General features: G+C 67.5%; 38 protein-coding genes and 2 pseudogenes. 24 read left to right on the forward strand and 16 right to left on the reverse strand.

All coding sequences use genetic code 11. From position 1 onward, the window contains the following. From EG854_RS03065 to EG854_RS03075, 3 genes and pseudogenes are all read left to right on the forward strand, one after another. Nucleotides 1–128, forward strand: a pseudogene (locus EG854_RS03065) (IS5/IS1182 family transposase); the annotation flags it as partial. A 60-nt stretch (nucleotides 129–188) separates the two neighbouring features. Further along, nucleotides 189–722 (forward strand): hypothetical protein, encoded by a 534-nt coding sequence (locus tag EG854_RS03070; protein ID WP_123286270.1) that lies wholly within the window; start codon nucleotides 189–191, stop codon nucleotides 720–722. Continuing rightward, entirely contained in the window at nucleotides 722–1,192 is a 471-nt protein-coding gene (locus EG854_RS03075; protein WP_123286271.1) for a hypothetical protein, read from the forward strand. Before EG854_RS03070 ends, EG854_RS03075 begins: the two co-directional genes overlap by 1 nt. 54 nt (nucleotides 1,193–1,246) lie before the next feature. Here the strand turns inward: EG854_RS03075 and acnA are convergent, their stop codons facing one another. Continuing rightward, a complete protein-coding gene (gene acnA / locus EG854_RS03080; protein ID WP_123286272.1) occupies nucleotides 1,247–3,943 on the reverse strand; it encodes an aconitate hydratase AcnA in 2,697 nt (898 codons plus the stop codon). A 200-nt stretch (nucleotides 3,944–4,143) separates the two neighbouring features. Between acnA and ccmA the strand changes: the two genes are divergently transcribed. From ccmA to EG854_RS03110, 6 genes are all read left to right on the forward strand, one after another. Further along, on the forward strand, nucleotides 4,144–4,761 hold the full coding sequence (ccmA, locus tag EG854_RS03085; RefSeq protein WP_123286273.1) for a heme ABC exporter ATP-binding protein CcmA: 618 nt from the start codon (nucleotides 4,144–4,146) through the stop codon (nucleotides 4,759–4,761). Beyond that, on the forward strand, nucleotides 4,758–5,423 hold the full coding sequence (gene ccmB / locus EG854_RS03090; RefSeq protein WP_123286274.1) for a heme exporter protein CcmB: 666 nt from the start codon (nucleotides 4,758–4,760) through the stop codon (nucleotides 5,421–5,423). The genes ccmA and ccmB overlap by 4 nt, the downstream gene beginning before the upstream one ends. A gap of 74 nt (nucleotides 5,424–5,497) precedes the next feature. Continuing rightward, nucleotides 5,498–6,223, forward strand: coding sequence for a heme ABC transporter permease CcmC (ccmC, locus tag EG854_RS03095; RefSeq protein WP_123286275.1), 726 nt, complete (start codon nucleotides 5,498–5,500; stop codon nucleotides 6,221–6,223). Beyond that, the gene (ccmD, locus tag EG854_RS03100) at nucleotides 6,220–6,372 is read left to right on the forward strand and encodes a heme exporter protein CcmD (protein ID WP_123286276.1); all 153 of its coding nucleotides are present in this window, start codon (nucleotides 6,220–6,222) and stop codon (nucleotides 6,370–6,372) included. Before ccmC ends, ccmD begins: the two co-directional genes overlap by 4 nt. Next, on the forward strand, nucleotides 6,369–6,917 hold the full coding sequence (locus EG854_RS03105) for a DsbE family thiol:disulfide interchange protein (protein ID WP_123286277.1): 549 nt from the start codon (nucleotides 6,369–6,371) through the stop codon (nucleotides 6,915–6,917). The genes ccmD and EG854_RS03105 overlap by 4 nt, the downstream gene beginning before the upstream one ends. A 60-nt stretch (nucleotides 6,918–6,977) precedes the next feature. Further along, nucleotides 6,978–7,217: a hypothetical protein gene (locus tag EG854_RS03110; protein WP_123286278.1), complete on the forward strand. Its 240-nt coding sequence runs from the start codon at nucleotides 6,978–6,980 to the stop codon at nucleotides 7,215–7,217. On the opposite strand, the gene EG854_RS03115 is transcribed toward EG854_RS03110, so the two are convergent. The 3 genes from EG854_RS03115 to EG854_RS03125 all read right to left on the reverse strand — a co-directional run bounded on the left by EG854_RS03115 (nucleotide 7,214) and on the right by EG854_RS03125 (nucleotide 10,986). After that, nucleotides 7,214–7,576, reverse strand: coding sequence for a DUF1318 domain-containing protein (locus tag EG854_RS03115; protein ID WP_123286305.1), 363 nt, complete (start codon nucleotides 7,574–7,576; stop codon nucleotides 7,214–7,216). The genes EG854_RS03110 and EG854_RS03115 overlap by 4 nt on opposite strands. Before the next feature lie 26 nt (nucleotides 7,577–7,602). After that, nucleotides 7,603–7,800 carry a YnbE family lipoprotein gene (locus tag EG854_RS03120; protein WP_123286279.1) on the reverse strand — a complete coding sequence of 66 codons (198 nt, stop codon included), beginning with the start codon at nucleotides 7,798–7,800 and terminating at the stop codon, nucleotides 7,603–7,605. A gap of 81 nt (nucleotides 7,801–7,881) precedes the next feature. Next, nucleotides 7,882–10,986: an intermembrane phospholipid transport protein YdbH family protein gene (locus EG854_RS03125; protein WP_241153105.1), complete on the reverse strand. Its 3,105-nt coding sequence runs from the start codon at nucleotides 10,984–10,986 to the stop codon at nucleotides 7,882–7,884. Nucleotides 10,987–11,478: 492 nt separating this feature from the next. On the opposite strand from EG854_RS03125, the gene EG854_RS03130 reads away from it, so the two are divergent. Further along, the gene (locus tag EG854_RS03130) at nucleotides 11,479–12,819 is read left to right on the forward strand and encodes a M23 family metallopeptidase (protein ID WP_123286281.1); all 1,341 of its coding nucleotides are present in this window, start codon (nucleotides 11,479–11,481) and stop codon (nucleotides 12,817–12,819) included. A 31-nt stretch (nucleotides 12,820–12,850) separates the two neighbouring features. On the opposite strand, the gene EG854_RS03135 is transcribed toward EG854_RS03130, so the two are convergent. Continuing rightward, entirely contained in the window at nucleotides 12,851–13,600 is a 750-nt protein-coding gene (locus EG854_RS03135; protein WP_123286282.1) for an alpha/beta fold hydrolase, read from the reverse strand. Nucleotides 13,601–13,672: 72 nt separating this feature from the next. On the opposite strand from EG854_RS03135, the gene EG854_RS03140 reads away from it, so the two are divergent. Beyond that, entirely contained in the window at nucleotides 13,673–14,641 is a 969-nt protein-coding gene (locus tag EG854_RS03140; RefSeq protein WP_123286283.1) for a glycosyltransferase family 9 protein, read from the forward strand. 123 nt (nucleotides 14,642–14,764) lie between these two features. Further along, a complete protein-coding gene (gene infC, locus EG854_RS03145) occupies nucleotides 14,765–15,286 on the forward strand; it encodes a translation initiation factor IF-3 (RefSeq protein WP_123286284.1) in 522 nt (173 codons plus the stop codon). Nucleotides 15,287–15,388: 102 nt separating this feature from the next. On the opposite strand, the gene EG854_RS03150 is transcribed toward infC, so the two are convergent. Continuing rightward, a complete protein-coding gene (locus EG854_RS03150; RefSeq protein ID WP_123286285.1) occupies nucleotides 15,389–16,693 on the reverse strand; it encodes a Y-family DNA polymerase in 1,305 nt (434 codons plus the stop codon). Nucleotides 16,694–16,902: 209 nt separating this feature from the next. Between EG854_RS03150 and rpmI the strand changes: the two genes are divergently transcribed. The 3 genes from rpmI (at nucleotide 16,903) to EG854_RS03165 (ending at nucleotide 17,924) form a co-directional block, all read left to right on the forward strand. After that, the gene (gene rpmI / locus EG854_RS03155; protein WP_123286286.1) at nucleotides 16,903–17,100 is read left to right on the forward strand and encodes a 50S ribosomal protein L35; all 198 of its coding nucleotides are present in this window, start codon (nucleotides 16,903–16,905) and stop codon (nucleotides 17,098–17,100) included. A 114-nt stretch (nucleotides 17,101–17,214) separates the two neighbouring features. Then, nucleotides 17,215–17,568, forward strand: coding sequence for a 50S ribosomal protein L20 (gene rplT, locus EG854_RS03160; RefSeq protein WP_123286287.1), 354 nt, complete (start codon nucleotides 17,215–17,217; stop codon nucleotides 17,566–17,568). A 131-nt stretch (nucleotides 17,569–17,699) separates the two neighbouring features. Further along, entirely contained in the window at nucleotides 17,700–17,924 is a 225-nt protein-coding gene (locus tag EG854_RS03165; RefSeq protein WP_123286288.1) for a dodecin family protein, read from the forward strand. Here the strand turns inward: EG854_RS03165 and EG854_RS03170 are convergent. Then, nucleotides 17,907–19,505 (reverse strand): response regulator, encoded by a 1,599-nt coding sequence (locus EG854_RS03170; RefSeq protein WP_123286289.1) that lies wholly within the window; start codon nucleotides 19,503–19,505, stop codon nucleotides 17,907–17,909. The genes EG854_RS03165 and EG854_RS03170 overlap by 18 nt on opposite strands. Nucleotides 19,506–19,727: 222 nt before the next feature. Here EG854_RS03170 and pheS point away from each other — a divergent pair, with 222 nt between their 5' ends. The 5 genes from pheS to EG854_RS03195 all read left to right on the forward strand — a co-directional run bounded on the left by pheS (nucleotide 19,728) and on the right by EG854_RS03195 (nucleotide 24,838). Continuing rightward, the gene (gene pheS, locus EG854_RS03175) at nucleotides 19,728–20,804 is read left to right on the forward strand and encodes a phenylalanine--tRNA ligase subunit alpha (protein ID WP_123286290.1); all 1,077 of its coding nucleotides are present in this window, start codon (nucleotides 19,728–19,730) and stop codon (nucleotides 20,802–20,804) included. Between the two features lie 22 nt (nucleotides 20,805–20,826). Further along, a complete protein-coding gene (locus tag EG854_RS03180) occupies nucleotides 20,827–21,279 on the forward strand; it encodes a hypothetical protein (protein ID WP_123286291.1) in 453 nt (150 codons plus the stop codon). Beyond that, nucleotides 21,276–23,675 carry a phenylalanine--tRNA ligase subunit beta gene (gene pheT / locus EG854_RS03185; protein WP_123286292.1) on the forward strand — a complete coding sequence of 800 codons (2,400 nt, stop codon included), beginning with the start codon at nucleotides 21,276–21,278 and terminating at the stop codon, nucleotides 23,673–23,675. Before EG854_RS03180 ends, pheT begins: the two co-directional genes overlap by 4 nt. Nucleotides 23,676–23,770: 95 nt before the next feature. Then, entirely contained in the window at nucleotides 23,771–24,400 is a 630-nt protein-coding gene (locus tag EG854_RS03190; protein WP_123286293.1) for a DUF1134 domain-containing protein, read from the forward strand. A 240-nt stretch (nucleotides 24,401–24,640) separates the two neighbouring features. Next, on the forward strand, nucleotides 24,641–24,838 hold the full coding sequence (locus EG854_RS03195) for a hypothetical protein (RefSeq protein ID WP_123286294.1): 198 nt from the start codon (nucleotides 24,641–24,643) through the stop codon (nucleotides 24,836–24,838). 551 nt (nucleotides 24,839–25,389) lie between these two features. Here the strand turns inward: EG854_RS03195 and EG854_RS03200 are convergent. From EG854_RS03200 to argB, 5 genes are all read right to left on the reverse strand, one after another. Further along, the gene (locus tag EG854_RS03200; protein WP_123286295.1) at nucleotides 25,390–26,277 is read right to left on the reverse strand and encodes an NAD-dependent epimerase/dehydratase family protein; all 888 of its coding nucleotides are present in this window, start codon (nucleotides 26,275–26,277) and stop codon (nucleotides 25,390–25,392) included. 14 nt (nucleotides 26,278–26,291) lie between these two features. Continuing rightward, nucleotides 26,292–27,521 (reverse strand): NAD-dependent epimerase/dehydratase family protein, encoded by a 1,230-nt coding sequence (locus tag EG854_RS03205; RefSeq protein ID WP_123286306.1) that lies wholly within the window; start codon nucleotides 27,519–27,521, stop codon nucleotides 26,292–26,294. Between the two features lie 97 nt (nucleotides 27,522–27,618). Continuing rightward, nucleotides 27,619–28,479, reverse strand: coding sequence for a 2,3,4,5-tetrahydropyridine-2,6-dicarboxylate N-succinyltransferase (gene dapD, locus EG854_RS03210; RefSeq protein WP_123286296.1), 861 nt, complete (start codon nucleotides 28,477–28,479; stop codon nucleotides 27,619–27,621). Continuing rightward, the gene (locus EG854_RS03215; protein ID WP_123286297.1) at nucleotides 28,476–29,138 is read right to left on the reverse strand and encodes a pyrimidine 5'-nucleotidase; all 663 of its coding nucleotides are present in this window, start codon (nucleotides 29,136–29,138) and stop codon (nucleotides 28,476–28,478) included. The genes dapD and EG854_RS03215 overlap by 4 nt, the downstream gene beginning before the upstream one ends. After that, entirely contained in the window at nucleotides 29,135–30,061 is a 927-nt protein-coding gene (gene argB, locus EG854_RS03220; RefSeq protein ID WP_123286298.1) for an acetylglutamate kinase, read from the reverse strand. The genes EG854_RS03215 and argB overlap by 4 nt, the downstream gene beginning before the upstream one ends. Before the next feature lie 181 nt (nucleotides 30,062–30,242). On the opposite strand from argB, the gene EG854_RS03225 reads away from it, so the two are divergent. Next, entirely contained in the window at nucleotides 30,243–34,232 is a 3,990-nt protein-coding gene (locus EG854_RS03225) for a M10 family metallopeptidase C-terminal domain-containing protein (protein ID WP_123286299.1), read from the forward strand. A 98-nt stretch (nucleotides 34,233–34,330) separates the two neighbouring features. On the opposite strand, the gene EG854_RS03230 is transcribed toward EG854_RS03225, so the two are convergent. Beyond that, entirely contained in the window at nucleotides 34,331–35,587 is a 1,257-nt protein-coding gene (locus EG854_RS03230; protein ID WP_123286300.1) for an FkbM family methyltransferase, read from the reverse strand. Between the two features lie 137 nt (nucleotides 35,588–35,724). On the opposite strand from EG854_RS03230, the gene EG854_RS03235 reads away from it, so the two are divergent. After that, nucleotides 35,725–36,624, forward strand: coding sequence for an FkbM family methyltransferase (locus tag EG854_RS03235; protein ID WP_123286301.1), 900 nt, complete (start codon nucleotides 35,725–35,727; stop codon nucleotides 36,622–36,624). Between the two features lie 10 nt (nucleotides 36,625–36,634). On the opposite strand, the gene EG854_RS03240 is transcribed toward EG854_RS03235, so the two are convergent. The 3 genes from EG854_RS03240 to EG854_RS03250 all read right to left on the reverse strand — a co-directional run bounded on the left by EG854_RS03240 (nucleotide 36,635) and on the right by EG854_RS03250 (nucleotide 39,343). Further along, nucleotides 36,635–37,318, reverse strand: a complete 684-nt coding sequence (locus EG854_RS03240) for an ABC transporter ATP-binding protein (protein WP_123286302.1) — start codon at nucleotides 37,316–37,318, stop codon at nucleotides 36,635–36,637. Beyond that, nucleotides 37,315–38,469, reverse strand: coding sequence for a KpsE/RkpR family capsule polysaccharide export protein (locus EG854_RS03245; protein ID WP_241153106.1), 1,155 nt, complete (start codon nucleotides 38,467–38,469; stop codon nucleotides 37,315–37,317). The genes EG854_RS03240 and EG854_RS03245 overlap by 4 nt, the downstream gene beginning before the upstream one ends. A gap of 67 nt (nucleotides 38,470–38,536) precedes the next feature. Then, nucleotides 38,537–39,343, reverse strand: a complete 807-nt coding sequence (locus EG854_RS03250; RefSeq protein ID WP_183211123.1) for an ABC transporter permease — start codon at nucleotides 39,341–39,343, stop codon at nucleotides 38,537–38,539. Between the two features lie 128 nt (nucleotides 39,344–39,471). Between EG854_RS03250 and EG854_RS03255 the strand changes: the two genes are divergently transcribed. Then, nucleotides 39,472–40,152: an acylneuraminate cytidylyltransferase family protein gene (locus EG854_RS03255; RefSeq protein WP_123286304.1), complete on the forward strand. Its 681-nt coding sequence runs from the start codon at nucleotides 39,472–39,474 to the stop codon at nucleotides 40,150–40,152. 146 nt (nucleotides 40,153–40,298) lie between these two features. Beyond that, nucleotides 40,299–40,494 (forward strand): annotated as a pseudogene (locus tag EG854_RS03260) (cell envelope biogenesis protein OmpA); the annotation flags it as partial.

A 40,494-nucleotide genomic window follows, 5' to 3' on the forward strand; every position in this document is an offset into this window, starting at 1 on the left:
TCTTCTCCAAGCTGAAGCACTTCCGCAGGGTTGCAACCCGTTACGACAAGCTGGCCGAAAACTTCCTCGCCATGGTCCAACTCGCCTCGATGCGACTGTGGCTGCGCGTTTATGAGTCTACGGCCTAGGTCCGGGCGAAATCCCGGGTCATGACGCGGTTCAGGCCCTTCATAACCCCGGTTCCTGAAATGATCCGATCCGCCCTTGTTTCCGCTTCGGTGCTCGCCGTTCTGGCCAGCGCCGCCTGTGCTCCCGTCGTCGAGGGCGGCCCCCCGCTCGACCTGCCGCCCGGCCTGGCCGAGACCGCCTCGATCGGGACCATCTACATGTCCAGCGACTGGCTGCAGGTCGAGGACGATTTCTCCGACACCTTCGTGGACGAGGTCGGAGAGGAGATGCGCACCTGCGCCTACGGCACCTGGCCGCTCGACCTCAGGCTTCACGTCGAGGACGTGCACCGCGCCGGACGTCTGGAGGTCGCCCTCAACGGCGAGGGCCGGCACCAGGTCCGCGCCGTGGCCGAACTGGTCGATCCTAGCCGGGACAATCTGGTCGTGGGTCGCTACCCGCTGATCGTCGAGGTCGACGCCGGGGGCCGCATCGCCGGCATCTTCGGTGACCGCCAGATGATCGTGGCCGAGGCCTTCGGTCGGGCCCTGTGCGACGCCGCCTTCTCCCGCAACCCGCGCCGCCCCGGCCCGCACAACGCGACGCCGAACTGATGCGGTACGCGGGACTGACGGGTATCGTCACAGCATTGGCTCTGGGCGGATGCACGTCCGAATTCTGGGATTGGGATCCTGACACCCATATTGCGCTCGACCCTCTCACTGCCACCGGACTGCGTATCGACCGGATCGAGGTAAAGAGCAGTTACTACAGCCCGGCGGATGATTTCTCCGAAGCGTTCGTTCCCGCATTTCGTCGTCAGACGGAGGCCTGCGCGCGAGGCGAGCGAGGTGTGCGGGCTGTGGTCTTCATCCATGCGCTGGATCGCGGATCGGATTTGATCGGAGAGAATGGGCGTGCGCAACTCTCAGGCAGTGTCGACCTGATCGACCGGCGCGGACGGGTGGTTGGGCGCTACCCCCTCTCGGCGGCCCTGTCTGACCGGAGAGACGACGTCGGCGCCCGCCGCGTCGCCCTGGGGGATGCGTTCGGCCGCCAGCTCTGCCGCGAAGCGTTCGGCTGATAAAGAAAAGGCCGGAGCGAACCCCGGCCTTTTCCATCGCGGTCAGACTAAAGGTCAGTCGCGGGCCAGGTTCCGCAGCACATAGGGCATGACGCCCCCGGCGGTGAAATACTCCAGCTCGGTGGCATTATCGATGCGGCAGCGCACCGGGAAGCGGGCCATCTTGCCATCGGCGGCGCGGAACAGCTCGACCCACAGGTCCTGACGTGGCTTCAGCTTGCCGACATTGGCGTCCGACAGGCCGCGAATGGTGACGATCTCCTCGCCCGTCAGGCCCAGACGGGTCCAGCCGTCCTGTTTGAACTGCAGCGGCACCACGCCCATGCCGATCAGGTTCGACCGGTGAATGCGTTCATAGCTTTCGGCGATGACGGCGCGGACGCCCAGCAGGCGCGTGCCCTTGGCCGCCCAGTCGCGCGACGACCCGGTGCCGTATTCCTTGCCCGCGAACACCACCAGCGGACGGCCCTCGGACTGATAGCGCATGGCCGCGTCATAGATCGACATGGTGTCGCCCGACGGGAAGTGTTTGGTCACCCCGCCCTCGATCTCGGGCGTGATCTTGTTGCGGATGCGGATGTTGGCAAAGGTGCCGCGCATCATCACCTCGTGGTTGCCGCGACGGGCCCCGTACGAGTTGAAGTCCAGCGCATCGACGCCATGATCGGTCAGATAGGCGCCTGCGGGCGAGCTCTTCTTGATCGACCCGGCCGGGCTGATGTGGTCGGTGGTGATCGAGTCGCCGAAGATGCCCAAGATGCGCGCCTCGACGACGTCCGTGACGGCCGCCGGCTCCATGGTCATGCCCTCGAAATAGGGCGGGTTCTGCACATAGGTCGAGGTATCGTCCCAGGTATAGGTCTGGCCGCCGGCGGTCTCGATACCCTGCCAGTGCTTGTCGCCCTTGAAGACATCGGCATAGCGTTTGGCGAACATGGCCGGGGTGACCGACTTCCTCTGGATGTCGGCGATTTCCTGATTGGTCGGCCAGACGTCTTTCAGGAAGACGTCCTTGCCCTTCTTGTCCTTGCCGATCGGGTCTTTGGTGATGTCGATGCGCATCGAACCGGCCAGGGCATAGGCCACGACCAGCGGCGGGCTGGCCAGATAGTTGGCCTGCACATCAGGGTTCACCCGGCCCTCGAAATTGCGGTTGCCCGACAGGACCGAGGTGGCGACCAGACCATTGTCATTGATGGCTTTCGAGATTGCCGGGTCCAGCGGCCCCGAGTTGCCGATACAGGTGGTGCAGCCATAGCCGACCAGGTTGAAGCCCATGGCGTTCAGGTCGTCCTGCAGACCGGCGGCCGTCAGATAGTCGGTGACCACCTGCGAGCCGGGGGCCAGCGAGGTCTTCACCCACGGCTTGACCGACAGGCCCAGCTTCTTCGCCTTGCGGGCCACCAGACCGGCGGCGATCAACACCGACGGGTTGGAGGTATTGGTGCAGCTGGTGATGGCGGCGATCACCACATCGCCGTCGCCGAGGTCAAATTTTTCACCCTCGACGGCCACGCGCGGCGCGTCGGCGTCGCGGCTGAACACCTCGCCCAGCGCCGTCTGGAAGGCCGGGGCAGCATTGGTCAGTTCGACCCGGTCCTGCGGACGCTTGGGTCCGGCCAGCGACGGCACGACCTCGGCCATGTCCAGTTCCAGAACATCGGTGAACACCGGATCTTCGGAGCTTTCGTCGATCCACAGGCCCTGCGCTTCGGCATAAGCCTTGACCAGCGCCACGCGCGACTTGTCGCGCCCCGTGGCGGTCAGATAATCCAGCGTCGCCTGCGACACAGGGAAGAAGCCGCAGGTCGCGCCATATTCCGGGGCCATGTTGGCGATGGTGGCCTGGTCTTCGATGGTCAGGACGTTGACGCCCGGGCCGAAGAATTCGACGAACTTGCCGACCACGCCGCGCTTGCGCAGCATCTGGGTGACGGTCAGCACCAGATCGGTGGCCGTGGCCCCTTCCGGCAGGCGACCGGTCAGCTTGAAGCCCACCACTTCCGGGATCAGCATCGGGATCGGCTGGCCCAGCATCGCGGCCTCGGCCTCGATACCGCCCACGCCCCAGCCCAGAACCGAAAGGCCGTTGATCATGGTGGTGTGGCTGTCGGTGCCAACCACGGTGTCGGGATAGGCGACGGTTTTCTTGCCTTCCTCGGCGGTCCAGACGGTCTGGGCCAGATGCTCCAGGTTCACCTGGTGGCAGATGCCGGTCCCCGGGGGCACGACGCGGAAATTGTTGAAGGCGGACGAGCCCCAGCGCAGGAATTTGTAGCGCTCGATGTTGCGCTCATACTCACGGGCGACATTGGCCTCAAAGGCTTCGGGCGTGCCGTAGTGATCGACCATCACCGAGTGGTCGATGACCAGATCGACGGGGTTCAGCGGATTGATGCGCGAGGGGTCGGCCCCCAGCGCCGTCATGGCGTCGCGCATGGCGGCCAGATCGACGACGGCGGGCACGCCGGTGAAATCCTGCATCAGCACGCGCGCCGGACGGAAGGCGATCTCGTGCTCGACCGAGCCCTTGTTCTCGACCCAGGCGGCGACGGCCTTCAGGTCCTCGGCGGTGACGGAGACCCCGTCCTCGTTGCGCAGCAGGTTCTCGAGCAGAACCTTCATCGAGCGCGGCAGGCGGGAAATCCCGGTCAGACCGGCTTCCTCTGCGGCGGCAAGGCTGTAATAGGCATACTTCTTACGCCCGACGGCGAGATCCCGGCGGGTGGCGTGAGTGTCGATTGACGGCATGGAGAGCTTCCTCTGGCAAAGGCCGCCCGGACATCCGGTTGCGCGATCGCGCGACAGACGCAGGGGCACACAGGTCCCCGGCGCGCGCGGCGAAAGCCTGCTGCGGCACACGCGGATATAGTGCGCGGCTGCGCGCGCGTCCATGTATCCCTGTCGGCGTCATGGACATTGAGAGCGGTTCTCAAAACGACGGTGCCGGTATGATCCGCCTCACGCTCGAGGGTGTGGCGGTGCGGCGCGGCGAGCGCAGACTGTTCGAGGACCTGAACCTGAGCGTCCGCCCGGGCGAGGCCGTGGCCCTCACGGGAGCTAACGGCGCCGGCAAGAGCAGCTTGCTGCGCGCCATTGCCGGACTGCTGACGCCCGAGGCCGGGCGGATGAGGTTCGACGACAATGGGCAGGATCTCGACCTCGAGGTCGCCCGCACCCGTCATCTGCATCTGATCGGCCATCAGGACGGCTTCCGGTCGGGCCGCACCGCGCGCGACGAACTGGCGTTTCAGGTCGGATGGTGCGGTGGTGGCCCCGGCGGCATCGACGAAGCGGTGAGGGCGCTGGGTCTCGAAGGTCTGATGGATCTGGAAGTGCGACGGCTGTCGGCCGGCCAGCGGCGGCGGCTGGCGCTGGCCCGCCTGCTGGCCGCCCCCCGCTCCGTCTGGCTGCTGGATGAACCCCTGTCGCCGCTCGACGCCCGCTGGCGGGCTGAGGTCGGACAGCTGATGCAGGCGCATCTGGCCGGCGGCGGCATAATCCTGGCCGCCGTCCACGACCCGCTGCCGATCCCCGCCCGCACCTGCGAGATCGGCGGGACAGCATGAGCGCGGCCCTGCTTCTGCTCCGGCGCGAAATGGCCCTGTCGTGGAATGGCGGCGGCGGACCGCTGCTGGCCTGCGGCTTTCTGCTCAGCCTTGCGGTCATCGTGCCGCTGGGCGCCGGGCCGCGCCTCGATCAATTGGCCAGTTTGGCGCCGGGACTGGTCTGGTTGGCGCTTTCATTGGCCAGTTTGTTGACGCTGGAACGGCTGTTCGAGCGCGACTTCGAGGACGGCACCCTCGACCTTCTGGCGCTCGGCCCCCTGCCGGACGAGGGCGTGGTGGTGCTCAAGGCACTGGCGCACTGGCTGACCATCGGCCTGCCGCTTGCCGCCATGACCCTGCCCGTCGGGATCAGCCTTGGTCTCACACCGGCGCAACTGCCCCTGCTGGCCCTGACGGCGGCGGTCGGCGCCCTCGCCTTTTCCGTCACCGGCGCGCTGGGCGCGGCGTTGGCGATCGGTGCGCGCAAGGGCGGGCTGCTGATCGCGGTCATCGTCCTGCCGCTGTTCCTGCCGCCCGTGATCTTCGGCGCGGGGGCGCTGGTCGCGCAGGCGGACGGCCGCTCGCCCGGCCCGGCGCTGGCCCTGTTGTGCGCCTGTGCGCTTGTGGCGGTAGTGATCGGCGTGCTGGCCGGGGCTGCGGGCCTCCGGGGCAGCCGCACATGACGCCGCCCCCCGCGACCTTGGCCGCGACATGCGGGCCGCTTGCCGCCCTGCGGTCGGGGGGGTAAGCCGCGCCCATGTTCGGTCTGGCCAATCCCGACAGGTTCATGCGCGTCACCCGCCCGCTGGTCGGCCCCCTGTGGGTGATCGCGGCGGTGCTGCTGGCCGTGGGCTCGGTCTGGGCCTTCCGCGTGCCGGAGGATGCCCTGCAGGGCGACACGGTGCGGATCCTGTTCATCCATGTGCCGGCAGCCAGTCTGGGGCTGGCGGTCTATGCCTCGCTGGGGATCAGCTGCCTGTTCTATCTGATCTTCCGGCATTCGCTGGCCGATGCGGCGGCCCGGGCGGCGGTGCTGCCCGGCGCGGCCTTTACCGGTCTGGCCCTGATCACCGGCGCCCTGTGGGGCCAGCCCATGTGGGGCACCTGGTGGGTCTGGGACGCGCGCCTGACCTCCATGCTGGTGCTGTTCCTGCTCTACATCGCCTATGCCGTCCTGCGCGGCGCCTTTGACGACGAGGGCCGGGGCGCCCGCGCCGCCTCCGTGCTGGGGCTGGTCGGCCTGATCAACCTGCCGATCGTGAAGTTCTCGGTCGACTGGTGGAACACCCTGCATCAACCGGCGTCGCTGCTGCGCGCCGGAGGGACCAGTCTGGACCCGGCCTATCTGTGGCCGCTGCTGGTCATGATGACCGCCTGGCTGTTGCTGTTCCTCGCCGTCTGGCTGACGGCGATCCGCACCGAGGTCGTGCGCCGCCGGGTGCTGGCGATCAGGGCGCGCCGTGCGCGGGAGGCTCAGGGATGATCGATCTGGATATGGGCCCCTATGCCGCCTTCGTCTGGCCCGCCTGGGCGGTGACGGTCGGTGTGCTGGTCGCGGTGGTGGCCCGCTGCCTGACGCAGGCGCGCCGCTGGAAACGCGAGCTTGAGCGGCTGGAGGGTGACAACCAATGAAGCGCTGGCTGGCCCTGCTCCCGCTGGTCGTGCTGGTCGGCCTCGCCATGCTGTTCGCAGGCTGGGCCTTGAACCGCGACCCGGCCTACAAGCCCGATGCTCTCGTCGGACAACCCGTTCCCGAAACCGTCCTGCCCATGCTGACCGGCGATGTCGCCGGGCCGGGGCAGGTGGACATCAGGACGGCCGGGGTGGGACGGCCCATGCTGGTCAATGTGTTCGCCTCCTGGTGCGCGCCGTGCCGGATCGAACATCCTGCCCTGATGGCGCTGAAGGATCAGGGGATTGCTATCGTCGGCATCGCCTACAAGGACGAGCCTGCGGCCACCCGCGAGTTCCTGGACGAGCTGGGTGATCCGTTTTCCATGGTGCTGGTCGATGCCGAGGGTCAGGCCGGGCTGGATCTGGGCATAGCGGGCGTGCCGGAAACCTATGCGGTCGATGCCTATGGCCGGGTGGTCGCCAAGCACACCGGGCCCCTGACGGATGCGGCAGATGTCCGCCGTCTGGTTGACGCCCTCAACGACCCCGCCGAGCGCCCCTGACCCCCGTCACCTGTCCGCGCCGTTAACGATTTCTGAACCCTGTTCGTTAACCTGTCAGGGATGAGCGACATCCGCCCCTTCACGTCCCTGAACCCGGCCGCTGCGCCCGCTGCGGGACCCGCTCCAGCTGTTCGTCAGGCACAGGCGGCGTTCTTCCGGCAGGCGCTGGCCCAGGTCGAGACGGTCCAGCAGGTCGCCGCCCGGCCCGCTGCGGCTGCCCCCACGGAGCCTTCACGCACCGAAGCGCAGGCGGCGGATCGCCCCCTGCGCCCCGGTAGCTATCTGGATATCAGGATTTAACGCTGGACCCAGCGTCCATCGTTGGTGCGGTACCACTGGCCAGAAGTGATGCGCGGCAGCAGCTGGGTCTCGAACATCACCGCGCCGGCGACGGCCGCAGTCGTGCCGGCTTCGGCGGCGCTGCGGGCATAGGCCTGACGGCGGCCCGAATTGATCACCTGCACCGCCTCGTTCAGCGCGGGATCGGACGAGCTGACGCGAAAGCCCAGATAGCCGTCGGCCTGTTCGCCGACGATGCCCTCGGCCTTGGCGCGGTCCACCATCGCCTTTTGCTCGGCCGACTGGGCGAACGCACCGGTCGCGGCGACGCCCAAAGCGGCGACGGCTGCGGCGATGACGAAGAGTTTGCGGAAAGTCATGGTCATACCCTTCAGGGCTCGGTTCATCAGAACAGGTTGGGGTTCTCGATCAGCAGCTCTTGCAGCTCCCGATCAAGGCGGACCCGGACGTCGGCGTCGAGTTTGGCGTAGATCTCGATCGGGGCGACTTCCAGGCGAATGGTCGGCGTGCACGCGCCCAGCGCCAGCACGGTCGCGGCGACCAGCAGGGCGGGGGCTTTGCGGTAGGGCAGAAAGGGCCTCATGTCCGGAAGTCTCCATCAGTGTCGATGCCATACAGCGCCAACGGGGGTGAACAGGGTCTGAACGCACGGATCGGGTTCGGGTTACGGCTCGCTCGCCGGCTCAGGATCGGGCTCCCCCCGCCGGGCACGGTTCAGCGCCAGGATGTCGGAGACGATCTGGTCCAGATTGAAGGTCGTGTCGAGCGTCAGCCGGATGCCGGTATCGGACGGCAGCTCCAGCGGCTGGCCGAGGAAATCGCGCCGGATCACATCCAGCAGGCCCAGCCGCAGTTCCTGGCGCTCGGGTGGGTCGTGACGCCCCATGATGCGGAACAGCACCCCCAGCCGCCCGCCGTCCAGACTGTCGACGCGGGCGGTCAGGCTGTCGAACGCCATATATTCCATCGCCTGATAGGCCAGGTCCTCGACCACGCCCGGCGGGATCGCCTCGCCCCCGCCTCCCGCTTCCAGCCCGGACAGCGCCTCGCGCTGGATCGACAAACGCCCCGGCTGGACAGCCTGCAGCGACCCGCCCGAGATGCGGATCTGGCCATCCGGGCTGCGCACGAACGGGATGCTGCCCGAGACGACGGCATCCAGCTGCACCTTGTCGCCAAAGCCCGCCCCCGCAACCAGATCGCCCACCTGCACCCGTTCGAGCAGGACCGTCCCGCCCCAGGGAACGGCCGGGTCCAGCGGGATGTCGAAGGGTTCGACGGTGACCTGTCCGGCCCCCACCGCCAGCTCTGCACCCGAAACGGACAGCGCCGCCTTGTCCAGGGTGAAGGTCACGCCGAGATCAGAGACGCCACCCGCGATCTCCAGCGATCGGGCAGTCAGCGACTGGTCCGGCGCGGTGGTCAGCGGAGCGAGGCTGGTGAAGTCGACAGAGCCTTCCAGCCCCATGATCTGTCCGGCGGGGCTGGAAAACGTCAGGTCGCGAAGCGCCAGTCGTCCGGTGCTGGTCCCGTCCACGGGCGTCCAGGCGATCCGCCCGTCAAAGCGCGCCACGCCGGTGACCGGTTCACCGACCAGATCCGCGGCGAGCGGCGTCAGGATCGACGGTTGAAGACCCCCTTTGGCAAAGCTCAGGTCTCCGGTGGAGATATCAACGCCGCCGACACCCGTCAGGCCGTCGTGCGCCAGGTCCAGCTGCGCCACCTCTCTGCCGTTCCGGGTCAGGACAAAGTCCCCCGTCCACGAGTCGCCCCGCATCCGGGCCATGCCCCGCCCTTCCAGCGGGTGAAAGCGGATCGGCCGGGTCGCATCCTCGATCCGGGCCTCGCCGACCGTCAGGTCCAGCGACAGGCCTTGCGGGCGTCCGACGACCTGAAGTGCGCCACTCAGGTCCTCGACCCCGAGCGCGAGGAAGGGCGCCCGTCCCGAGCCGCCCGCCAGTTGCCCGTCCACCCGCCAGCCGCCGTCGGCGATCCACACCAGAGGCGCGCGCCCTGTCGGGCATAGGCCAGTGGCCACGTGCGCAACGTCATTCTCGCCCAGTTCCAGCCGTTCCGCGGTGACGGCCAGACAGTCTGTGGTGGTGACGGTCAGCACCCCGCCCACGTTCTGCAAACGTCCGTCGCCGGACACGGTCAGGCCGCGCCCGAGACCGAAGTCCAGTGTGGCTTGACCGTCGAAATCCGCCAAGAACCCGCCGGGGATCAGGGCCCAGCGTGGCACGGAAACCTCGGCCTCGGGCAGGCCGCCACCACCTGTCGAGGTCAGGCGCAACTGCCCCCCCGGGGCCTCGCCGTCCCGCAGCACCAGAACGGGGGCATCGCCCTCGCGGATCGTGAGCTGACCCCCGCTGAGTGGCCGGATGGCGACGGGCCGGGTCAGGTCCAGACGCCCGCCGCCGACCCCTGAGCGATAGACAAAGCCAGGCGCGTTCAGCCGGAAATCGCCCAGCGCGGCCTTCATCGCGCCAAGCTCCGGCACGTCATCTGCGGCGCGCGCTCCCAGCAGGGGCCAGCGGCCCTGGGCGGCGGACATCTGTCCGGTCAGGCGCAGCGCCCCGTCCGAGACCAGATCGAGATTAAGCCGGCCCGACACACCGGCCAGTCGCAACTCGCCTGAGGACAACTGTCCCGCAGTGGCCTGCCACGTCCCGGTGACCTCGAACCGGCCCTCGCGGCCCCCGGCGACCAGACGCGGCGTGGCAAGGTCGACATCGCGACCGCCAAAGGCCTCGCTGTCAAAGCGGACAGCCCGAACCCGGGCCGGGCCCACAAGGCTCCAGCGCGCGGCCTCGGCGGACAGATCGAGCGTTGTCGTAGCGTCACCCAACTCCACTCGAGCCTCCGTCACGGTTGAGCCTGCTGCCGTGAACCGCCCGGCTGTGGTTGTCCCCCGGCTGCGTCCCTCAAACCGGGGGCGGGTCAGAATGCCGTCGAACTGTCCGTCGCCGGACATGTCGATCGACACAGTCTGCGCCTCGGTGTCACCGGCAGAATAGGTCGCCGCATCCAGCGACAGCTCGATCTGCCCCGGCCCGTCGAGCCTCAGCGGGGTTCCTTTCGGATAGGGGAGGACGGCCTCGACATTGAGCGTCAAATCACGGGCGATGGTGTCCGCACCGCTCGCGTTGTCGGCTGCCGCGGTCAGGCTGAGGGTCATGCGATCGCTGCGCGTGGTCAGGTCCAGATCTGCGCTCAGCCCCCGAACGGACTGGTCATCCAGCGCCAGCGCCGACTTCGGCATGCGGGCCGTCAGTCGGACCAGACGACTGTCCTCGATCCGGGCATCCGCCAGCACTCGCACGGGGCCGTATGCCGTGGTGAGGCGCAACTCGCCCTGCTCGACCAGAACCAGGGGGGAAGAGGCCTCGGGCTGGACCGGTCGGCCCGTGAACCGTTCGATCAGGGGATCCAGGCTGCCGAAGCTGAAGCGCCCGTCCTGCCAGGTGGCTCTGAGTGAGGGCGCCACCAGTCGGATGCGGCTGGGGCGGGCGCCGAACCCGACCTCAGACCAGGGGGCGGTCAGGCTGTAATCTACCTCAACCCGCTCGGCGACGAAGTCCGGGTCCTCGGGATCTCCGACCAGAATACGCCCGACAAAGCCGTTCAGCTCGATCCGCTCGACCTCGACCTCGGCGGCGATCCCCTGTCGGTCCAGCCAGCCGACCAGAATCTCGCGCGCCAACATCCGCCGGTTCAGATAAAGCGCCGCCAGCAGGATCAACACGCCGACGATGACCGCAGTCAGCACGCGCGGCCACGCCCGCCCGGGCCGCTTCCGAACGGGGGGAGGCGGACGGTCCGTGTCTCCAGGTGCTGGCGGGGAGGTGCTCACGAGACGGCTATAACCTGTCCCTGAACGGGACGCGCCTGTTTGACGCCCCGGTCCCTGTCCGGTTCAGCTGTGCAGGCGGATGCACGGGCTGTTGCTTCATGAGCACTGTATGGTTGCCCCAAGAACACTGGTTGAACGATCGAATGTTGTCAGCGATCTCGCGCAATTCAGGGCCGGATTCGCCGTTCTCATCCCGCATAACTCGAAGCAGACGACTTTGTTCTCGCTATGTCTGCCTTGAACACGGAAAAACAGGCTTTGCCATTAAGACTTCGTAACCCTTGCGCTTCACATTGGGGGGCTGACGGGCTATAGGCGGACCTCCGGTGCCGGAGGGGCGTCTTCGGCGCGGAACTTGCTGGTATCACGCGTGGCGCCGTATGGGCGTCGTCGATATGTCGGGAAACGATGGCTCAATTTGATCCGCGCCGCCAACCGATGCGCCTTGCGCCGCACATCTTCACCGCCTGCGCGGCCCTGATGGTCGCCATGCTGGCGGGCCGGGTCTACCACCCGGTAAGGGCCGAGGTTCCCGTTGCTGTCAGTGCCGAGTCCATCACCCAGCTTGAAGCCCAGGCGATCGCCGCCGCCGGAACCCTGGCCGGCATGGGCGCACCGGAAGCCATCCCGGTCCAGATCCGCAAGGGCGAAACCTTCGAGCAGGCCGTGCGCCGCACCGGTATCCCGGACGAGGAAGCCCGCGCTGTTACCGAGACCATCGCCAACGCCTATGATGTCAACGAACTGCGCGCCGGTCTCCGGTTCGAGACGGCCATCGCCCAGCCGCGCGGCGGCCGGGGCGGGGCGCGCCTGATCGGCCTGACCATGCGTACGGGTCCGGCCAGCCAACTGACCGTGTCGCGCACCTTTGACGGCGCCCTTCGCCTGCGCGCCATCGAGGAAAAGGTCACCCACGAGACCGTGGTGGTCCGTAGCACTGTCAAGGGCTCGATCTATGCCACCGCCCGTCAGGCCGGCGCCAACGGCCAGGTGATCCGCAAGGCGACCCAGCTGTTCTCGCACAAATTCGACCTGGATCGGGATATCCGGGCCTCCGACGAGTTTGTACTGGTGTTCAGCCAGACCGTCACCGAAAGCGGCCGCGTGGTTGAGGCCGGCGAGCTTCTGTATGCCGAGCTCAAGGGTCAGGTCTTTTACCGATTCAAGCCGGCCAACTCGGCCGAGGCCCAGTATTTCGATGCTTCGGGCAAGAATATGCGCTCGGCCTTCATGCGCACGCCGCTGGACCGGGCCCGGGTCAGCTCCTCCTATGGCTATCGCCGTCACCCGATCTCCGGCTACCGCCGCATGCACCAGGGCATCGACTTCGCCGCGCCGACCGGCACGCCCGTTCTCGCCCCCGCCGATGGCGTGGTGGTCGAGGCGCGTCGCTGGGGCGGCTATGGCAACTGGCTGCGCATCCGTCACTCCAACGGCCTTGAAACCGGCTATGCCCACCTGTCGCGCTACGGCTCGGGCATCCGCGCCGGCGTCCGGGTCCGTCAGGGCCAGGTCGTCGCCTATGTCGGCTCGACCGGCGCCTCTACAGGCCCGCACCTTCACTATGAGATCTGGCAGAACGGCCGACGGATCAACCCGTCCGGGGTCAAGACCCAGGAGGGCACCATCCTCGGCGGAGCTGATCTGGCCGCCTTCCGCGCCGAGAAGACCCGCATCGACCGCGTGATCCTGTCAGGCGGCGAGCAGCGCCCGACCACGGCCGGGGGCCTGCGCCGCGTCGGCGCCTGAGCCCGCGGTCTTTCCAGACAAAACCGAACGATCAGACTGACCGCATAGCCTCGACGGCTGCGATCATGCGCGCCAGATCGCCGGGACCCGACAGCCGGTGGTCCCCGTCGGCGATAAGGTCCAGCCGCACCTCCGCCGACTCCAGCTGCGCGATCAGGGCCAGCTGGTGGCGCCAGGGCACAGAGGTGTCCTTTCGTCCCTGCAGGATGTGCACCGGACACCGGACCGGCAGGGGGCCTTCCGGCAGCACGCGCGTGCGGGCCTCCTCGAACATCGTCCGGGTCAGCACATAGGGCCCCAGCCCCTCGTCCGGCATCAGGGTCTCGCCGGTCTCCAGAATCTCGGCCTGACGGTCCGGCCCCAGGTCCGGCCACATCAGCCGTTCGGTAAAGTCCTGCGCCGGATTAATCAGCACCAGACCCTTGACCGCCTGCGGCCGTGCCAGCGTCAGGTTCAGCGCCACCCAGCCGCCCATCGACGATCCGACCGGCACCACCTGCCGCCCGCCCGTCCCGACCAGATGATCGACCAGGGCACAGGCATCCTCGCACCACCTGCCGACGGTGGCCTTGCGCCATTCCCCCGTCGACTGCCCGTGGGCGAAATGGTCATAGCGCACGAAGGCCCAGCCCCGTTCGCGCGCGGCAGCCTCAAGCGCCAGCGCCTTGGTCCCCTCCATGTCCGAGCGAAAGCCCCCGACCCACAGGACGACGGGCCCCTCGCCTTCAACCTGTTTCAGGGCCAGATGTTCGCCGTCGGGACGGGTCAGGTGATCGGTCATGTCCGGCTCCTCTCGCCATGGGTCGCAGACCCTGATAGCCAGACCTGACCCCGGAAGCGAAGACGGAATCGCATGACACCCGCCCCCCAGGTCCTGTTCGTCACCTCCAATCGCATCGGCGACTGCGTGATTTCCTCGGGCGTGATCCGCGAGATCGGGCGACAATTTCCGGGTGCCGCGATCACCGTGGCCTGCGGTCGGCCCCCGGCTCCGTTCTTTCGCGCCGCCCCCGGGGTCGAGCGGATCATCATCCTCGACAAGAAGCCCATGTCCGGACACTGGTTCGACCTGTGGCGTCAGGTGCGGAACACCCGCTGGGACCTGGTGATCGACATCCGGGGCTCGGCCCTCGCCTGGCTGGTGCCCACGAGACGGCGCGTCGTCTACACCCGCCAGTGGGAGACCGGCGTCAGCAAGGTCGAGATGGTCACGCGCTTGACGGGCGCCGATGCCCCGCTGGATCCCGAAATCTTCCTCGACGACACGGCGCGCAGGGAAGCCGCCGCCGTCATCGATCCGCAGCTGGCGGCCGGAACCGGACCCGGTCCGATCATCGCCCTGGCGCCCATCGCCCACCAGCCGGGCAAGTCCTGGCCCGCCGACCGCTGGGGTCAGCTGGTCGAGCGGCTGAAGGCCGACCCCCGCTTTGACGGCTGGCGCTTCATGCCCGTCGGCGGCCCGGGCGACCGGCCCCCTGCCACTCCGGCGCTAGAGGCGGCCGGGGATCGCGGCATCGACTGCGTCGGCAAGGGCGACATCCTGTGCTCGGCTGCGGCCATCGACCGTGCGGCCCTGTTCGTCGGCAATGACTCCGGCCTGATGCATGTCGCGGCGGCTCTCGGTCGGCCGACGCTCGGCCTGTTCGGCCCGACCCAGTGGTGGCTGTATGGCCCATGGGGGCCGAGGACCGCTACCGTGGCCTCCAATGAGACTCGGGGCCAGTTCGCCCCGATCGAGGATCTTACGGTCGATCGTGTCTTTTCTGCCGTGGTTGATCTGTATGAGGCGTGGCCAGAGGGGCGTCCGGGGCCCACGCCTTGAAGATTGGGCCGCGTAGGGTCATATTGCGCTGTCAGGAAACGGGGCGGGTCGCCGCGCGTTTCCGTATGACAGCCGCCAATCTTCTCTCGACCACATAAGGAAACGACGCCCATTCGCCGTCCGATGCAAACTCCGCCCGTCAAGGATGGGCCGCCCATGAATCAGGATATCCGCGCCGCGCGCGTGCTCCTGATCGACCAGAACGGTGAAAAGCAGGGCGTAATGCCTCTGGCGTCCGCGCTGGAAGCCGCCGAAGAAGCCGGCATGGATCTTGTCCAGATCGTCTCGAACGCCGAGACGCCCGTCTGCAAAATCCTCGACTACGGCAAATTCCGCTTCGAGGAGCAGAAGAAGAAGGCCGCGGCGCGCAAGAAGCAGAAGGTCGTCGAGCTCAAGGAAATCAAGCTCCGGCCCAATATCGACACACACGACTATGACGTGAAGGCCAAGGCCATGCACCGCTTCTTCGAGGAGGGCGACAAGGTCAAGGTGACCCTGCGCTTCCGCGGTCGCGAAATGGCCCACCCGGAACTCGGCATGAAACTGCTCAACAAGGTCCAGGCCGATTTTGAGGAAATCGCCAAGGTCGAATATGCCCCGCGTATGGAAGGCCGCCAGATGATCATGATCCTCGCGCCCCGCTAGTTTTCCGACGCGACCGCAAGACATCTGAACGCCCCGGTGCCGCCGCGCCGGGGCGTTTCTGTATGGGCTTGCCTTTCTGAATTCCAATCCGCCGGATGGAGGCTACTCCCGGAATTCTTCATCTTCGGGGATGCGGTTGAAGGCAATCTTGGCGCCCACATAGCTCGGCAAGTCCGCGCGGGGTCCGATGGAGACCGTGTCCTTGCCAAACCGGGCGTTCAACCGGTCCAGCGCCTGCGACAGGAGCAGGGAGCGGGACTGGCCGCCCTGATCCGGCGACCAGCCCAGCAGATCCGGCACAAAGCTGTCTACCGGGCGCAGGTCATGAACGGCCACCCCCACATAGTTGGGCGGGCGGTGCTCGATATCGGCACGTATGCCTTCCCAAAGGCGATCTACGGCCTTCAGCAGGACAAAGCTGTCGCAGGTGGGGGCGAAGGTGCAGCTCAGTGACGCCACGTCGCGTCGCCGGGCCTTTCGCGGGGCGCCGTCGGGCATGTCCACGATCAGGGTCAGGGACCCTCCGGTCAGCTGTAGTCGGCGTAGACGGGCGCCGCATTTGACGGTCAATCGGCGGACGACGGCACGGGCGCCGTCGGGGGTTCGCATGGCCTGGGCCAGAACGTGGCTGTGGCTGATGGAGGCGCGCGGCCGCTCGGGCGGCTCTGCACTGTCAAGTCCGTGCAAGCCCCGCCAGATCCGTTCTCCCTCAATACTGTTCCACAGGCGTCGGACTTCGGCAGCTCCCAGTGCCCACAGCCCGGCCATGTCGTGAATCCCGGCCGCCTGCAGCCGGCGAGTCATGCGTGGCCCTACACCCGGCAGGGCCGAGAGGGGCAGATCCAGCAGTCGCCCGGGCAGTTGGTCGGCACGCAGAACCGTCAGGCCGTCAGGTTTTTGCATGCCACAGGCGGTCTTCGCCAGCAGACGGCTGGGCGCCAGGCCGACCGATGAGCGCAGACAGTCACCCGCCGCCGCCTGGATCCCCGCCTGAACCCGCCGGGCCAACGGGATTGCATTGGCCTCCAGCCGCTGAGGCCCGGTCAATTCACAGGCCGCCTCATCGATCGAGCAAACCTTCCAGATCGGCAGGTGCCTGTCGATTTCGGCCATGATCTGCTTGTGAACGGTGACATAGAGGTCAGGGCGGGCCTCGACCACAGCCAAGCCAGGGCACAGTTTGCGGGCATCCATCACGCGGGTTCCGGTACGAATTCCGAAGGGCCGGGCTTCATAGCTGGCGGCGATCGCGCAGGTGTATTCGGACGGCGCCGGTCGCACGATTACCGGTCGTCCCCGCAGGTCCGGCTGGTATTGCTGCTCGACACTGGCGAAATAGCTGTTCAGGTCCAGAAACAGCCAACGCAGCCCGGCCCCGTCCTCATGGCGATCATCCGGCGTCTTCATGGGTAGAACATACCATGAACAAAATGCTCTCGGGAATGATCCGGTGCAGGAATCCTGCCCTTGCGTTTGGCGGGGCCTTGCCGTATGACCCGCGCCTTCGCGTACCGAACCGCCGGGCGAACAGGCATGCCTGGGCGGTTCCAGAACCCAGTGCGTCCACCCTCCGGACTTTTCAGTCCTAAGACCGGTCGCCGAAAAAGGAATGGAAAATGCCGAAACTGAAGACGAAGTCGGGCGCCAAAAAGCGCTTCAAATTCACTGCGAGCGGCAAGGTCAAGGCCGGTGTGGCAGGCAAGCGTCACCGCTTGATCAGCCATAACTCCAAGTACATCCGCCAGAACCGCGGCACCTCGGTCATGGCCGACGCCGACGCCAAGAAGATCAAGTCCTACATGCCCTACGCCTAGGCGTAGCCGCACAGACCGACTGACTTCATCGCATCGAACGAATTTGAACAGAGGCCCTCAAGCAGCAAGCGACCGCGTCGCGCGCGCTAGGGCCCTTCCGAAGGAAGATATATAATGGCTCGCGTCAAAAGAGGCGTCGTCTCGCACGCCAAGCACAAGAAGGTTCTGAAACAGGCCAAGGGTTTCTACGGCCGTCGCAAGAACACCATCCGGACCGCCAAGGCCGCCGTCGACCGCGCCGGGCAATATGCCTACCGCGACCGCCGCACCAAGAAGCGCAACTTCCGCGCCCTGTGGATCCAGCGCATCAACGCCGCCGCCCGTCTGGAAGGCTTCACCTATTCGCAGTTCATGCACGGCCTGTCGAAGGCCGGCATCGAAATGGACCGCAAGGTTCTGTCCGCGATGGCCGCTGACGAAGCCGGCTTCAAGGCCGTGGCTGACAAGGTTCGCGCCGCCCTGGCCTGACCCTGTCACGCGTGACGATCTGACAGCGCCCGCCTCCTTTCAGGACGGCGGGCGTTTTCATGAGGCGAGGCCGTCACGCAACCGGAAGGGTCCGGTATCGTTTGAAGGGGACACCGAAACAGGAGTGTCCCATGACCGTCGCCCGCGTCACCGAAATCACCTCGTCCTCGACCGTTAGCTTCGAGGACGCCATCAAGAAGGGCATTGCCCGCGCCGACGAAACGCTGGATCAGGTGCGCGGCGCCTGGGTCCAGGAACAGAAGGTCGTCGTCGACAGCGGCCAGATCACCGAATACCGGGTCAACCTGAAGATCACCTTCGTCCTCAAGGACGGTGAATCAAGCCGCGTGGCTTAAGGGCACGCTCATGGCCCGACGGATGGCATCCAGCAGGACGTCGGGCTGAATGGGCTTGGAGACGACGGCGTTCATGCCGGCGGCCAGGTAGGTCCTGGCATCCGCGTCGTCGGCATTGGCCGTCAGCGCCAGAACCGGGACTGAGCCCTTGCCCTCGCCGAGCTGGCGGATGGCTCGTGTCGCCTCCACGCCATCCATCACCGGCATCTTGATGTCCATCAGGACCAGATCGAAGGCACGGTCGCGCACGGCCGCAAGCGCCTCGGCGCCGTTCTCGACGGCCTCAAAGCTGCAACCGAACATTTCCAGCAGCTTGCCGGCCAGGAAGCGATTGGTCGGGTGATCGTCGGCGACCAGTATGTGCAGGGTATCATGGGGGGTCGGTTCCGCCCGGGATTGGCCCGCCGTCAGGTCGTCGGGCGTGGCGGTGTCCAGTTCAATCCGGAAGCTGAAGCGAGCGCCGCCGAACGGCGAGGTTCCGGCCGAGATGGTCCCGCCCATGCGGTCGACGATCTGGCGACAGATGGCGAGGCCCAGACCGGCACCCGCCCCCTCGCGTCCTGCCTCGCCGGTGTTGAAGGGCTGGAAGACCTGATCGATCTTGTCCGCCGGGATCCCGGGGCCGCTATCCTCCACCGCGCCTTCGACCCTTATCCGGTCGCCGAACGGTGCGCCCTTCAGGGTGCAGCTGACCCGCCCGGACGGCGTGAATTTGAGCGCATTGCCGATCAGATTGTTCAACAGCTGCTTGAGCCGGATTTCGTCACACTGGACCCAGGTCGGGTTGTTCCCCTCACAGCGCACGTCCAGCGAAATGGCCTTCTCCTCGGCCCGGGCCTTCCACAGGGCCAGAAGGTCGTCGGCGACGGCGGTCAGGCTGACCGGAGACGGCTCCAGCGTCAGGATACCGGCATTGGCCCGCGACATGTCCAGCGCATCGGTCAACAGGCGCAGCAGGCTCTGTCCCGAATCGAGGATGGTGCGGACGTGGGGCCGGAGATCCTCCTGCGTCAGCTTCCGCTCCATCAGGGCTGCCACCCCAAGGACCCCGTTGAGAGGGGTCCGGATCTCATGACTCATCACGGCGAGGAATTCTGATTTGGCACGACTGGACGCCCGCGCTTCGGCTTCGGCCCGGCTCAGGTTCCGGGCCAGGGCCGCCATTTCATCGGCCCGGCGGCGGGCGAGGGCACTGGCGGCCTGCAGCACCTGCACGCCCGACCCGACCCCGCTGTAGCGGCCCTCTTCCGTGATGATGAAACCGCCCAGCAGACCGCCCAGCTCGGAATCGTTCAGGCTCTGGAACAGGGTGGCGGCGTCCATCGCGCCATCGAACACCAGCGGGCTGGCATCCATCAGCCACGAGACCGGCCTGCGTGCATAGAGGGCGCGTCCGAACTCGGCGGCCATCTTCAGGGTAAAGGCGTGGCGTTCGATCAGGCCGATGGGCCGCCCGTCCCCATCGACCACGCCGATGGCCAGGGTGTTGGGCTCGGTCCGAAAGCGTTCGAACGCATCGGATCCGCAGACGTCGGGCCCGACCGGCTCGGCAATGACGCGATAGTCCCTGATCCGGGCCATACAGAACGCTCCTGACTTCCGGGCGCAGCCTTGGCGGCAATCCCTTAAGGATGGCTTTTTCGAATTCGAAGATTTTGCAACGAAATCATAGAGATAAATCCGACTACGGACGTATTCTGCAGATTGGGATCGAGCGGGCCGCTCATGCCGGACACCCGGGACGGCGTCGCCGGTGCCTTTCGGGGTGACGAACGGCTTTCGTCTCGCTAGACGACGGGCGTCATGACAGACCTGAACCAACTGGAACTGGACCTGATCAACGCCATCGGCTCGGCCGAGGGTGTGCAGGCCCTCGAGGACCTTCGCGTCTCCGCCCTCGGCAAGGCCGGGTCGATCTCTGGCCTACTGAAAGGCCTCGGCGCCATGAGCCCGGATGAGCGCCGCACCGAGGGGCCGCGCATCAACGGCCTGCGCGACCGGGTGGCGGCGGCCCTGGCCGCCCGCAAGGCCGAGCTTGCGGCCGCAGAACTGGAGGCCCGGCTGAAGTCCGAGCATCTGGACCTGACCCTGCCGCCCCGTCCGGCCCGGTCTGGCAGCGTCCACGCGACCCTGCAGGTCATGGACGAGATGGTGGCCCTGTTCGCCGACATGGGCTTCTCGGTGGCCGAAGGTCCGGACATCGAGGATGACTTCCATAACTTCACCGCCCTGAACTTTCCGCCCAAGCATCCGGCGCGGGAGATGCACGACACCTTCTTCCTCAGGCCCGACCCGGAAACGGGTGAGCGCAAGGTGCTGCGCACGCACACCAGCCCGGTGCAGATCCGGACCATGATGTCGACGACGCCCCCGATCCGGATCATCGCGCCGGGCCGCACCTTCCGAAAGGACTCCGACGCCACCCACACGCCGATGTTCCATCAGGTCGAGGGGCTGGTGATCGACCGCGACATCCATATGGGCCACCTCAAGTGGACGCTGGAAACCTTCGTCGCCCGCTTCTTCGAGGTCGAGGGCATCGATGCGCGGTTCCGGCCGCACCACTTCCCCTTCACCGAGCCCTCGGCCGAGATGGACATCCGCTGCGACCGCTCGGGCGGCGTGCTGAAGCTGAATGAGGGCGACAGCTGGATGGAGATCCTCGGCTGCGGCATGGTCCACCCCAATGTGCTGCGCACGTGCGGGATCGACCCGGATGAGTACCAGGGCTTTGCCTTCGGCATGGGCGTGGATCGCCTGGCCATGCTGAAGTACGGCATCCCTGACCTGCGTCCCATGTTCGAGGCCGACAGCCGCTGGCTGTCCCACTACGGCTTCTCCGCCTTTTCCGCGCCCAGCCCCGCCGCCGGGCTAAGCTGACCCCGTATCCAGGACCCGTCCCATGAGCACTCCCCCCATCACCAATCCGGCCGGACACGAACTGGTTGAGCGCGACAGCTTCCAGAACGAGGCCATCTGGCTGCCCGCCATGGGTGTCCAGCACCTGAATGCCGGCAAGTTCATGATCGAGGGCAAGACCTTCACCGACTGCCTGATCGAAGGGCCGGCGGTGCTGGGGATCGGCGACGGCGTGCAGTTCGACGGCTGCAACATGGGCTCGGCCACCGACGTCCGGACCCTGCTGCTGACGCCGCGCGGGTCGAAGGCTGCCGGCGTGATCGGGTTCAAGGACTGCCGTTTCCTCCGCTGCCGGTTCACGCAGATCGGCTTCACCGGACCGGAGGACGCGGTGGCGGAGATGGAGCGCGGCCTGCTGAGCGCGCGCGAGATCACCGACAAGGCGGCGCAGGCAGAGCTGAAGGCCAAGGCCGAGGCTGAGGGCAAGGCTTCGTGAAGTTCACCCTCTCCTGGCTGAAGGATCATCTGGATACGACGGCGGACGCCCGGGGCGTGGCCGAGGCCATGACCATGGCCGGGCTGGAGGTCGAGGAGGTCACCGATCCGACGGCGGCGCTGGCGCCCTTCACTGTGGCCCGGATCGTCTCGGCCGAGCGCCACCCCAATGCCGACCGCCTGCAGGTCTGTCAGGTCGAGACCGTGGATGGGCCAAAGGAGATCGTCTGCGGCGCGCCGAACGCGCGGGCGGGACTGGTCACCATCTATGCGCCAATCGGGGCCTGGGTGCCCGGGCTGGGCGTGACCCTGGTCGAGAAGCCGGTGCGCGGCGTGGTCTCGAACGGCATGCTGTGCTCGGCCGCCGAGCTGGAGCTGCCGGGCGACAGCGACGGCATCCTCGACCTGCCCGCAGACCTCGCGGTCGGCACACCGGCGGCCGAGGTGTTCGGGGCCGAGCCGGTCATCGACTTTGAGGTCACCCCCAACCGCCCCGACTGGCTGGGCGTGGACGGCATCGCCCGGGATCTGGCGGCCGCCGGTCTGGGCCGGCTGAAGACCCCCGCCATCGTCCCCGTCGCGGGCCGTTTCGCCTGCCCGGTTTCGATCCGGCTGGAGGCGCCTGGCCTGTGCCCGGTCTTTGCCGGACGGGTGATCCGCGGCGTCACCAACGGCCCCTCGCCCGAGTGGCTGCAGCGGCGGCTGGCGGCCATTGGCCTGCGCTCCATCAACCGGCTGGTCGATGTGACGAACCTGATCGCCTACGACCGAGCCCGGCCGCTGCACGTCTATGACCTCGCCAGCCTGAAGGGCGGGGCGGTGGTCGCGCGGGGCGGGACCGACGGCGAGACCGTGGCCGCGCTGGACGGCAAGACCTATGCGGCCGCCCCAGACATCTGCGTCATCGCCGACGACGACGGCGGACGGGCCATCGGCCTCGGCGGCGTCATGGGCGGCGAGACCACCGGCTGCTCGGACGCAACGACCGACGTCTTCCTCGAGAGCGCCTGGTTCGACCCGTTGGCCACGGCCCAGACCGGGCGGACCCTGGGCATCAGCTCGGACGCCCAGTACCGCTTTGCCCGCCGGGTCGACCCCGGCACAGTGGTGCCCGGCATCGAGCTGGCCACCCGGATGATCCTCGACCTGTGCGGCGGCGAGCCGTCCGAGGTCGTGGTCGCGGGCGAAGCCCCGGCCGCGCCGACAGCCTTTGCCTTTGACCCGGCCCGCGTCGGGCGGCTGACCGGGCTGGACGTCAGCCCCGAGCGCACGGCCGAGGTGCTGACCGCGCTCGGCTTTGCCGTCGAGACCGGCGACCGCTGGACCGTGACCCCGCCCAGCTGGCGCGCCGATGCCCATGGCCCCGCCGATCTGATCGAGGAGGTGGCGCGGATCGTCGGCTATGACGCCCTGCCGTCCACCCCCCTGCCGGATCTGGGAGCCCCCAGCGCCGGCCTGCTGTCGCCGCTGCAGGCCCGGGCGCGCCGGGCCCGCCGCGCGCTGGCCGCCCTGGGCTATGCCGAGGCGGTCACCTGGTCCTTCACCAGCCAGGACATCGCCCGGGCCTTTGGCGGCGGGGACGACCGGCTGCGGGTCGAGAACCCGATCGCCCAGGGGCTCGACTGCATGCGGCCCTCGATCCTGCCGAACCTGATCCAGGCGGCGGCGCGCAATGCCGACCGGGGCCACCCCGATGTGGCCCTGTTCGAGATCGGGCCGGTCTATCGCGACGACAGCCCGACCGGTCAGCGGACGGCCATCACGGTGGTCGTGGCCCCCCATGCCGCCCGTCACTGGAGCGGCGCGGGCGAAGACCCGCTGTTCCAGCTGAAGGGCGACCTGATGCGACTGCTGACCCTGCTGGGCGCCCCGGCGGGCCTGCAGACGGTGCAGGACCCCGAGCGGGCCCCTACCGACGGCTGGTGGCATCCGGGCCGTTCGGCGCGGGTGCAGCTGGGCCCCAAGGCCCTCATCGCCCAGTTCGGCGCCCTGCATCCGGCGACGTTGAAGACGCTGGACGCCGAAAGCCCGATGCTGGGCTTTGAGCTGATCCTCGAGGCCCTGCCGGAACCGCGCGGGGCGAAGACCAAGTCGCGCGGCCCGGCCAATCTGTCGACCCTGATGCCGCTCAGCCGCGACTTTGCCTTTGTGGTCGAGGACCGGATTCCCGCAGGCGATCTGGTCCGGGCGGTGCAGGGGGCCGACAAGGCCCGGATCACCGAGGTCGCCGTCTTTGACGTCTATCGCGGCAAGGGCGTCGAGCCGGGCTTCAAGTCGGTGGCGCTGGAGGTCACCCTCCAGCCCGATCAGGCGACCCTGACCGAGGCCGAGATCGAGGCCCTGTCGGCGAAGATCTTGGCGGCGGCGCAAAAGCTGGGCGCCGCGCTGCGCGCCTGACCGGCGTATGGCAATGTCCCGTTAACCTTGCCGCCGCAAGTCTGACTCAATACCGCGACAGGGTGCACGCCTGTCGCTGCCTGAGGAGATTCGCCATGGACCGTCGCAAGCTGATCCTGACCGGCCTTGCCGCCGCCACCCCGCTGGCGGCCGGCTCGCTGTCGGGCTGTGCCACCTCCCAGCCGGGGCAGGGCCCGACCGGGCCCAGCTATCCGATCCGATCGGACCAGCAGGCGCCCGCCTATACCGCCGAGGAACTGGTGGCCGTCGGCTCGCGCGAGCTGGGCATCGCCGCCGAGGCCATGGGCGGGGCGATCGAACGCATCTTTGCCGATCAGGGCGACCGCCCGACCGCCTATATCGCGGGCGAGGAGGGGGCCGGGGCCATGGGCATCGGCGTCCGATACGGGCGCGGGGCGCTGCATATGAAGGACCTCAGCGCTTCACAGGAAATCTTCTGGCAGGGCATTTCGATCGGCTGGGACGTCGGCGGCAATGCCAGCCGCGTCTTTACCCTGATCTATGGGCTGTACTATCCCGACATGATCTATCGCCGCTATCCGGGGGTCGAGGGGTCGGCCTATCTGATCGGCGGCCTCGGCGTGAACTACCAGCAGGCCGACGGCATCATCCTGGCCCCCGTGCGCACCGGCGTCGGCCTGCGCCTCGGCGCCAATGTCGGCACCATGGCCTACAGCCGCCAGCGGAACCTGCTGCCGTTCTAGGGGTGGGGTAGTCGCGCGGGTCTGCGCAAAAATACCGTCTGAACCGTCTGAATGGTCTGACTTGCCGGCCAACGACCGGGCCATGGCCTGGATCTCGGCGACCTGGGCTTCGAGGGCGTCCATGAGGGGGTTGGGTTTCGCCTGCGGTACTGCCCCCTCCACCCCAGCGCTGCGCGCTGCGGTCCCCCTCCCCCGATGGGGGAGGAAAGCCGGTTTCCGGGCCATGTCCAGCAGGGTGCGGTGCAGGCGCAGCCAGCGGCCGGCTTCGGTGGCGTGGCCTTTCAGGATGGCGCGGTTGAGGCGGATCAGGGCGTGGGCGGCCATGTCGGCATAGTCGGGCAGGCCCTGTTCCATCTCGGCGTCCAGATCGACCGGTTCGGGTTCCGGCTGGTCCTGACGGCGCCAGCCTTCGGAGGCGGCGCGGTTGCGCAGGGTTGAGACGCGCATGCCGTAGCGGTCGCAGACGACGGCGGCCGACTCGCCCGCCAGATAGTCGGCCCGGGCGCGGGCCCAGGTCTCGTCCGAGGCGCGGTGATGGCCGGAGCGGGACGGGGCCTCGCGCTCGGCGAAGATGCCGGCGCACTCCTCGTCGATCGAGGCGCGGTCGGGGTCGTATGCAGGATCGTGTCCGGGCCAGTCGTTGGGCCAGTAGCCCTGATCGGTGGGGTTGGGGGCGTGCGGGTCCATGGGGTCCTCCCTGTCTTCAACCGGCCAGTGTGCGGGGGCGGCGAGGTGACGCGGGAAGAATGACGGTCGCGGCGGGCAGGGTGTTGGAAAGGCGAGGGTTTGTTGCCGGAGATGTGCGGGTTGGGGGGCCTAGCTGCGCATTCCTTCTCCCCTTGCGGGAGAAGGTGAGCCGCGGAGTGGCCCGGATGAGGGGGCCGGTGGGGAGAGAATTGACGCGGCCCGGTTAGGCTCAACCCTCCCCCTCATCCGTCAGGCTCCGCCTGACACCTTCTCCCCCGGTGGGGAGAAGGGCCCGGTGGGGCTCAGCCCTCTGCCTTGAGGATCGCCTCTATGCCTTCGCGGTAGCCGGGATAGCGGGGGCGCCAGGTGAGTTCGGCCTTGGCGCGGGCGTTCGAGAGGCGTTTGGAGTCGAGGTAGAAGCGGCGCATGCCCTCGGAGACCGAGGGGTCGGTCCAGTCGACCTCGGGCGGCAGGGGCAGGCCCATACGGCGGGCGGCCCATTCGATGACCTCATCCGCAGGGGAGGGCTGGTCGTCGCACAGCGTGTAGGCACGGCCGGGATGGGGGCGGGCCATGGAGGCGAAAAGGCCCGAAACGACATCATCGACATGGATGCGGTTGAACACCTGACCGGGTTTCCTGACCAGACGGGCGGTGCCGTCGCGCAGCTTGTCGACCGGGGACCGGCCGGGGCCATAGAGGGCGGGCAGGCGGAAGACCTGGACCGTCAGGCCCATGCTCTGGCCGGCTTCCAGCCATTCGGCCTCGGCCCGGACGCGGCGGGCGCCGGTCAGGCTGGAGGCGTGCAGCGGCTCATCCTCAAAGGCCCAGGCGCCGGCGCGGTCGCCATAGACGGCGCTGGAGGAGATGTAGCCGATCCAGTCGGGCCAGGCGCCCGAGGCCGACAGGGCCGGGATCAGCGCCTTGAGGCCGGGACAGCCCGTGGGTTCGGGCGGGGCGGTGACCAGCAGGGTCTGGACCTCGGACACCGCAGTCTGGAGGGCCGTGGCATCCTCCGGATCGACGGCGTGAAAGCCCGCGTCGGTCAGTTGCGCGCGCGTGTCGGGCGAGCGCGAGGTCAGCCAGGCAATGCCGCCCTTCGACAGGACGTCACGGCCGACAGCCTGCCCCAGCCAGCCGCCGCCGAAGATCAGGATCGACGGGGTCTCGCGGGGACGGGGTGCGGTCACGGCAGCCGGTCGGATCAGGCCGTGCGCAGATGGGCGGCGGCGGTGGCCGAGACTACGGGCTCGGTCTTGAGCGCCTCGGCCCGACGGGCATTCCAGCTGGAGACACAGGCGATCTTGGAGGTGTCGGCCCGGTCGGCATAGCGGCGGGCGATCTCGGTCACCTCTTCCATCAGGCCGTGGGCGAGGGTGATGGGCTTGAGGCCCAGATCGCGGAACTGGTCATTGGCGACGACGAGTTCGTTCTCGTCGGCTTCCTGCCGCGGATTGGGGACGTTCTGGACCTCGGCCCCGGCCATTTCGGCCACGGTGAGGGCCAGGTCGCGGACCCGGCGGCTCTCGGTCATCTGGTTGAGGATCTTGACCCGGTCGCCGGTTTTGGGCGGGTTGTTGAGCGCCAGCTCGACGCAGCGGACCGTGTCCTGGATGTGGATGAAGGCGCGGGTCTGGCCGCCGGTGCCGTGCACGGTCAGCGGATAGCCGACGGCGGCCTGCATCAGGAAGCGGTTCAGCACGGTGCCGTAGTCGCCGTCATAGTCGAAGCGGTTGATCAGGCGTTCGTCCTGACGGGTTTCCTCGGTCTGGGTGCCCCAGACGATGCCCTGGTGCAGGTCGGTGATCCGGACGCCGTCGTTCTTGGCGTAGAACTGGAACAGCAGGGCGTCCTGGGTCTTGGTCATATGATAGATGGAGCCGGGGTTCGGCGGGAACAGGATTTCCTGCTCGGCCGGGCCGAAGTCGGTCTCGACCGTGACCTTCAGATAGCCCTCGGGGATGCGCAGGCCGGCGGTGGTGTAGCCATAGACACCCATGGTGCCGAGGTGGGCCAGGTGGACGTCCAGCCCACTCTCGACGATGGCGGCCAGCAAATGGTTGGTGGCGTTCAGATTGTTGTCGACGGTGTAGAGCTTGTGCCGGGCCGACTTCATCGAATAGGGGGCGGCCCGCTGTTCGGCGAAGTGGACGACGCTGTCGGGGGCGAAGTCCTTGATCAGGGCAACCAGGCGGTCGAACTCCTTGCCGACCGTCATATTGACGAAGCCGATGTCCTTGCCGGAGACGGCCTTCCAGGCCTCGATCCGTTCGCCCATCGAGCGGATGGGGGTCAGGGACGAGACCTCCAGCTCATTGTCGATGTTCCGGCGCGACAGATTGTCGACGATCGTCACATCCCAGCCGCGGGCCGACAGGTGCAAGGCCGTGGGCCAGCCACAAAAACCATCGCCCCCGAGAACCAGAACTCGCATCGACATATACTCTCCTGCAATCGCGGACCGGGCCGCCGGGTAATGCCCTAAAGCAAGGGACCGGTGATCCCAAGCCCGAAGGCGTGCGCTGAACGGCTCAGGCGCGCAACAGTTCGTTGACGCCGGTCTTGGCGCGGGTTTGCGCGTCGACCCGCTTGACGATCACAGCACAGTAGAGGCCGGGGCCGCCTTTGGGGTCGGGCAGGGTGCCAGGAACCACGACGGCGTATGCGGGCACCTCGCCGCGGAACACCTCGCCGGTCGCGCGGTCGACAATCTTGGTTGAGGCCGACAGATAGACGCCCATGGCGAGGACCGCGCCCTCGCGGACGATGACGCCCTCGGCCACCTCGGCCCGGGCGCCGATGAAACAGCCGTCCTCGATGATGGTGGGATTGGCCTGAAGGGGCTCCAGCACGCCGCCGATGCCGGCGCCGCCCGACAGGTGCACATTCCTGCCGATCTGGGCGCAGGAGCCGACGGTGGCCCAGGTGTCGACCATGGTGCCCTCTTCAACCCGGGCGCCGATGTTGACGAAGCTGGGCATCAGCACGACGTTGCGGCCGATGAAGGACCCGTGGCGGGCGACGGCGCCGGGCACGGCGCGAAAGCCGGCGGCTTCGAAGCGCGCATCGGTCCAGCCGGCCCATTTGACCGGCACCTTGTCCCAGTATGGCCCGGGGCTGGAGTCGGGGGTGCCGGCGCCGGCGTTGGTCGCCAGGCCCATGCGGACATTGGGGTTGAGGCGGAAGGACAGCAGCACGGCCTTCTTCAGCCATTGATGCGTCGTCCAGGCGCCGTCCGCCTCGCGCGACGCGACGCGCAGGGAGCCGTCGTCGAGACCCGCCAGGGCGTAGTCGACGGCGTCGCGGATCTCGCCCATGGTCGCGGTGGAGACCGAGGCGCGGTCCTCCCACGCCTGTTCGATCACGGATTTGAAGTGGGCGGGGTCGCTCATGCGGCCTCCTTGAGGGCGGTTTCGGTCAGGAATTCGAGCAGGTCGAGGGTGTGGTGATCGACCCAGTCGCCGATCTCATGGCCATGGCCGTCGCCGACCAGCACCGTGGTCATGCCCAGCGCCTTGGCCGGGGCGAGGTTGCGCGGCGTGTCCTCGAAGAAAACGGCGCCCTCGGCCTCGAGGGCGTGGGCGGCCAGAAAGCGGCGGAAGGTGGCGGGCGCGGGCTTGGGCACCAGATCCATGTCCTCGATGGCATGAACGCCCTCGAAGGCGTCGGTGATGCCGATGCGCTCGAGCACGCGGGCGGCGTGATAGCGGGCGCCATTGGTCAGGACGAAGCGGCGGCCGGGCAGGCGGCGCAGCGCGGCGTCCAGATCCGGATTGGGCTCCAGCGAATCCAGCGGCACATCGTGGACCTCGTGGAGAAAGGCCTCGGGGTCGACGGCATAGTTGGCCATCAGCCCGGCCAGGGTGGTGCCATGCTCGTTGAGGAACTGCTTTTGCAGCACGCGGGCCTCGCCCTCGGGCAGGCCGACGGCAGCCATCATGAAGGTGTTGATCCGCTCCTGCACCAGCCGCATGACGCCCTGTTCGCGCGGATACAGGGTGTCGTCCATATCGAAGATCCAGACGCGGGCGCGGGAGAGCTCGACGCTCATTGCGCGCGCACCAGGGTGCCGGCGCCGTGCTCGGTGAACAGTTCGACCAGCATGGCGTGCGGGCGGCGTCCGTCGAGGATGACCACGGCCTCGACGCCCTCGCGGATGGCGGCCATGGCGGTCTGGAGCTTGGGGATCATGCCGCCCGAGGCGGTGCCGTCAGCGATCAGGGCCTCGGCCTCGGCGAGGGTCATCTGGCGGATGATCTGGCCGTCCTTGCCCTTGACCCCTTCGACGTCGGTGAGCAGCAGCATGCGTTTGGCGTTCAGGGCGCCGGCGATGGCACCGGCGACCGTGTCTGCATTGACGTTATAGGTCAGCCCGTCCTCGGCCACGCCGATCGGGGCGACGACCGGCACCCAGTCGGCGTCGGATTCAATCAGGCGAGTGATCAGTTTGGCGTCGACGCGGGTCGGTTCGCCGACGAAGCCCAGGTCGACCTCCTGTTCGATCAGGCTGTCGGGGTCGCGCCTGGTGCGGCGTGTGCGCTCGACGGTCAGCAGGCCGGCATCCTTGCCCGACAGACCGACGCCGCGCACATCGGCCTGTTTGCCGGCGACGGTGATCCAGTGGGCGATCTCCTTGTTGACCGCGCCGGACAGGACCATCTCGGCGACCTGCATGGTGTCGGCATCGGTGACGCGCAGGCCGTCGACGAAGCTGGATTTGACGCCCGCCTTGTCCAGCATGGCGCTGATCTGGGGGCCGCCGCCGTGCACCACGACCGGATTCACCCCCATCAGTTTCAGCAGCACGATGTCGGCAGCGAACTGTCTGGCGACCGCCGTCTCGCCCATGGCGTGGCCGCCGTATTTGATGACGACGGTCTGGCGGTCGTAATTCTGGATATAGGGCAGGGCCTCGGCCAGGGTCTTGGCTGTGGTCCAGGCGCGGTCTTCGGATTGGCGTTCGATCTCATCCATGGTGCGGGCTCACTAGATCGGATCGAGGCGGAACGGAAGCAGGGCGTAGCGGCTCGCGGGCGGCGTGTGGCCCGCATACCCCGGTTCACCGTCAGTTGACCGTCACAGCAGCTGTAACGCTTGTCGTCGGGAATTCCTGCAGTAGGGTGCCTGCTGGATATTCACGCGAGGGGCTTTCCCAATGTTCGACTCTCTGTTCACTGGTCGTCAGGCGACCGCGCTTTCGGTCTACGGCGGCTCCGGCAGTACCGGCCGTTTCGTCGAGGACAGCACCGAAAGCGACGCCTATTCGACCTTCGGCGCCATCTCCAGCTACGGCCTGTGCGGCGGCTGCGGTCGCTTCCACGGCGCCATCGATGTGGGCGATATGGGCGGTGACAGCGGTTATGTGGCAGCCATACTGAACGGCGATGACCGGGGCGGCTTCGGCGACAATGGCAAACCCTCGCTGGGACCGATTGACGCGGGCATCCAGCTGACGCGGGCCAATCTGTTCTGGGGCGGCGCTATCGGCACGGGAACGACTGTTACCTTCGCCTTCCGCGCCACCGAGCCCGGCAGTATGCCCAATGGCACGAGCGGGTTCACGCAATTCACCCAGGCCCAGATCACGGCCACCCTGCTGGCGCTGCAGTCCTGGGCGGATGTCGCGGGCATCACCTTCCAGCAGGTGACTGACGGCGGCACCAACTATTCCAACAATGCCACCATCCTGTTCGGGAACTACTCGTCCGGGGCCGACGGGGCGGCGGCATTCGCCTACCTGCCGGGCAACGCCGCGACCTCCGCGGTCCAGGGCGATGTCTGGATCAACAACAGCCTGAGCTACAACGCCACGCCGGTGCTGAACGCCTATGGCTATCAGGTGCTGACCCACGAAATCGGCCACGCCATCGGCCTGCTGCACCCCGCAGACTACAATGCGGGCGCCGGTGTCAGCATCACCTATGCGGCCCATGCCACCTATTTCGAGGACAGCCGCCAGTATTCGCTGATGAGCTATTTCAGCGAGGAGAACACGGGGGGTGACTTCATCCGCTGGGTCGGGAATTCGGGCTTCCGTCAGTATTCCGCCGCGCCCCTGATGGACGACATCGCCGCCGCCCAGCGTCTGTACGGCGCCAATATGACCACGCGCACCGGCGATACGGTCTATGGCTTCAACTCGAATGCCGGCCAGCCCTGGTTCGCGCCGGACGCCAACGGCACGCTGATCTTTGCCGTCTGGGATGCCGGCGGCAACGACACCTTTGACTTTTCGGGCTACGGCACCAACCAGCTGATCGACCTGCGTCAGGCGGCCTTCTCGAACGTCGGGGACTACATCGGCAATGTCTCGATCGCGCTCGGCGCGGTGATCGAGAACGCCATCGGTGGCTCGGGCAATGACATGATCCGCGGCAACTCGGGCAACAACAGCCTGCGCGGCAACGGCGGCAATGACCAGATCGACGGCGGCCTGGGGATCGATACGGTCGTCTTCTCGGGCAACCGCAGCGCCTATACCATCACCTGGAACGGCCAGATCGGGACGGTGGTCGGGCCCGACGGGACCGACACCATCACCAATGTCGAATTCCTGCAGTTTGCCGACCAGACCATCGCCGCCGCACCGACCGGGGGTCTAGTCGTGTCCGGCGACATCACCAGTGAAACCATCAACGGCACGGCGTTCGGCGATGCCATCAATGGCTTGGGCGGCAATGACACGATCAACGGCCTGGCCGGCAATGACACCCTGGACGGCGGCTTTGGCAACGACATCCTGAACGGCGGCGACGGCGACGACATCCTGATCGGCGGCTTCGGCAACGATACGCTGAACGGGGGCAATGGCTATGACATCGCCGACTATTCGACTGCGGTCGGCGGCATCACGATGAACGGCACCTCCGTGACCGGCGCGGCGGGCAACGATACGCTGAACAGCATTGAGGAGGTCATCGGCTCGACCTTCTCGGATAACCTGACCGGAACTGCCGGCAATGATGTGATCCGCGGCGGCGGCGGCGTCGATGTCATCAATGGCGCGGGCGGCAACGACCGCCTGTACGCCGGGGCCCCGGCCGAGGTTGCGGCCCCGGACGTGATCAAGGCCCAGAGCACGGCCAACACCAATATCGGTGCGGCCGTGTCGCTGACGGGCACCTTTGACCTTCTGGAGAATAGCGACATCGTCAATTCGACGACAATCCCTCATTCGACGGTCCGGGCCACGGTGAACGGAGCGGGTCGGGAATTCTACGCCTTCACCGTCGAGGCGGGCGATCAGGTAACGCTGGATATCGATGGCGCCAGTTTCGATACCGTACTCCGGATTCTGGACGTCAACGGGGCGCAGTTGGCCGTCAATGACGACGCCGCGACCCCGGATGGAGCGTCGACCGACTCGGGCCTGACCTTCACCTTCAGCGCGGCCGGAACCTACTATATCGAGGTGTCCCAGTGGGCGGCCGGCGCCGGCGCCTCGCTGGTGACCAGCACCCCGCCTGCCAATGGCACCTATACGCTGCACGTTTCGGTTCCCAGTGCCCCGGCCGTGCCGCTGACCCTGCAGGGTTCGACCCTGGACGGCGGGGCCGGCGATGACGAGCTGTTTGGCGGTGCCGGTCCGGACCGGATGTATGGCGGCACCGGCAACGATACCTTCCACGTCGATGGACAGCAGGACATCGTCTTCGAGAATGCGGGTGAGGGCTATGACACGGTCGTGTCGTCGGGCAGCTTCTACCTCTACGACAATATCGAGGCGCTGACGCTGTCGGGCACGGGCAACTTCTTCGGCGTCGGCAATGCGCTGGATAACGTCATGACGGGCAATGCGGGCGAGAACCTGCTTCTGGGCGGTGCGGGCAATGACACCATCCACGGGGGGGCGGGCAATGACAGTCTGTTCGGCGAGGCGGGGAACGACACCCTGCATGGCGGCGCGGGCATCGATTATCTGGTCGGCGGTGCGGGCAATGACGTCCTGTTCGGCGACGGGGATGCGGACGCCCTTTATGGCGAGGACGGCGATGACGTCCTGTGGGGGGGCAGCACCTTCCACACCGACATCCTGGTCGGCGGCGCCGGCAATGACATCCTGCGCGGCGACAGCGGCCTGGCCGACTATGACTTGATGGACGGGGGCTCGGGCGACGACATCTACTGGGTCGACACGGGCGATGATCTGACGTTCGAGGCGGCCGGGGGCGGTAATGACACCGTCTATGCCGATGTGAGGGTCGCCAATGCCGGCGTCTATCTGTACGCCAATGTCGAGAATCTGGTGCTGGTCGGAACCACGGCCTTCGGGGTCGGCAACGAGCTCAACAATCTGATGATCGGCAGCGGCTCGGGCAACTATCTGCTGGGCGGCGCGGGCGATGATGTGCTGGACGGTCGCGGCGGCAATGATGTGCTGTTCGGTGAGGCCGGTAATGATGTGTTCGTCTTCCAGCCCGGCACGGGCGGCGATGTGATCGGCGACTTCACGATCGGCCAGGACCGGATCGACCTCAAGGCCTTCGGCTTTGCCAACTTCGCCGATCTGGCGGTCAACTTCAGCCAGGTCGGAGCCGACGGGGCCATCAATCTGGGCAATGGCGACTTCATCGTCCTGCACGGGGTGACCATGGCCAATCTGACGGCGGCCGACTTCATCTTCCCGGGACAGGCCTCTCCGGCCGATGCCCTGGCGGGGATCCTCGCCGCCGACGATGCGCGCTTCGCGGCGCCCGCGCCGGCGCCGACCGAGGGCGAGACCGGGGCCGGGCCGCAGGTCCTGCCGTCGGCGCCCGGAGACCTCGTCTTCGACGGCAAGGCGATCGGGCCCCAGGTCCTGCCGGGTCTTGCGGACGATGACTTCATCATCCCGTCGAAGGACGTCGCCGGGCCGCAGGTCCAGCCGACGGCCGGGGCCGGTCCGGAGACGAAGGATGCCGTCGGACCCCAGGTCCTGCCGGGCCTAGGCGAGGATGACTTCATCCTTGGCAAGGGGGCTCTCGACACGACCCCGCAGGTGCTACCCGGTGCGGACGAACTGGCCGACACCGATGCCCTGCCCGACGGGGTCGCCCTCAAGATGGCGATCTGGGCCGAGCAGGGGCACAACCTCTTCCTGCCCGACACCCCGGGTGCCGAGCCGGTCGACCCCCTCAACCCGAACCACGACTGGGGCTGGGCCTAGGGACACCCGAGGCGGCCCGGTCGCACCGGGCCGCCTCCCCCGTCCCTCTGCGGGGGATCAATCGCGGCGGCGGCTCTCGGCCCGGTGCGATCCACCGATCAGGCGATCGAACCCCCGGGCGGGGGTTTGCGCGACATGACGACATCGCAGGAGCTGAGCGTCGCCATGCCGGCGGCCGGGATCTCCAGCAGGGTCGAGTCGAACTGGATCCGCCAGAAGCGGAAGCCCATGCCGGACAGCCAGGCCACATAGTCGGGCACATCGGTCCGTGAGCCCATCTGGATGATGTCCCATTCCATGATGACGACGATGTCCCGGCGCTTCAGCAGCCGTTTGGCGCCGCGCAGGATGAGCGGCTCGGAGCCCTCGGCATCCATACGGATCAGGCGTACGTCCTGATCGGCCTCATCATCCAGTCGGGCGGCGGGCACGGTGATCAGCCGGCTGTCAGTGCCGAGGCCACTGGGGTCCGTCGAGAGCGTACCGCCACCCGCGTTGCGCCGGGATACGCCAAAACTCAGCTCCCCCGGGGCATCAGCCGCCGCCTTGGCCACCAGTCGCGCGCGTCCGGCGTAGCCATTGAACTTGATGGAGCGCTCTACGAGCCCCGCGAGGTCCGGATTGGCCTCAAAGCTGAGCAGGCTGCCCTCCTCGCCGATCAGACGGGCCATGGCCAGGGTGTAGACGCCGAAATTGGCCCCGACCTCGATGATGTGATCCCCAGGCCGGACCAGATCGCAAACGGCCTTGTGGATCCAGGACTCCCAGTATCCGCGCGCGATCAGGTGGGCGCCAACCGCTTCATCCAGCGGATCCACATAGACGAAATGGCCGTCGGTCAGCCGCGCAATGCCCATGTCTGCGCTGATCGGGAAATAGCGCTGGGTCTCGACGGGGGCGGGGAGGACGGTGACGGGCACCGGCTCGGGTTCGGGCTCGGGTTCGGGCTCAGGTTCGGGCGCAGGATCGGGATCCGTTTCCGGCTCGCGCGCGGGCGCGGGCATCTCAATGGGTTCAAGCTCGGGCCCGGCAGGAGCGGTGGGGACCTCGACGACGTCCTCGGGCTCTTCCGGGAAGACCTCCATGGGCGTGGCGAACACCCGGCGCACGAGGGCGGGTGTCCAGACGCGGGCGCCGCGGACCGGGCCCCTGCTGAAAGGGACGCGGGACCGGGTCGTCGTCTCGACGTCCGGCGCGGGGCCGAATGGCAGGGATTCCCGAGCCTGCAGGGCCGCCGTCCAGATGCGACGCGTACGGGCCACCCGGCGCGGCGCGCGAACCGTCAGGATGCGGCGCTCCATGTCGGCTCCGAGCACGAGGGCACGAAGTTTCTGCAAGATGGACTGGATCAGCATTCTAACCCCTGAGCGGCGGTCTCCGCCCCGTCGGGGGCAGAGCTAGCAGAGCCCGATGGCCAGAGCCAGCCGGGCAGAACCCTCCCTGCCCCGACCGGGACGGGCCGCAAAGGTTGCGTCCTGAAGGGGTTGGCCGCATGAGACGGACGTCAGTCTTTTCAGCCCAGGACATGGTTGTGGAACCCGCGTCGTCGCCCGAACTGAATCTCCTCGGCCACAATGAGCTTTTGACGGTCGATCGCTGGGCATTGGAGCGGCGCAGCCGGGCGCTGGCCAAGGCTGTCTATCTGGGTGACGGCGTGATGCTGTGCCGCGCCATGGGCCGCTACAAGATGTTCCTGACCGCCCGCGATGTCGGCTTTACGCCGCATCTGCTGATGGACGGCATATGGGAGCCGTGGATGACGCCGATCTTGGCGCAACGGATCAAACCGGGCATGACGGTTGTCGATGCCGGAGCGAACCACGGCTATTTCACCCTGTTGCTGGCGGATCTGGTCGGGCCCGAGGGGCGCGTGGCCGCCATTGAACCTCATCCCCATACGGCCGAGCTGTTGCGCCGGACGGTCGGCGTCAACGGATTCGGCGACCGGACCACCGTGTTCGAGCAGGCGGTCGGCGCCCATGACGACAAGATGCTGACCTTCGAGATGCGCGAGGATGACCCCAAGAACGCGCGCGTTGTCGGCGACGAGCGAGCCGATCATGCCGGCATGACCCGGGTCCGGAGTGGCCGGCTGGACACCCTGTTGGCAGAGTGGCCCAAGGTCGACTTCCTCAAGATCGACGTGGAGGGGGCAGAGGAGGCCGTGCTGGAGGGGGCCTGGCCGTTGATCATCCGCGACCGGCCCGAGATCCTGCTGGAGTTCAACCACGCCCGCTGTTCGGACCCGCTGGGGCTGCTGGAGCGGCTGGTCGGAGTTTATCAGCGACTGCGGACGGTGACCTTTGACAGCCAGCTGGTGCCTGTGACCCGCGCCCAGCTACTGGACAAGGATCAGCCGGAAGACTGGATGCTGTGGCTGTCGCGGCGCTGAGGCGCGCCTCTCAAGCCGCCCTCAGGAAGCCATAGGCCTCGACGGCCTCATGGACATTGTCATAGAGGCGCGCCTGACCGCCCTCGAGGATCAGGGCGCGGTCGCATTCGCGCTCGACCAGATGGGTGTCGTGCGAGGCCATGATGAAGGCGCGGTCGGCGCGGCGGGCGAACAGCTCCTCGCGGCATTTGTCCTGGAAGCGGGCGTCGCCGACGGCCACGACTTCGTCGATCAGATAGCAGTCGAACTCGATGGCCAGCGACAGGCCGAAGGCGAGCCGCGCCCGCATGCCCGAGGAATAGTGTTTGACCGGCTGTTTCAGGGCGCTGCCCAGTTCGGCGAAGTCATCGACGCGGGCCAGCAGATGGTCGAATTCGCGCTCATACAGCCGGGCAAGAAAGCGGATGTTGTCGAGACCCGACAGGCTGCCCTGAAAACCGCCGCCGAAGCCGATCGGCCAGGAGGCGGGCATGCGCCAGCGGACCTGACCGGCGGTCGGGCGCAGCACGCCGCCCAGCACCTTGATCAGGGTCGACTTGCCCTGGCCGTTGCGGCCCAGCAGCGCCAGCCGACCGGTGCGCGACAGGCTGAAGTCGACATCGGCAAAGACCGGCGTGCGGCCGGGGGCCCAGGCCTTGGCCAGTCCGGTGACGATCAGACCCGGATCGTTCGGAGGGGCAGACCCGTCCGTCATCCCTGCTGCCGGTGCTCACGCAGGCCCGACCAGACCAGCCAGCCGACGCCGTACAGCAACAGGCTGCCGATCAGGACGATCAGGATCGACAGCCACCGGCGCGGCAGGATCGCCTCATCGGCGAGGCTGGGGCTGACCACGCGCTGCAGATAGAGGGCCTGACGCCGGGCGTCGCGCTCGGCGGCGAGCAGGGCGGCGGTGGCCTCGGACAGTTGGCGGTCGGCCAGTTCGCGTTCCAGCACCAGATCCTCATAGGCGCTGACGGCGGGTACCAGGGAGGAGGCCGCGCCGGCCAGTTTGGAGCGTTCGGCCGAAATCTGGCGCTCATAGGCGGCGATGCGGTTGTCGAGGCTGGGCAGTTGCGGGCTTTGCGGCGCCTCGGCGGCCAGCTGGGCCCGTTCGGCGCGCAGGCCGGCCAGCGTCGCCGACAGTTCACCGATCAGGCCGGCGCCTTCGGCCGCGACCATGGAGGGGTCGATGAAGCGCTCGCGGTTGCGGAAGGCGACCAGCCGGCGCTGGGCTTCGCTGAGCCGCTCGCGGGCTTCGTCGCGGGACGTTTCGGCCTGGGTGACCGCATCGGCGACCGAGCGGGCGTTCAGCCGGTTGACCAGACCCTCGCCGCCGGTCAGCAGGGCCTCGGCCAGACGTTTCGCGTCGGCGGGACGATAGGCCTCGACGCGGAGGATGCTGATACCGGTGGTGGCGTCATAGCCGACGGTGACAAAGCGCTGGTAGCCCTTGTAGAGGCCCTCGCGGCTACGGCTTTCCCAGGGGCGGGGCCAGCGCGAGAAAATGTCGGCTCCGGGCGGTCCCAGCAGGCGCGACAGGTCCAGCGATCGGTCCAGTTCGGCCACCGCATCGCGCGACCGCATGTAGTCATGGACCGCGAAGGCATCGGTCTGGGTGGCGCTGAGGCCGACGCCCTGCAGGGTCAGGCCGAGGGCATCGGGCTGGGCCTGTCCGGCCTGACGGACGATGAAGCGCGCCTCGGACACATAGCGGGGCGAGGCGATCAGCAGGAAATAGAAGGCCGCCAGCAGGGTCGGCAGGATGACGCAGATCAGGAAAGGCCACGACGGCGCCCAGCGGGGCAGGTCGGGTAGACGCGGGCGCTGCCGGAACGACAGACGGTCAAGGGGGAATTCAGGCACGGGATCAGTCATGACGCGACTGATAACCCGCGAAGGCCGAACAGGCTATCGGTTCGGAGCGTCGCGATCACTCGGCCTCGATCCGGTCGCGGGCCCCGGCGATCAGAAGGAGGCCAAGCAGGTTGAGAACCAGACCCCAGCCGAGGGCATAGAGGCCGTCGTAGTGGGTTTCGACAAAGGGGCCGAAGACCCCCGCCCGGATCATCTCGACCGCATGCGGCAGGGGGATCAGCAGATAGGCGTCGCGCCAGACGGGCGGCACCCAGGAGGCCATGAAGAAGGCCCCCGACATGGGGATCAGGGCATAGGTCAGCAGCGGCACGATCCGCTCCATGAAGGCAAACCGCTGGGCCAGCGCGCTGAAGATCAGAGCCAGCCCCAGGCCGAGGAAGGCCAGCAGCAACCAGCCGCCGAACACCAGGCTCCAGTCGTGCGGGGGGGAGACCTCGCCGAGGAACCCCAACAACAGATAGACGACCATGAAGGCAGCCGTAGTGCCGAGGAATTCGAGGGCGTTCCGCGCCGCATAGAGGTGCAGGACCGCGATCGTCCGGTGGTGCAGCAGGCCGGTGTTCGCCTGAAGCGCCGACAGGCTGAAGCTGATCTGATGGCGGAGCAGCAGCAGGGCCATATAGCCGGTCATGACCATGGGCCCCAGCCGGATGCCGTGCTCATATTCGGGCCGGATCAGGTTCCACATCAGCACCACGCCGAGGCAGAAGACCAGGGGCTCGCCGATCACCCACAGAAACCCCAGTCCCTCGCGGCCATAGCGGGTGATCAGTTCGCGCAGCATCAGGGCCCGCACGATCGACAGGTGCCTGAGGGGGCCGATCTGGCGCGGCAGGGCCGACGAGGGCGGGGTGGCGGACATGGCGGCAGGATAGGCGGTGGCGGCGGGTAAGCAAGAACCGGGCGCGCAAGACGGATACTGTTAACCGTCCATAAGCCGGCGGGCCCTCACATGGGACCGCGGCGAACGGGCGACGCGCGGAGGGTGCCATGATCGGCGACAGGCGGGTGATCGGCATTATCCCGGCCCGGGCGGGGTCCCGACGCATGATCGGCAAGAACACCCGGATGCTGGCCGGACGACCGATGATCGGCTGGACGCTGGCGGCGGCCCAGGCCTCGCAGGTGCTGGACCGGATCGTGGTGTCCAGCGACGACCCGGCGGTGCTGGATCTGGCGGCCAGGATGGGCTGCCCCGCACCGTTTGTGCGCCCGGCCGCCCTGTCAGGTCCGGAGGCATCGGTGATTGACGCGGTCGAACATGCCCTGGGCGAGGTGGGCGGGGTCTGGGACTATGTCGTACTGCTGCAACCGACCTCGCCACTGCGCCGCGCCACAGATATTGATGCGGCTGTGGCCCTCGCCGAGAAAAGCGGCGCGCCTACCGTGATCAGCGTCTCACCCCTGTCCAAGCCCGCCGCCTTTCACGTGCAGATGCAAGAGGGGGGTCGGCTCCAGTCACCGCCAGACACTCTGGCGGACACGTTTGTGGTCAATGGCGCCGTCTATGTGGCCCGGCCTGAGCGGTTATCGCACGAGCGGACCTTCCGGCCGGAAGGGGCACTGGGCTATGTGATGCCGGTCGAGTGCGGCTGGGATGTCGATACCGCCGATGAGTTCGCGGCCTGCGAGGCCCGGCTACGTGCGGATTCAGGTGCTCAGGCGACCTGAAGCTGTATCTTCGGTATCACGCTGCCACAGTTTAGGCGGTTTTGGAGTCAGATCAGCCTCGACCTGCGCTGCGGGCGCTGTTATTAGAACCGCGAGGCGGCGTGTCCGTCGCACATTTCAACGAAGGCTGCGGAGGGCATTCACCGATGCGTGTTAAGAGTTTTATCCTGGCGTCCAGCGCCGCTGCGGCGCTCGCCCTGGGGGCAGGTGCGGCGTCGGCTGAGCCGAATGGCTGGTATGGCGCGGTAGACGCGGGTTGGCACAAGGCCAACGACGTTTACGGCTTCGACACGGCCCGGCCCAATGGCTATGACTTCGAGGTCAAGGAAGGCTGGGCGGCGT

It is taken from the genome of Brevundimonas halotolerans, from assembly GCF_003730275.1.
GTDB classification, from domain to species: domain Bacteria; phylum Pseudomonadota; class Alphaproteobacteria; order Caulobacterales; family Caulobacteraceae; genus Brevundimonas; species Brevundimonas halotolerans.

What these genes read in the sequence shown, in the direction of transcription:
- EG854_RS03105 (WP_123286277.1), top strand. Translation starts at nt 6,369, where the DNA reads ATGAAGCGCTGGCTGGCCCTGCTCCCGCTGGTCGTGCTGGTCGGCCTC.
- ccmD (WP_123286276.1), top strand. Translation starts at nt 6,220, where the DNA reads ATGATCGATCTGGATATGGGCCCCTATGCCGCCTTCGTCTGGCCCGCC.
- EG854_RS03135 (WP_123286282.1), bottom strand. Translation starts at nt 13,600, where the DNA reads ATGACCGATCACCTGACCCGTCCCGACGGCGAACATCTGGCCCTGAAA.
- ccmA (WP_123286273.1), top strand. Translation starts at nt 4,144, where the DNA reads ATGATCCGCCTCACGCTCGAGGGTGTGGCGGTGCGGCGCGGCGAGCGC.
- EG854_RS03215 (WP_123286297.1), bottom strand. Translation starts at nt 29,138, where the DNA reads ATGAGCGTCGAGCTCTCCCGCGCCCGCGTCTGGATCTTCGATATGGAC.
- EG854_RS03075 (WP_123286271.1), top strand. Translation starts at nt 722, where the DNA reads ATGCGGTACGCGGGACTGACGGGTATCGTCACAGCATTGGCTCTGGGC.
- ccmC (WP_123286275.1), top strand. Translation starts at nt 5,498, where the DNA reads ATGTTCGGTCTGGCCAATCCCGACAGGTTCATGCGCGTCACCCGCCCG.
- EG854_RS03170 (WP_123286289.1), bottom strand. Translation starts at nt 19,505, where the DNA reads ATGGCCCGGATCAGGGACTATCGCGTCATTGCCGAGCCGGTCGGGCCC.
- EG854_RS03070 (WP_123286270.1), top strand. Translation starts at nt 189, where the DNA reads ATGATCCGATCCGCCCTTGTTTCCGCTTCGGTGCTCGCCGTTCTGGCC.
- rpmI (WP_123286286.1), top strand. Translation starts at nt 16,903, where the DNA reads ATGCCGAAACTGAAGACGAAGTCGGGCGCCAAAAAGCGCTTCAAATTC.
- acnA (WP_123286272.1), bottom strand. Translation starts at nt 3,943, where the DNA reads ATGCCGTCAATCGACACTCACGCCACCCGCCGGGATCTCGCCGTCGGG.
- EG854_RS03140 (WP_123286283.1), top strand. Translation starts at nt 13,673, where the DNA reads ATGACACCCGCCCCCCAGGTCCTGTTCGTCACCTCCAATCGCATCGGC.
- argB (WP_123286298.1), bottom strand. Translation starts at nt 30,061, where the DNA reads ATGGATGAGATCGAACGCCAATCCGAAGACCGCGCCTGGACCACAGCC.
- rplT (WP_123286287.1), top strand. Translation starts at nt 17,215, where the DNA reads ATGGCTCGCGTCAAAAGAGGCGTCGTCTCGCACGCCAAGCACAAGAAG.
- EG854_RS03205 (WP_123286306.1), bottom strand. Translation starts at nt 27,521, where the DNA reads ATGCGAGTTCTGGTTCTCGGGGGCGATGGTTTTTGTGGCTGGCCCACG.
- EG854_RS03150 (WP_123286285.1), bottom strand. Translation starts at nt 16,693, where the DNA reads ATGAAGACGCCGGATGATCGCCATGAGGACGGGGCCGGGCTGCGTTGG.
- ccmB (WP_123286274.1), top strand. Translation starts at nt 4,758, where the DNA reads ATGAGCGCGGCCCTGCTTCTGCTCCGGCGCGAAATGGCCCTGTCGTGG.
- pheS (WP_123286290.1), top strand. Translation starts at nt 19,728, where the DNA reads ATGACAGACCTGAACCAACTGGAACTGGACCTGATCAACGCCATCGGC.
- EG854_RS03225 (WP_123286299.1), top strand. Translation starts at nt 30,243, where the DNA reads ATGTTCGACTCTCTGTTCACTGGTCGTCAGGCGACCGCGCTTTCGGTC.
- EG854_RS03165 (WP_123286288.1), top strand. Translation starts at nt 17,700, where the DNA reads ATGACCGTCGCCCGCGTCACCGAAATCACCTCGTCCTCGACCGTTAGC.
- EG854_RS03230 (WP_123286300.1), bottom strand. Translation starts at nt 35,587, where the DNA reads ATGCTGATCCAGTCCATCTTGCAGAAACTTCGTGCCCTCGTGCTCGGA.
- EG854_RS03240 (WP_123286302.1), bottom strand. Translation starts at nt 37,318, where the DNA reads ATGACGGACGGGTCTGCCCCTCCGAACGATCCGGGTCTGATCGTCACC.
- EG854_RS03115 (WP_123286305.1), bottom strand. Translation starts at nt 7,576, where the DNA reads ATGACTTTCCGCAAACTCTTCGTCATCGCCGCAGCCGTCGCCGCTTTG.
- EG854_RS03250 (WP_183211123.1), bottom strand. Translation starts at nt 39,343, where the DNA reads ATGTCCGCCACCCCGCCCTCGTCGGCCCTGCCGCGCCAGATCGGCCCC.
- EG854_RS03120 (WP_123286279.1), bottom strand. Translation starts at nt 7,800, where the DNA reads ATGAGGCCCTTTCTGCCCTACCGCAAAGCCCCCGCCCTGCTGGTCGCC.
- infC (WP_123286284.1), top strand. Translation starts at nt 14,765, where the DNA reads ATGCAAACTCCGCCCGTCAAGGATGGGCCGCCCATGAATCAGGATATC.
- EG854_RS03235 (WP_123286301.1), top strand. Translation starts at nt 35,725, where the DNA reads ATGAGACGGACGTCAGTCTTTTCAGCCCAGGACATGGTTGTGGAACCC.
- EG854_RS03180 (WP_123286291.1), top strand. Translation starts at nt 20,827, where the DNA reads ATGAGCACTCCCCCCATCACCAATCCGGCCGGACACGAACTGGTTGAG.
- EG854_RS03190 (WP_123286293.1), top strand. Translation starts at nt 23,771, where the DNA reads ATGGACCGTCGCAAGCTGATCCTGACCGGCCTTGCCGCCGCCACCCCG.
- EG854_RS03130 (WP_123286281.1), top strand. Translation starts at nt 11,479, where the DNA reads ATGGCTCAATTTGATCCGCGCCGCCAACCGATGCGCCTTGCGCCGCAC.
- dapD (WP_123286296.1), bottom strand. Translation starts at nt 28,479, where the DNA reads ATGAGCGACCCCGCCCACTTCAAATCCGTGATCGAACAGGCGTGGGAG.
- EG854_RS03110 (WP_123286278.1), top strand. Translation starts at nt 6,978, where the DNA reads ATGAGCGACATCCGCCCCTTCACGTCCCTGAACCCGGCCGCTGCGCCC.
- EG854_RS03255 (WP_123286304.1), top strand. Translation starts at nt 39,472, where the DNA reads ATGATCGGCGACAGGCGGGTGATCGGCATTATCCCGGCCCGGGCGGGG.